Raw genomic sequence first — 57,671 nt, 5'->3', positions numbered from 1 at the left:
CGGAGTCGCGGCCGCAGCCGCAGGCGCCGTTTCGCCCGGCGCCCCACCCACGCTGTCGGCGGCGATCAGTTGCCGTCCGCTTGCACGCCACTGCTCGCGCAGACCGTCAGCAAGCGCACCGCTCTCCGCCGGGGCCAGGGAACGGCTGACCAACGCACTGGCCGCTTGCAGCGCAGCGGGCGCCTCGACGGCATTCGCCGCGAGCCGGATGGTCTCGTGTTCGCGTCCGCCCGCGAGCCAGACGACGACGCCGATGGCGAAAACCATCATCGCCAGCACCGGAACCAGGCGCGGAAACCGCGCGAGCAGGCCGGTACTCGCGATACGGTCCAACAGTTCCTCACGTTCGGGAATTCGCGCACGCGGCTCCGGCCGCACACGTTGCATCTCGGGCCGGCCGGGTCGCACACCAGCGGTAGGTGATGTGCGCGAATGAATCCGCCCGCTGTCATAGGCACGACGCTGCTGGGCGTTGCGCAGTACGCTGTAGGCCTCGTTCAGCCGCGCGGCGTACACGGCGTCCCAGTCTGCACCGTCGACATCGCGATCCGGATGAAAGAGCCGGATCAATTGCCGATAACGTGCCTGGATCTCCTCATGGCTGGCGGAGTCCGCGAGCCCCAGCGTGCGATAGTGATCGGTCGCGGCGGCGAAGAACACCTGTTTGACAAAAAAACGCGCAGCCTCGGTCAGTTCTTCAACGCTGACGCCAAGTCGCACGGCCTCACCGCGCACGAAATCGACATCCCGCACCCGTTCGTTGGCCACCCGAACGATGGCATCCAGATCGTCCGGCAGAGGCGAGGTGGGATCGGACAACCCCGGAAAGCGCAGCGGCGCCCGGTAGAAGTCCAGCGCAAGGCGCAGACTGTCCGCCATCTGCGGCGGCTCAGCCCCGGGCCGAACCCGGCTGGCGTGTCAGACGCCTGGTGTCCCCGTACTGGTAGTGGTAATCGTATTCATACCCGTAACCATACGAAGAACTCTGTTGGGTCACCTTGGTCAACACCGCACCCAGTATGGTGCCGTGCTGCACTGCGCGCAGGCGTCGCAGCATCGCGCGCACCTGGACCTCGCGCGTTGAACCCGACTCTATGACCAGTGCCGTCGCATCCGCCATTCCAGAAAGCACCAGCGCGTCGGCCAGCCCCAGCACCGGCGGTCCATCGACGATCACGTAATCAACCTTCTCGCGCGCAAGCGTCAGCAAATCAAGCATGCGTCCGCCCGAAAGCAGTTCGACGGGGTTGGGAGGAATCGGGCCGGACGGGATCACGAACAGTCCCGGCACCGAGGTCGCACGCGAAATCTCAGCCGGCTTGGCATCACCGGTCAGATAGTTCGTGAGGCCGGAGTGGTTCTCCACCGACAGCTCGCGATGAACCGAAGGATTGCGCAGATCCGCATCAATCAGCAGCACCTTGCTGCCCGATTGCGTGAACGTGATCGCACAGCTGATCGCGGAAACGGATTTGCCCTCACCCGGACGCGCACTGGTAAACACCAGCGTCTTGGGCGCTCCGGAGCTGGTCGAGAACAGCAGCGCCGTGCGCAGCGAGCGATACGCCTCCGCAAAGCCCGAAGTGGGGTCCACATGCGTCGTCAGCGACAGCCGTGCCTGCGGCGCATCGCGGCCGGGCCGGTACTGCGGAATCACGCCAAGCACCGCCAGCCCGAACCGGCGTTCGACATCCTCAACGGAGGTGACGCTGTCGTCGAGTCGTTCCAGCAGCAGCGCAAGTGCAATGCCCAGCACCAACCCGACGAATACGGCCAGCAGGGCATTGCGCATGATGTTCGGCTCGTGCGGAAACCGTGGCAACTGCGCTTTGTCGACGATCGACACATTGTTGGTGTCGGAACCGGCAATGACACCGAGTTCCTTGACGCGCTGCAGGATGCCGTCATAGAGCTGACGGTTCGTATCGACGGCACGCTTGAGCGTGTTGTATTCGACGCTTCGATCCTGCAATTCGAGCATGTCCTTCTTGAGCGTGCCCAGCTTCGCACGCAATGCATTCTCCTTCTGCTGCGCGGCCTGATAGCGGCGATAGACCGCGGCGCGAACATTGGCGATTTCCGCCTGGATCTGCTCGTCCGTCTCCTTGATCTGGCCCTCGATCTGCTGCATGCGCGGATAGCTTGGCTTGTAGATCTTGGACTTGTCCTGATAGTCGGCCATGAGCTTGGCCTTGGCCTCCTTGAGCTGCTGGATGACCGGATTGTCGATGAACGCTGCGGCACCGGCATTGGTTCCGGCCAGGGAGTCATATTCGCTCTGCGCCTCGATGCGAGCGTTCTCGGCCTGCACCAGCGCGGCATTGACGTCCTTCAGACTCAGCGCGTTGATGGACTGCTTGTCATCCACGTTGACGATCTCGCGCACCCGCGCGAAGTCCACCAGTTCGCGTTCCGAGTCCTCCAGCTTTGCGCGAATCGTCTGCAGTTGCCCCTCGAGGAAGGTCTTTGCGCGCGCCGACGCATCGAAGCGGCGTTCGAGATTCATGTCGATGAAAGTCTGCGCCAGCGAATTTGCAACCGCCTGCGCGATCTGCGGATTGGGGCTGTCGTAGTGCATCGAAACCAGCCGCGAGTCGCGTTTCGGCGCCACGGTGAGGGAACGCTGAACGGTGGCGACTGCGCGCTCGCGCGCGGAGCGTTCGGCGCTGGTTTCCGGATCAGGCTCTGCGCTGGAAAACCCTCCGAACAGCTTTGCCAGCCAGGCGCTGAGGCCGGCGGACTTCGCGTTGGAGTTCGAATCGGAACTCAAGCCCATCTGGTCCACAACGCGCTCGGCCAGCGAACGGCTGGCCATCAGGTCGTATTGGGTCTGGTAGAAGTCCCGCGACCACCAGTCCATATCGGTCGGCGTCACATCCTGATAGTTCATCACACGGGCGGCCTGACGGTCGATCTGCAGAGTGGTGGTTGCGCGAAAGATCGGCGTCGCCAGGAACGAACCGACCAGGGTCGACACGACGACGAGCAGCAGCACCAAAACGATGGACCATTTGCGTCGCCGCAGGATCGCAAACAGTTGCCCGATGCTCAGCGCCGCCTCGCCTTCGTCGGCCGGCGCCGGCGCCGCATAGCCGCCATAGGGCGCCAGCGCCCGCGCGGGATCGGCGGCGATCAGCGCCTGCCCGACGCGTGGCGGCTGGGGTGGAACTTCCGGAAATTCGCGTGCGGATTCAGCCATGCTTGAGGATTCCGTGATCGCCTGATGCCAAACGCGTTCAGAACGGGCGGATAAACCCGCGCAGTGCGTCGGTAATGCCCTTGAAGAACGCCCGTCCGCTCGCCTTACCCACGAACACCCGGTCATCGCCGACCACGACCGGATCGCGCACCCTGCCGTCGCGAATCTCGTCGAGGCTCAGTCGATAGGCGACGGTTTGTCCGGCCTGGTCGCGAAACAGCACAACGTCGTCGGTATCGGCAAGTTCGTCGATGCCCTCACCGAGCGCTATCGCCTGCATCAGGGTCGTGCGCCCCTTGATTGGATAGATGCCGGGCTTTTTGACCCAGCCTTCCAGCGTGACACGCTGACTGGTGAATTCCTCGATGAATACGCTGACGTGCGGATCCTGCAGGAAGTCCTTCCCGTACAGCGCCTGCAGCTGCTCTTCAAGTTCCCGCGCGGTGAGCCCGGCGGCCTGAACGGCACCGATCAGCGGCATCGAAAGCTGTCCGCGGGTGTTCACCCGCACCTTGCGCGAGAGTTCCTCGGCCTGAAACACCGTGATCTCAAGGAGGTCATGCACTCCGATCCGGTAATCATCGGCCTTGGCGACCGGATCGGGTGGCGGTCCGTCGATGATGACCGGCTCAGCTCCGGCGGGGGATGGCGCCGGCGCACCGTCGGCGGCGGGTGCAGGGGCGGCTTGTGACGACGAAGTCCGGAAGGCCGGATCGTCCCAAGGATTGTCGAACGCCCCGGCGCCGGGAATCATCCAGACGGCCAGCGCGATACTGCACGTGGCTAAAACCGCTTTCCTGAATCGAGGCACGATGCGTTAGGAGCGCGTCAGCGCCCGGGCTGCGCGGCTGGACCGCAACATAGCCGTCAGAGTATGCACGATGCGCCGAATCCGGGGCAATCTGGTGCGCTGTGACTCGGTTGTGTTGGAAGCACCCGTGAGCGGCCGCTACACTGCCGCACTCCAGCCCCAATTCGATCACCGCCCGCGCTACGTCTGTGGCTGCCAGCCCGCCAAGCCCACCCGAACTCGCCCCGGCCGAGACGCACACGCCGATGATGCACAGGTGTCATAGCATTGTTTAATAAGGATACATACAAGAAAACGATCTACAAGTTACACTATGGGTTACAGTTTTTCGAAGGTTACCTGCTTCGCAATTATTTGTTATAAATTACTGTTTTATATAGTTTAAATATGAGTACCTGTTGCCCATTATCCCTTGTCATATCTGTACTTGACTTATATTGCCGACATCCCCTAGTTTACCCAGGGTAACGCAGTTCATTGTCAAGCGAGTCGCTATCTCGATAAAGATTTTTGACCTCCCTGTCAAAAATCGACTCGCCAACGCGACGATTAATTCTTTTTGCCCCGACCGGCCTGCGTCCGCCACGACTACGTATGACATTGCTCATAAATTCGCTCGTCACACTCCGTCATGGCTACCACAATGCCTCTACGGCAACTACAGCCGCTGCTGCATCTTCTCCGTAACTCGCTCTCGCTCATAACTGCGAATATGCAGACGGCGTTGCCTATTGGGGACTAATCGCCCTCGCTTCCGCTCTCCATGGCGATCAGCGGGAGCTGCTGCGCGGCGGCAGCTGTGTTTCCCTGTACGGCCTTGAGACCGTGATCCGCCGCCAGAGCGGCCTTCCAGGCGTGCTGCAGGGTTTCCGCGAAAGCATTCGTCATCGGCGCAAACAGGAAACATGCCAACAAATAACAGTAACCGCTATTCTTCATCAACCCTGTTACTCTACTCAGAAGGTGTCGCTGAAACAGCCCGTCGGTGCAACCAGCCATGCAGGTGTTTTAAACCATTCTCAACCAGCGAATAGACAGCGGGCACTACGACCAAAGTCAACAGCGTGGAACTGACCATGCCGCCGATCACCGCCACTGCCAATGGACCATTGGTGTCGGCGCCGGCCCCGAAACCCAGTGCTGCCGGTAGCATAACGATGATAACCGTCAGCGAGGTCATGAGGACCGGGCGAAGACGTAGCGGACACGCCTCCAGTAGCGCCTCCCTGATTTCTTTGCCCTCTGCACGCAGCTGGTTGGTCAGGTCGATCAACAGGATGGAATTTTTTGCGACCAGCCCCATCAGCAACACCAGCCCCATCATCGAGAATATATTGAGACTCATGTCCGCCAGCCACAGCCCGGCTACACCACCGACGATGGCCAGCGGCTGGGCCACCATAATGACGAAGGGCTGGATGAATGAGTCGAACTGGCTGGCCAACACCATATAGACCAGTACGATGGCGGAGACGAAGGCAAACAGCATGTACTTGGCGGTCTTCTCGAATTCCTCCGCGCGGCCGATCATCTTGATCTCGTATCCGGATGGCAGCAGCTCCATAGCAACCTGTTTGACCAGTTCGGCTGCTTCGCCCTCGGAGATGGTGGGCGTGGCAAAGAAATTGCCCGAATACCTCAGGTCGAAGCGGGTCACCACGGCCGGGCCGATGTCCTCCTTGAGACTTGCCACCGTGTCCAGACGTACTAACTTGCCGTCGCGCCCGCGCAGGTAGATGCGATGCAGCTCATCCGGTGTCTTGAAGCTGCCCTCGATGGCTTTCAGACGCACGTCGTAACGTTCGCCATCGCCGGGCAAATCGTTGTACTTGGCCACATCCAGACCACCAGCCAACACGTTCACCGCCAGCGCGATTTCCTGCGCGGACAAACCGATGTCCTGGGCGCGGGTGCGATCAATCTGCAGGGTCAGTTGCGGCAGTTCCAGTTGCAGATCGAGATCCACGCTCCCCAATTCCGGCATGCTGTTGAGCCGTTGCTGCAGCTTGTGGCTCCATCCAGCGACGCTGGCGACATCGGGTCCCAGCAGTACGAACTGCAGGGGTTCGCCACGCTGCCCGCCCAAAGGTGGGATCGGGGAAGGAAAGGCCTTGATGCCGGGAATTTCCGCCAGGTCATCGCGCAACTGGTCGATAATCCGGTACATGTGCAGATTGCGTTGTTCGCGCGGTTGCAGACGGATGAAGATCTCACCGCGGCTGGATTGTCCGGTTTCACCGGTGCCGATGGTCGAGAACCAGCTGGCAATCCCTTCATGCTGGCGCAGTCGTTTTTCAACTTCAGCCAGACGGCCGTCGGTATACGCCAACGTGGAACCCAGGGGTGTCTTGAAGCTGATCAGAAAACGTCCTTCGTCTTCCTCCGGCAGAAAACCCTTGCCGAGTTCGCCCATAAAAAAACCGCTGGGATAGACTGCCACGATGGTTAACAGCACCACCAGCCAGCGAAAACGCAAGGCGCCGTGCAGCATCCGGCGGTAGGCCCGTTCCAGGGCACGAAAACCTTCTTCGAGGAATCGATAGAGCTGGCCATGCTTCTTCGCTACGTTGAGGTAACGGGAACAGAGCATCGGCGTCAGCGTAACTGAAACAAACAGGGAGACCAGCACCCCGAACGTTACCACCACCGCGAAGGAACGGAAGAAACTGCCGATGACGCCCTGCATGAAAATAACCGGCGCGAAGATGGATACCAGGGTCAAGCTGGCCGCTATGACCGCAAAAACCACCTGATTGGTGCCGTGCAGGGCGGCGGTTTTTGCATCGAGGCCACCTTCTTCGCGATGCCGGTAGATGTTCTCCAACACCACGATGGCATCGTCCACCACGATACCAATCAGCAGCAGCAAACCCAGCAGCGTCATGGTATCGAAGGTGTAACCAAAGAAGTACATCACCGCCACCGCGCCCAGCAATGACACCGGTATGGCCAGGGCGATGATGGCGGTGGCGCGCAAACTCTTGAGGAACAGCCAGACGACCAGGGCAGTCAGCAATGTGCCCAGTACCAGGTGCTCCTCCAATGCAAAAACCAATTCATTGATCAGATCGGCATCGTTGGAGGCAATAGCGATTTTCATACCTGGCGGCAACTGCGGAATGATCTCTTCATTCAGGCGCTGCTCTACCGCCTCGATAATAGCTACCGCGTTGGCGCCGGTCACCTTGACAATACCCAGACCCACGGCGGTCTCGTCATTGAAACGGGCCAGCCGCCGGTTGTCCTCCAGACCGTCTACCACCTGCGCAATATCGCTGATGCGAATCGGCGCACCCTCACGATAAGCGACGATCAAGTGTTCCAGATCCGCAGGCTGATGGAACTCCAGATCGAGCTTGATCAGGTATTCACTGGTATCACCCACCAGGAATCCACCCGGCATCTGGAAGTGCTCGCCCTGGAAGGCACGAATCAGATCCTGGGTAGTGACGCCAAAGGCGTTCATCCGATCCACATCGAGATTGACACGAATGGTGCGCTCGCGCTTGCCACCGAGACGTACCTCGCCTACACCGTCGATATTCTCCAGCCGTTTCTTGATCACCGTACGCGTGTATTGATTGAGCTGCTGAAGCGTGCGGTCGCCTTGCAGCGTGATCCACATGATAGGAATGGCGCCGAATTCGACCTTGGCTACCACTGGCGGATCGGCATCGTCGGGCAGATCCCGCAACGCCTGGTTGACCTTGGCCTGCACCTCGTTGAAAGCCACGTCGACGTCCTTGGTCAGATTGAAGGTAATACGCACTACCGAGGCGCCAGGCGATGAGTCGGACTGCACGTGCTCGATCCCCGGAACACTGTTGACCGCTGTCTCGATCAGGTTGGTGATACTGGCATCGATGATCTCAGGATTGGCACCGGGCAAGGTCGTGGTCACCGAGATCATCGGGAAATCGATATAGGGGTAACGGTCAACGCCGATACGATCGAAGCTGACCAGTCCGAACAGAACCAGCACGGCACTGAGCATCCACGCCAGCACATGTCGGTTGATGGAAATCTCTGGCAGTGTCATTCGTCTTTGACCTCAATCAGCGCGCCATCGGTCAGAAAACCCGCACCATCCGCGACGACTCGCTCACCAGCGGCAAGACCCTCAAGAATCTCAACCTGCCCGGCCTGCCGCAAGCCGGTGCTCACTACCCGCTGCACCGCCCTGCCGTCCTTGATAACGTAAACCACGGTGCCTGCGGGCCGACGCACGACGCTGACCTCGGATACCATGACCGCGTTCTCGTGCCGCGCTACCCTCACCGCACCAGTCACACTCGCACCGGGTTCCCAGGGCCCCGGATTCTCGACATTCACAATAATCTGGGCCGAACGGCTGCCAACGGTGATAGAGGGGCGTACCTCACTGATTGTGGTTTCGACGCTGACATCCGGGGCCGATGGACTGCTCAACCTGACTGGCAAGCCGGCGTGTAATTGTGACAACAGGGTTTCGGGATAGGGTAAGCGCGCCTTGAGCCAGTCAAGGTTGCCGATACGCATCAACGGCGAAGCAACTTTTACATAGTCTCCTACAGAAACCTGAGTATCATCGACACGCCCTTTAATCGGACTCAGGACCCTGGTTTTCCTGATGTCGCGCTCAGCCTGTTGCAGACGCACCCTGGCCCCGGTAAGTTCGGCCTGCAAGGCACCGAACTGTGCTTCCGCATCATCCAGCGCGGACTGATTTGCCGACTTTTTCTGAACCAGTGCACGATAGCGCTGCACACCCAGACGTTGTGCACGGATCAGGGCCTGCAGACGCTCGATGTCAGCCTCGGCCATGTCCTTCGCGAGTTGAAAAGCTTCCGGGTCGATCTCGGCCAGCACCTGCCCTTGCACAATCCGATCTCCCACATCGACATTGACCGCCGTCAGTCGACCGGCCACCTCAGCGGCAATGAGTGGCGCAACCTTGGCTTCCAACTGGCCGACGGAGGGTTCCCATACCTCAACATCGCGAGACTCGGCTACCGTCACAGTGACCGGCACCATGCGGACAATCGGTTCCTGTTTGTCCTCTGGCTGTTCCGTTTTTCCTGACGTTGAAGTCATCAACAGGGTGCAGAGTAACAGTCCGGTGAGTGTTGCTTTATTCATTGCGAATCCTCGGCGGTTCAATCTCATTATTGGTTTTTCTGTCCCTTCACATCGGATAACGCACCCCGCAACAGAAGGTCAAACACAGCGCTGCTGTAACGGGCCGGCGTTCTGGCAAAGCCACCCTCGGCCAGGTGCGCTGTTACTGATCGGTTTTCAAAGAAAAACACGTTCGCGCCCAACATTAAAAACGCCAGCAATGCCGGATCGAAATCCGCGCGCAAGAGTCCCTGTGCCTGCCCGTCAGTCACCATGCTCACTAGGCGGGTGAAGTAATCGGCGAATACCTGACTTGCCAGCGCCTGTTCCCGGCTTTCCTCACTTTCCGCTATTTCGCGCAGAATGAGCCGCACAGAATCCGGGTTCTTCAACATTGCCGCCAGATGTGAAGCAAAAAAATTCCAGAGATTATCGACCGCAGCGGATGGGCCGCCGGCCTGTGTATCGGCCAGACTGCCAACCGTCTCTTCGCAAGCTGCTTTCAACACCGCAAGGTAAAGCGCTTCCTTGGATCCGAAGTGATGAAACACATTGGCCTTGCTCACCCGCGCCTGGCGGGCGATTTCATTCATGGAAACCGCATCAAACCCCTTATCCGCAAACAGCTGTTTGGCCACACCAAGAATGGCGAGTGCGCCCTCACTCAGGGTGTGAACAGGCGTCGATTTCTGACTGGCTTGTGCCATTCGTTTTCCCCCTGCCCGCGCGATTTAGGCTAATCAGACTGACCGACCGGACGGTCAGTGAATTGATGCTAGCAACCGCTTCAACGACATGCAAGGTCAAAATCAACACTGGGATATGCTCGAAGAAACGGCTGCGGAATACCCTTCCGAGGGAAAACCAGCCCCCATGGAGTATGAAGTCGGTCGGAATAGCTTGGCGCTGAAAAGTGCTGCACTCGCAGCCCCAGCCATATCTCCAACGGCGCGGTTGGTGGCGACCCCCTGCCGCATGGCTAATCCGGGTAATTCTGGAAATACGCCTCCCTGGGCAATCCAACATGCGCTGAACCAGATTGGCAAACACCCGCATGTAGATGCCATCGGGCCTGTCAAAATTAGCCCCGATGGCATCTGCTTGGCTTCTGCATCTATCAGGACGAACCTGCCCATCGTATGGCGAGCTGCCGGCAAGAGCCCGACCGGGGTCCGGCTTGTTGAGCCTGTCTTCTTCCAGTTCCCGGCAGACTATCCGGCCAACCCGCCACGGATATATCTCCGTACCGATTTCAACCGCTCCCTCCCCCATATCCAGCCGGGCAACCCAGAGGACCCAGTTGAACCATGTTACTTTGAAGGTGACCCGCGTGAGTTGCTTCACAGACAGGATATTGGCGCCATCGTCAATCAACTGGTCTACTGGCTGGAACGAGCGGCAAAAGACGAACTGATCGATCAGGAGCAGGGCTGGGAACCTGTCCGCCGTGACAGCATTGATGACTATGCTGTTGTGGAACACAGCTCATTGCGACAACTTGTTGGGAAACGCCCCGCGTTCAGATTCCTCCCTGTCGAGTACGTCAAGTACATTCCGACTGTTGAGTCACAAAGGTCCGAGAAAGGGTATTCCTTCTATGGTTCAGTGCAATCAGATCCTGTGCCGGTTAACTGGGATTACCTCGGAGCATTACGTGTTCCATCAACGTCCTCGAAGGTCTTCCAATACGGAGATTCCATCGCCATATTTGCAACGCCAGGCAGATTGCCGTCAGGCACGCCGTTTATATACGACCATTATGTGCCAGAAACGGTTACCAACGTATCAACACTGATACAACAGGCCTATGAATATGGATGCGGGAAAGAACTTGAAGATACCCTCTCCCACTTGCATCAGATAACTGAAAACGTTCAGGGTGTTACTCAACGCATTCCCATTCTTATCATCCTCTGCGCGAGACGGCCGACACATTTAATCGGTTCCAGCAGCGATCTGGAACTCATCCCCTACCTGCTCGAGACGCTGGCGCCGATGTTTACTGACGACTATGCTACTTTTCCTGTTCATCCTGTTGCATTGCGACATGCAATCTCGCCACAGCTCCTGCGGGATGTGTCGGGCATTAACATACCTGATGACCGTATGCTCGTGCACCTTGGTTGCGGCAGCCTGGGGTTGAAGATAGCCCTTCATATGGCTCGCGCCGGCCTGGCTCCCTCGATAGTTGCAGATAACCGAACCTTGTCGCCGCATAATACCGCCCGTCATGCACTTATACCCGTCAAAGAACGTTTCGATATCTCGTGGATGAACCGGAAAGCTGGTGCATTATCTGGCGCTATCAGTGGTCTGGGACAATCCGCCGATGCCGTAAATATCGATGCAGTTTCACTCGGTGCTGACAAGAAGCGGTTGTGGAAAGTCATACCCAAAAAGACGTGGGCCGTGGTTAATTCCACCGCATCTCTCGCGGTGCGTGACACACTGGCCGTACTCCCCACGGAAACCATGCCCGCACGCGTACTCGAAACGTCATTATTCGCCGAGGGCTCAGTGGGCCTGATGACGATCGAAGGGCCCGACAGGAATCCGAACACGTCGGATCTAATCCTTGAGGCCTACGAGATAATTCGGTCAGATGAAACACTCCGCGAACGTTTTTTCGGTAACAATGGGGATCTGGAGCGCCAGGAAATTGGGCAGGGTTGTTCATCCACAACAATGATAATGCCCGATGCCGATATTTCTCTGTTCTCCGCATCCATGGCTCGCAAGCTATTGGAAATGCGGAAGCGGCAATTACCCGAATCCGGCCAAGTGCTTATCGGCAAGCTGGATGATGATGGGCTCGGGCTGACCTGGACAACCGATGATATAGCCCCGTATCACAGCGTACAGGCGGAAAACGATTCGACCGGGCAGATCCGGATTTCACCACGCGCTCACCAGCTGATTATTGAGGAATGCGGGGAATATCAGGCAGTTGAAACGGGTGGCATCATACTGGGATCTGCCTCAGAAATCAGAAAGACGATAGTCATCACCAATGTCCTGCCCGCTCCTGCTGATTCACAACGCTCTGCAGCAACGTTCGTACTCGGTACGCAGGGTGTTAAGCAGATGGTGGAAGATTACGCCAAACCGACCGGCTACGTCTTACACTGTGTTGGGACATGGCACAGCCACCTTCAGGACACAGGAGGATCACCCCGCGATTATCAGACGGCTGAGATGATTGCTGCGAAGATTGCGATACCGTCAGTTTTGCTGATAAAGACACCTTCTGGTTATCGAGCAATCCTTGCGAGAGGTGATTGACGCAAATTGGTTTCCATAATATGACCCTGCTCCAGGCCGTATCCAATCAGTAGTACTGTCGGATGTACCCAAATGCCTTGTCGAACAAGTCCTGATCCATGATCTTGTACTTTACATAAATCGCCTTGCGCAGTGCTTTCTGGACTTCGCGCTCGCCGGCCTTGGTGTCCTTATATCCCGTAGAGCGAATTACTATGGCGCCGCGCTGCTGCGATAAAAGCCGGTGATCACTTGTTTGACAAAGAGTCAGATTGCTTTTCACGCATTGTCTAGAATCACCGGCTCGATACATTTGGATTCATCGTCTTTCGGGCTGTTCACCCGCTTACTGACTGGGTACAAGGTCATCTGCTTGGCCGGATAGGGACGCAGCAAACTGAGCAGATGTTCAGTGTCCGCGGTCTCGTGACCCAACCAGGCGTCATAATTGTCTTGATCCAGAATCACCGGCATCCGGTCATGGATGGGCCGCAGCAGTTCGTTGGCGTCGGTTACGACGATGGTACAGGATTCGATGGTCTTGCCGTGCTCGCCTTCCCAGTACTCCCACAGGCCGGCAAAGGCGAAGAGATCCGTATCCTTCAACCGCACCGCATAGGGCTGGCGACCGCGGGCTGTCCGTTCCCACTCGAAAAAAGCCGCTGGCGGGCACCAGGCACCGCCGCTGCCGGAAAGCCGCGCGGTAGGCTAGCTTGGTAGACACGGTTTCGGCACGCGCGTTGATCATGCTGAACTTCGTCTTCTCCTCCTTGGCCCAGTGGGGGATCAGGCCCCAGTGCAGCATGACCAGTTGCTTACCCACCTCGCCTTCGCGTATCGCCGCTATGTCCTGCGAGGGGGCGATATTGAAACGCGCAGTCAGGAGCGGCATCTGCTTCAGAGCGAATTGCTCACGCAGGCGTTCGCGGGGTGTATCGAGGTAGAAGCGGCCACACATAATCAGACGCTAGCCCAGCGGACCTAGGGATGCCAGCAACGACAAATCGAGCTTGAAGAGCAGCTTGCCTGCGCTATGTAAGTCATTGTTTTGTCGTATTCCTCCGCGCCACCGATTCAGCACGGTGCCTCAATTCCGTCTAGGCCCTATCACAATACGCCAGCCAATAAAGCCCCGAAAGCGGCGCCTCTGCCGCCGCCTTTCCTTCTTTTTCTTTTACAACAGCAACTTAACATAGCGCCACAAATCAGCACTTGGGAGCACAGGCGGTGACCGAACCCCTCTCAGCGACACATCAATACCTGCTCGCGCACTACGGGCCGTTGTTGACATTCAAGCACTTAGCAGAGGTGTTGCATCTTAGCCCTAACGGGGTGCGTATGGCCATTGCGCGTAGACGCCAGCCGCTCGCGGTGGCGCTGGGCGAGGCGCGGCGGCAGCTGGGTCGGCGGGTCTATTTCGAGGCGCGCGTGGTAGCCGAGGCCATCGATCGGCGCAGCACGATCCCTGCCAATGTTACAGCGAGATTACAACAGGGTGGCAGATCGTCCGATAAAGACTTGAGCACGCTTGAAAAATGCCATGGGGGGATACAAAGATGACATACGATTTCTCACAGATAAACCTGCAGTACCTGATTCACGCCCGCGACCTCACCCGGCGGGATCCGCAGCTGGCCGCGACGCTGACGGGTCTCGCCGATGACCTGGCACACATGCTGGCGGAGCTGACGCCATACCAGTTGTCGCAGATCACCCAGATCAAACTCCCGCTATTGATTCCGCGCCAGGAGACCTGGTGGTGGTCGCGGCTGTTCGCCGCCGTGCGCGAGGGGCGCGCGGAAGAGATCGCGACCATCATGGAACACGCCACGCTGTTCACGGTACGGTGAGAGGGAGGGCGAGCACATGAAGCCTGAAACCGATTCAGCGTTGTTTCTGTCCAGCCTCTGTCCTTTTGCCAAGGCCGATCGCGCGGTTTGCACCGCGGAGCTGTGTGGCTATGCCACGCGGATCCAGGAATCCGCGCGCCTCATCCAGCTCGGCGCCCGGGCGGGACTGGTCGCGCAATTGACCGGCCTGGAAAAGACCACGGTCAACCGCTTGTATCGGCAGTTGCACGGTGAACCTTCGCCGCCGGGACAGATGCCGTTCACCGATACCTGGTACCGAGCGCATGATCGCCGCATGTTGCAGGCGACCCTAGTCTGGCGACTGCAGGATCGTCTGCTACAGACCGGACGCAGCGCGGCACGCGCCCTGATCGATGCCTATGAAGCCTATGAGCGACTGATCGGCAAACCGCTCTTCGATCTGACTCGCGTCGTGCATGTGCCGCGCCTGGTCAATATGGAGACCTGGCGTGAGCGACCCTGTCAGGACTGCGGAACGTCCTTTCTCTCGCCCGTGGACTGTACAAAACTTATTTGTCACGGCTGTCGGCTTTACCACCGACATCGCTGCCGTGATTGTGGCGTCCAGTTGCCGCTCCAATCCCGAGGCCGCCGGCGCGAGACCTGCCCCCAGTGTGGCTTCAATAAACATCGGGGGAGGCAGCGCTGAGCATGCCAGGACCACCTTGACTTCCAATCTGGGACCTGCTGACGGATTTGAGTCAGCGCGTATTGCTCCTGGATGGGGATATGCAACCGACCTTGTTCAGACAGACCTGCATACACTGTTATGCTGTACTCTCACGATACGAGATTCCACGCTTGGTGAACTTATCCAATAGCAGATCAAATGGCTTCAGCGGTGCGTGTTCCCCACATCTTGATCGCAGTATAAGTCTTTCCATTCGAGTGAATCAGTTCGTCGTCTCTGATAGGCAAAAGGTCTGACGAAACGCATTAGACGTAAAACTTGAGCGGTTGCCTCTCGGAATCCTTTGCAGAGCCCATTGTCAGGACATCTCCAACTTTATTGGCAAACCGGATAGTGACAGGAAGGCCATCGCTGTAATTACACGCGTTGTAGTTAATCTTCGTCAGCCCCATGATGTCCTGAAGCACAGTCTTGATACTTGGGAATTCTCTGGTACTGCGCAGGATCGTAATCAACAAAGGATTTGGCGTTTCCGGTCCGATATAAGTATCAAGACGAGGGACGAAGCCGTTCGTCCAGAGGTAAGCGTTCCTCTCATCAAGGATAAGGGCCGTTCCGCGCAGTACCGGATAGTCCCCGTTCCGAAAAAGCTTCGTGTCCCCGGCCGTCGTCTTGATCCGTACACCAATGACATTGGTGCCTTGGGGGGCCGCCTCCGTAAATGCCTGCCATTCCCCGTCCTCAAAGGTCGTTCGCCCGTGAATGAAAAGCTCTTTTGGCAGCGTCCCGTGCTTGTCCTTGAACGTGTCGAGTACTTTGGAGATCAGCCTCTTGGCTTCTGGCTTTTTGAGATGGAACTCATAGTCTCCGGTTTTCCAAGGACCATTGGCGCCGCGAAAGACGACCGCATCACCTTCATTCAAGAACATCTGGGCTGCGCAACAGGCATGCTCCTTCGGATCGTTTGGAATCAGTTTGAACACGAGCCCGATATAACAAACACCCGGCCTCACATTCGCCAATTTCCAAGGCGGCTCCGGCTGCGTTTTGTAATAGAGGCCGGTAGCAATGTTCCATGCAACGCTTGCGGCATCCTGGAGGGGCCGAAGCGGATAACCAGCCCTATTCACGAATTGGTCAGGCGCGAGTGTTGTCTCCCGGATGAGCTGTGACGTGTGACCCAGCTTGAGCAGGCGTGCTTTGACCTGCCTATGAAAATCGGGAACATCGTCAAAAATGTCTTCATCGCTCTGATCAACCACTCCTTCGAACAACGGCATATCTGTTCGGGTCTTTTGCTTCTTTGCAAACTCGCCCTGTAACAACTAGAGTGTCTTCGTCGCTCGTGAATGATTTTGGGACGTCCCAGTCAACCAAAATCGACTCGCTCCTTGACAACTTGTCAGGCCCCGATTCGCCCTGCGTGCGTTGCGACTGCGGACTTCCTCGTTGGGAAGCCCTCCGTCTCAACTCCCGCAAATGGCTTGACGGCGTTTCGCGATGCGCTTTGCATATGGCCTTCGCCGGCTTCGGGAATTACATCCCCTGCGCCACTACGGCCATACGCCCGCGCGCTACGCCTATCGGGGACTATCCGCCTCGTGCTTCGCACTTCCTTGGCGGACAGCGGTCGAGACCCGAGCGTCGCGAGAGCGGCTTGCAACGTTCGAAGACGAGTTCTGGCAACACAAAGACCCAGACATCGACGGTCCGTTCCTCGTTCTGGTCCTGGTACTCGATTTCCCGGATATAAAGATCAACCGCTTTTCGAACCGCTTCATGCCGGTTGACTGTCTTCGTCGCGTCATCCAGCTCCTTGAGGTCCACTCTCCGCTCGACGAAGTCTCCGGGACTGATCAAGAGGCCGTAGGCTTCCTCCAGGCCCGGAAAGTTCGACAAATGAAGACGGTGCTCTTTGTCCCTCTTGCCGGGTTTCGGGATCGAGATGAAACCACCCAAGTTTATCGCCCAGTTCCTGAAGTAGTTCAGCCCCTCTCTGGTTCCGATGACGCCGACCGAAATCTCTTTTGAGCGGCTAGGTCCCGAATGGGGACCGTAAAGCAAGAGCCCGTCCTTGGGATGATCGGACACCTGCCCGTAACCGAAGACCAAGTCCGGTTCCTCGACGTAGGCGACTTCGAGCGCTTGCTCCTGCAGCTCCGTCATACATCCTCCTCGTCCGTATAGTTTCCAAGCGTCGAGCTGTCCTGCTCCTCGGCGTCATCGTCCATCGCATCGGGCAACGCGGTGGTTACAGGCGCCGTCACCGTCACCGGATACGCGTCGATCATCAGGGCTGCCGTCCCCGAAAGTGGCAGTTGTATGAAGGCCTCGTCACCAGACATCAATTCGAGGAATGCCATCATGCGCCCGTGCCACGCCTTGTTTCGCCAGCCTTTGCAGATGCTGCGTCTGAGGCGATGCTGCTGATCCGTCTCAGAGAAGACGGCACCGGCTTCCTTGCCGGTCAATTCGGAGAACAACACGCGCGATTTAAGCTTGAAATGAGGATAGGGCCATAGAGCTGGCACAGCGGAAACGCCGTACTGCCAGACTTTGCCGCGCGAGATGTTGCGAAGCATCGAAGAACGGCGCCGCCCTTGCCGCCCCCAGGACAATTTCTTGCCCAGCGGAATCTGGTCCTTGGTCACGTGAAAGGCGAGCTGGTTGGAGAAAGCATATTCATAAAGCCCCTTCTCCCTGCATAAACGTTCCCAAGCCTTGCGGAACATGGATGACATAAGATTTTTGGCCTCGCGAGGCCGTATGTCAGGAGCGGCACTACCCTTCTCCAGGAACTTAGAGAGATTGTGGGTTGAGTGAACAGCAAACTTTCCAATATGAGCAAAATCCTGGTCGATCTCCTCAGGCACCGCGAAAGAAAAGAACCCTCGATGGTATACCTCCGCAGGATATTGACCGTCTTTGCAGGCACCAGCCATCAGCGTGTGATCAATAGCTCCAGTAGGTTGGTAGTAACGAATGGCGTCCGGAAGACTCGCAATACGGATCCAATTCAGTGTGAGAACTTCCGGCAACGGTTCGACCCGTATTGCCAAACGCTTCTTGTAGTGCTCCCAATTGGGATTTATATGGATCGTGTCTGTAGAGCGAGAGACGGACTGATTTTCCAGCGTATCTAGAAGATCGCGGAGACCCTTCGCCCAGCTCCCGACAAAATCGACGTACTGGAGCTCGCCGATTCCAAAGACTCTTTTGTATGGCTCTAGACGAAGGGGGATAATGAACCGGTTGTCGTCGAGCAACTTGACGAGGTCAGAGGCAATACCGATCTCCTCCTGTACGCCATCTTTTGCCAAGGTCGAATCCCGGCAACACAAGAGCATCTTGATTGCCTTGTTCTGGAGCGTATTTGTGATCTCTTTGCGCCAGCGGTCGCCTGCCTCCAAAGTCACGATATCTGCGAAAACCTTGTATCCAGCCGCCTCTAGGCGAGGAGCTAACCAAAGCACAAACTCATCATCACCCGGCGTAGCCTTACTAATGAAAAGAGTCTTTCGTTCTGAATTCGCGGTTTCATTATCCATGCGTTACTGGTTTACTGTTCACTTTGTCCTTATCATGCGGCTTTTGCTCTTATTGCGGCGTCTGCGAATCGTGGCCACCCAGTTCTCAAGCGCTTCAATGTCGGCCTTGAAGGTCACTCTAGCAACGCTTTAAGCAGAGCATCTGGCGTATCCGAGTAAAACTGGATATTGATCCGCGTTGCCATATCGTCTGACAACTCGAATAGCTGCTTCCGTGCCGACACGGGCATCAGCACAGTATCAGCGCCTTTCTCAACGGCGACCTCGATAATACCGACAGCATTCGCCAGCGGTTCTATTGAGCCGCCGAGGTTGAGCGCTCCGACAACAATCAGTCCCCCCTTGGTACTTTTCTCAAGCAGGCCGCTGCAAAGGGCCATCAGAGCCGGTAGGCCGAGGGCGGTTCCGCTGCGGTCGTTGTCCATAGCACGCAGCTGTAAGGAAAACTCGTGAGAGCGCGGGTCTCGATCGCCGACCAGTTGCTTTGCCCTGGTATAAAGATTCTGCTCGGCGTACCTGACGCTTTCCCGGAACGCGGGCGGTACTGGTGCGTTCAGGATCTTGACGCCACTTCCCTTGCCAACCGTCACTTCGAGGCGGTACAGACTGGCACCCGTCTCGGGTCCGCCCGGGCTGATGCCCCACACCTGGCCCGGAGGTAATGGGTCGAGTTCGATCGCTTCGTCGCTATGCAGCTCCGGCGTCGATACGAACTTCTCGACACCGTCTTCGCCCATCGCGTAGCTGAAGTGTGTATTGCGGAATTCACTCTTGAATACTCGCTTCTGTTGCTCCTTCACCCGTCGGCGGACTTCGAGGGCGACGCGAACCATTTCCTCCAGTTCCTCGTCTGGAACCGTCATCTCGGGGTCCGGGTAAATCAGCTTGAGCAGGCCGCTCACTGTCTTGTTGACGGCCGTGATGTCTCGTCCACTTAGCGCCCCACCGTAATTCACTCGCCCCTGAAGCACCGGGATTCGACTTCCGGTGCGTAACCGGCTCCAGCACTCGGACAGGAAGTCACTGACCAAGCCGAAGTGATCTGTAAAGTGTTCGTTCGGGTTTAGCTTCGGAAAATCCCACCCGGGCGCGTACGCGTGGATGCGATCCATAAAAGCGGTATCGTCTCGCATCTCTGGAGGCAATGGGCTCAGCAGGTGACCGACCCGTTGCTGATGCTCGACTTCGACATCAAGGTTTCCAACCATCACGATGCCGCCCTCGGCACGGATGCTTTCCTTACCACGTGAAAACTCGCCGGACTCCATGTAACCCTTGAGGATGTTTACGCCGTCTTTCTGATCAAACGACACACCGGAGATTTCGTCGAAGCATACGACGTCGTATTGGCACACCAAGCCACGCTGCCCGTTGGCATTGTTGACGAACATCTTCGCCACTGTAGCCTTACCACCGGAGATCAGATGTGCGTATGGGGATATCTGCTGGTAAAGGTGGCTCTTGCCCGTCCCGCGTGGGCCCAGCTCGACCATGTTGTAGTTGCGTTCCACGAACGGCACCATCCTGACAAGCGCGACCAATCGTGCACGCTCCGACAGTGCGGACGGCTCCAGGCCCACGCTACGCAGCAGAACGCGTTTCCATTCCTCAGTCGTGAAATCGTGGCGGCCGCGTTTGAGCGTATCCAGCACATCTGCCTTGGAAAGCTGGATAGCACGCAGACTGTCGATCGCGAAAGGACGGCCACCCTTCTCCTGAGCGATTGCAGCGTCGTAGCTCAACGTGACTTCCGCATAGAAGCCATCGGTGAGCATGCGCTCATGCTGTTTGACGAGGCTGTCTTCGATACGGACATCCTTGATCGCGAGACTCGGCAGTTCCGCTACGAACGAGTCCGTCTTTGCATCAAGCTTTGCTCTGACGATATCGATCAGCTTGATTGAACCTTGGTCGCGAGCCCGCGCCTTGAACAGCTCCTCTTCACCCGTCCTGACCGTGCGGTCCGACAGCTGGCGCTCGACGATCGTAAGCCCTTCCTCAATTTCCTGTTCGTCCGTGCTAGCGCAGTAGCGACCGAGGAGAAACTCGACCACGTACGTCGGGACCGGATACTGACGGCTGTACTTGCGTACCAGGTCCTTGCGAACCAGGTAGCCTTCAAACGCCGTCGCTGCCAGACGGTCGAGTTGGTCGAGTTCTACTTTCAATCGTCACCCCCGATGATGGTGGGTTGTTTCGTTATCACGTGGCCGCTGACATCCAGCACCACTACCACTGCCGGCGTGCCCTCAAGCTCGTCGTCAGCAACCAAAAGGCTGGCCGCTCCTTTGGCGTCCACCGGTCGCACCTTGCTAACACTCGAACTCGGATCATTGACCTTCGACCGCAAGTCCACGGACAAGCCAGCCTGAGCGGCCTCGACCTGAACGCGGCAACGCAATCCGACCCAGGAGACCTCTTCAATCTTCGCGGCTGCCTTAGCAGCGGCTTCGCCGGCCGTCACCCGAATCACCGGAACCAGACTCTCCTGCAGGCTCATCCCGCCGTGTGCGTATTCATTGCCTGCGCCAAAGCAGGCAATCCCCGGTGCCACTGCAACCCGCTCGTGGGCATTCCAATGCCACCGGACGGTCGGAACCTCAACCGTCGATCCACCCTTGATCGCAGCGCATCGAGCCCAGCGGCTTGCAGTCAGGTACTTCGGCAAATCGACCTTTGGTAACCCACCGGGGAGCCAGAGCCAACCGTGGTCCGTTACCACTCGGATCTCGCGCCAACCGGCGTCGAGCAGAAACTCGATACGCTCAAGCAGCAAATCGACCTGTTCTTCGATTCGGCCGGCGAGCTTGCCCTGTAGGGAGTGGCCCAACTTGTCGAGCTCGCCATTCTCGGTCCAGCCGCGGCCAGAGGAATCGCCCGATTCGTCGGCGCCTATGTACTGGTAGCCGGCAGTGGTCAGAAGTTTTCGGAACCGGTCCGTGGTCAGCGGCTGCTCGGCATCTGCCGTCGCAGGAAGAAAATCCTCCCCGATTGACATACCCTTGATGCCCTTTGTGACCGGTGAGACTGCTGGCTTGGCGGTCGCGGTCACCGTCGGCAGGCCCGCCCACCGGGTCGACAGCGTCACGGACCAACCCTTCGTGCGCATGCGTTCGACCAGGCGTTGTGAGACGTCGAAACGGAGGCCATCGGCGAAGAGTACCAGGCCGCCGGATTCAACCAGAAGATCTTCCAGCCCTTGCCCATCGTGCCCCGGAAGGGGCTCTTTCTCGGCCAGAGCCTGCAGATGCTCAGCCGCCGACTCCAGCCAGGGCCGGTAGACAGCGTTCAACGCCTTGCCCACGGCCTGGGCATCGCCGGATGACTTCACCGCGGCCATTGCAGACAGCGCGGCGGTGTCAACCTCCCAGGCCGTGTCGACATACAGCTTCGCCATCTCGCCAGTCGATGCGCCGCCAAGTTTGGTCGCCGCACGTTCCGCAAGCTCGGCCAAGTGGCCGAGCGCATTGGCGAGCGGCGCCTGGCCCAGCTTCGCCCAGACCCACCCCCGTCTCGGTCCGTGCGACTTTTCGAGTTCGAGGACCTGTTCACGCGCTTTGGTGGGCGTGGATTTCTCCAACGCAAGCAGCGCTTGCCGCAGTGCCGCCTCTTCCTTCTCGTTGTTTTGGGGCCAGGAGGAAGGCTCCACGAACAACTCGCTTGGCATCGCTTTACTGAGTAGCTCCGGAACGCCTGGATAGAGCACCGGCGACTCGGTGAATCGCTCCCACACCGCAGCCCACGGGCCTTCCCGCCTGCCGAGCAGATCTGCGCCGACCAGCTCACCGTCTTTGTCCGGATCGAACGAGAAATCCGCCTTGCACCGGGACTTAAACGCGCTCCACCGACCGCTGTTCCAACCCGACTTCACCGCCTCGGGCTCACTCAGCCATAGCAACAGATCCTTGGCCGGATCGTCCGAAAAGAGCTTGTCGAAATCCTCCGCCTCGAGATGCTTACCCTTCAACCGATCGACCGAGGTCGTGGCCAATTCCGCCAGGGCACCGAGAATGGCCCGTCGGGTGGTCGCATCGCGCGCGACGTCTAGACCAAGCCCACCTTCTTCGGAAACCAGAAAGGCCTCGACCGTCCAGTCCTTGCCGTTCTTCTGGGTCCAGCAGACTCCGCGGTACTGCAGCTCCACCAGCGGCTTAAGACTGTCCGGGCATTCCTGGACCGCCCGGAGCTCCTGCCGGCTCACCCCGGGGAGGTAGACGATCGGTGTTACCCCGTCCGGCAGTTCAATCTCAGGCAGTCCCCGGTCTACGACACTTCGAAGCCAAATCGCCGGCCCTATTCGCTGGTCAGGTTGGTATTCCCCGAGCGTGAGGAGCTGCGGCAGCAGCCGGCGGAGCTGCGGAATGATCGGTTTCCACTGTGCGTCGTGGTCCGTCCACAAAACGGCGTACGGATGCACGACATCGTTCGGGTTGTACTTCGCCGCCGCCGCCAGGGAGCCAACGAGCGCCTCTATGACTGCGTTGCCGGAAATATCCATGGCCGTCATTTGGCGGAGCCGTACTTGTTGCCGCCGGCGCGCGCCGCCTCTCTAGCCGCGCGCTTTTCGGCAAGAGTGAGGTGAACGTCGTTGACCCGCTCCCCGGTGAACTTGCCGTTTTGCCAAAACCAGGGGTGTTGGGACTGCTCGCGAACAGGCTCTTTGCCGCGGTCTTTCTTCCAATGGATATTCGGCTTGGCGCGCAAGATGCCGGCGCCTTTCTTGCCACCGACGATGTCCTGGGCCATGAAGGGGCGGATATTGAGCCGGACACCGTCGTTGATATCAGGCTCCCAGCCGATAGCCTGATCTTCAATCGGTTTCCAGCGGACGAAGAGGTCGAAGGGCGGTTCGCCTTCGAGGATGGCGACGAGGCGCTTTTGCAGTTCCAGCGCGGCGGCCAGCCGGTCTTCGGCGCCGCCTTCGCCGCGCTTCACACCATCCTGCTGGCGACCGATCCAGTCGCCGAGATAACTGTAGGTGAGGGATTCCAGCAGGCGCCGGCCCTTTCCGTTACCTTCGGCCAGCTTATGGTAGTTGACTAGGGCATGGAATCCATCGCCCTTGCGGCTGTCCCAGATGTGCCAGATGAAGGGGCGGTGGTGGAACAGCTTGCAGTGCTGTTCGAAGAATCCGTTACGCAGCCAGTCATCGAGATTTGAACTGCCTGATTCGGCGAGCAGCCTGGTCAGGATGCCGTCGTTCCAATCCCCGTAGGCGGTGTGCAGCAGTTGTAGCAGTCGTTCGTGCGCCGGCCGCTCGCCGCGAACGGCGGGAATACAAACGATACCGTCGTCATCCGCTAGCTTTTCCAGACCATCCGGGCCGAGCGTCGGGCAATCGGGAAAACTCGAACCGGTCTGGCGCGGCCACCGGTAGCCAAGCAACCGCGCCACGGAGACTTGCAACGGCTGGTCTGCACCAGCAGGATTACCGTTGAACAGCCATTGCGTCGGGTCGCTGGAAAACGGCTTCGGCAATCCGTGCGGATATTTCTCCGCCGCCACCTTGTGCCAGTGCGCCAGGTCGAGGGGGACTCCAAGAAAGTAACCCACTCGGACTTGAAGACTTTGTGTCTGTGTCCGAACGCTTTCGTTGAATTCGGGGTCCATGCACAATGCAAATAATGCCGGAAGATCTTCAGGCTTTTTTGGGATCAGGGGAACGCTGAGGTCGTTGAAAATCTCCCCAAGGAACTGAGTGGCGCGGACAGTTCCAAACTGCGACAGAAGTACACCGGCTTTACCTAGTGCCGTCGGTGGAGGAAAGTTGTGAGCGGTGCTCTGCATGTGCAACGCTCCTTTGCCGTGTTCCCAGCGTAAGATCAGTGAGCGTCCCACAAAATCTCCGGTTATCTCCGGCGTGGAAACAAACCATTCCCATGAAACACCGCGATCAGCTACTTCCCAGAAGCAAAGGGTGAACCGTTTGGTGTCACCAGTCACAAACCCCTGCCAAGTGGTTGCGTAATCTCCAAGTCGGGAACGATGCGAGGAATTTAAAAACGTAATTCTTGCATCTGGGTTACTCAACTGCGCGTCCTGATCGCCTCGCCACAGTTTGCCACTGCACAGTTGATCGGCCTTAACTGTAGGCTGTTTTGCAGGTGACACATCGACTCCGGCTAGCAAATGCGTTTTGCTTGGAATCGTTCGAGAGATTATGCCGAGTTGAACATTGAAATCCCACATTGGCGTCTGAAACCCCTTTGCTCCCAATCGTGCCACGATATTCCACTGAGATTGTTCCAGCATCCCAATCCGAAGCTCGCTGTAGGTCTTGAGCGAGAGCCAGTTTTGCGGGGTGACGAGCGAAATGGTTGCACCGTAAGCGCAGAAGGCCAAACAACGCTCAACAAAACACGTTGCAAGGTCAGCCTTGGCTACAGGGTGGAAACGTTCGCAATAATCTTGAAGTACTTCATTCTGCTTTCCACGTCCAAGGTAAGGCACGTTCGTCGCGACAAGCGTAAACTGGCTGGCGAGAATTTCCGCCGCCTTGGCCAGACCGCGCGCCGTCACGGCCATTTCATACGCGCTGTCGCCCTTGATCTCCTGCGCCAGCGCCTTTTCCAGCAGCGGCTGGAGTTCATGGAACGCGGCCTCCAGCAAGTCACCCTCGCCGGCGCGCGGGTTGATGAGGCTGCCCAGCACCGACGCCTTTTGGAACAGCCGGTAAAGCCGCTCCATGCCGCGTTGGAGTTTCTCATCATCGCCGGCAATCGCCAGCCAGTCGGCTTCGCGGGTGTTCGGCGCGAGGCCGGAGCAGGCCAGGTTCATCGCAGGCAGCGGGCGATGGCCCACGCGCCGCCACGCGGCCAGCGCCAGGTTGAACGCGCCAATCTGCGTGCACCGCGGGTCGATCTCCAAGCCGAACAGGTTGTCGCGAATGACCGCCGCCACCGCCGCTGCTTCGTCCAGCTTTTCCTCGGCCAGGCGCAAGGCCACCAGCCGCTCGAACATCGCCACTACAAAATGACCGCTGCCCATGCACGGGTCGAGGCATTTGAGTTCCTTAGCAGAGTTCGGCCATCCGCCGAACGTGCCGGCGGCGGGTGTCCACTGGCCGTCCGTGCGCTGGATGAAGCGGAGGTAGTTCCATGGACAGTCCGGCAGCGCGACGGCCTGACGGAGCTCGTCTTCCCTCTTAGCGTTTTGGGCCAGCTTGGGATCTGCGGCGAGGACTTTGCCGGCGTGCCACGCGCCCAGCGTATTGTCCAGGAGGAAGTCCACCATGTAATCTTCGGTGAAGAGTTGGGTGACGGACGGCAGTTCATCCGCGCCGATCTTGTTGCCAGCGGCATTGACTTCGCCCTTCTTCTTCGTCTGCCAGAACTGGTAAACCCAGCCGAGCGCATCGGTAGCCGCGAACACATCTGCCGGCAGCCCCTCGACCAAGCCTTCGAGCTTCAGGCGGTGTTCTCGCGCTAACTGCACCTCGAAGACCGGATGATCTGGCCTAAATACCTGCGGTAACATCCGGTGCGCGAAGCGTGCCGCCAGCACCCACTTGTCGATACCCCCCTCCTTAGCCAACTCCTCACATTCATTCAGGGTTATGGCGACGCCCATCTCGGGCTCGATCAGCAGGTGATTCTCAGCAAGGAAGCGGGCAAACAACATGCCGTGCCAGTGCTCGTAAGCGCACTCATGCACCAGATGATCGATTCCGTGTCCGCCCGAGCGCGCATCGGGGCGATCACCAAGCTGGCGGGCATGCGCTCGCAAGCGCCGGCGCAGAGTGCGTTGCTCCGAGCCCATATGGCCGTACGGCTCGTGGTGCTGTACTGCAAGCGCCTCGAGCGCAACGCGCGCACCGGCCTCGGCGACATCACGGGCTTCAACTACCGTTCGCTCGAGCTGCCTGCGGAATTCTGTCGAGAGTGTCTTCATGTCAGCCCCTACGACACCACGATAGGGCCTTGTTTGAGCTGCTCGAGCAGCTCCTGTTCGGTCTTCGCAGCCCAGGCCTTGACCTCTTCTGGCGTCCGCAGCGTCGCACTTCCCAGCTTGACGTGGTGGGTCTTCGGCTCGATCAGTTTGTCGGCCTGGATGCGTGCGTCCGCGAAGAGCTGTGGCAATGCCGCTGTACGGGTCCTCCAGGCGTCGGGGGAGATACGTTCGACGGATTCGAGCACCTCCTGCTCGGTGCCGGTAGCACCTTTTGTGACCTTGGCGATATGTAATCCGTTAAGAATTCGGTCGCGATCAGATTGATCGATCTTCTGCCAGCTCTCGGCGGCCTCCAGGCGCACCAATTCCGAGTCGTAGGTTTCGGAGTAAAGCTTCTCCGCCGACGCCAGTGCGGCGCGCAGCGCATCCGCCAGTGCCTTCGCGAGGTCGGGCACCGGATCTGCCGCATCAAGCAGGCTGCGGTTGGCGGCGATCGCCTCGATCTGCGGCTGCGCTTCTGTCGCCGCGTCCAGCCCCTCAGCATGGCGGGCCAGAGACTGCAGTCGCTTGTACGCGGGCAGGCGCTTCTCGGCCAGGTCGCGCGCCTTGGTCCAGTCTTCGATGTTCTTCAGGAGCTCATCGTGTCGGTTCAGAATGCCGACCAGCTGTTCGTTGCCGGCAAGTGACTGGAGGTCCAACAGGTGGCTGGTTTCGGGGCGCTCGGGGAGCGGCGCTTCTCCGCCGGCGCCACGCGCAAGCTCGCTCAGCTTGTTCAGGAAATCTCCAGCGGCGACGGCTTCTTCGTTTGGTTTGCAGGCGACTGCGGCCGTCTGCAACAGCTTGCGCACCTTGAGACGCTGGCGGGTGTCGATGGTTGCACTCTCCACCCGGAAGTCGGTGCTCGAGACCTTCGCCTGATCGAGCTGCCCGGGCTTGAGTGGCGTTCCATTGGTGGTCGCCCGCAAATGCCCGGTGCCAAACAAGCTAATGAGCGCGGCATCGACGGCATCGCGTGACCAACCGTAGGGCGGATCGGAAAAGTGCGTGCGCACGTCCTTACCCTTCTTCCCGGAACCGACGAAAGACAGCACCGCGGAGCAGACCGGATGATCTTCGGTCTTGCCGCTGTAATCCAACGCTTCCAGTGGGTGTTCAGTACCTTTTCGGGCGCGCTCGATCACCTTGGGCCAGCGGTGATCATCGGCATCCTTGAAGTCGTAAAAGAGGCGATCCAAAGAAGCATTTGCGGCTTCCTTGACCTTGTCCAGCAAGGAGGCCTCGAGCCTCTCGCTGCCGCCGCCCTGGTAGACTTTCGCGCCATCGATGACTTCAGCGACCAAGCTCCGCAGGTTGTTACCCGCCTCGGTCAATCGGGTCTCCATACCTTGCCGGGCCTCGATCCCCTCGGGGCTCGACGGCACACCTTTGTATTCCAACGTATCCTTTGCCGCGCTCTGGGCGGCGATCACCCTGGCCAGTGCGTCGGCACGCGATTTCGGTACGAATACGTGGATGATCGGGCTATCGGGACCTGCAGCACGCGCATCTGCAATGACGCTTTTCTCATCCGCACCCCAGCCATCGCGAATCCAGACGGGTATCTCGTGGGTGGTGCCCTGCGGTGGTTCCGCGCCGAAGTGCAACGCCAGCTTTCTCGGTTCCTTGCACTTGCCATGCAGCAATTTCACTGAGCCGATGGCATTCTGAACCGCAGCACCCAGGAGCTGAGCACGCTTGCTGCTCATCCGCGCGGGATCGTTGACGAGCTTGGTCTGCCGGTTGCGGAATTCCGCTTCCCATTCGCTGCTCTCCCGCGTCTGCAGGCTGTACTCGTCGTCGAGCTTCATCAACGTGCCGGCGGCGACGAGCTCGTCCAGCAATTTCGGTAGCTGACTGCGCAGGGCAGCGCCGTCCTTTGCCAGATCCTTGACCAGCAAATCCGCCAAGGTGTCCGTTGTGCCCCGAACTCCGATGTCGACACCCGCCTCGCGGGGCAGCTTGCGGATGAGGAAGACCAAGGCACATAGCCGCGACTTCAGGCTTCCATCCGGGGTGCCATCGTCCTGCTCGGCGATCGTCTCGTTGACCTCGCGTAACAACACGCCGGACTGGAGCAGGTTGGCGGAAATTTCCTCGAACAGGAAGTCGGCAGGCACAACCGTACCGACAGGGTCGTCGGCCGTGCGTCGGATCGCGTCGTAGACGATGCGCAGCTGCGTACGAAGCTGCCCCGCAGTACCCGCGCGATCGACCGCGCGCAAGGCGTGCTCCCAGAAGCGGCGTCGTACGGGGAGTAGCGGATAGTCCTCGACAAGGACCGACTTGTCCTCGCTGCGAGGACCGATCTTGGTACCAACCAGGTGCCGATCGAGTTCGCCGGCGTTACCATCCAGAGTCGCTTTGACATCGTTGACGCGATCCGGGCGTTTCGCCAATACGACTCGACGTGTGACCGTTTCGACATCGGTGTCGGAGAGTTCAACGTTGACTGTGAACCGGCCCTGCAGTCGTTGCAGTGCTGGCGTACCCGAGAGCGCCGTCTGCCCGGTGCCCAGGAACAGCAAGCGGTCACCGAACCGTTTGCTGCAGGCCTCCACGACTTCCTGCACTACGTAAGATCGGCTTGTGTCATCACCGATGTACTGCTGCACCTCGTCGAGGATGATGACCGTGCACGGCATTTCGCCTTCGGGGGCGAGGGCGTCCTGTAGCGCGGTAGTGAATTCGTCGGTGGTAATGTCCTTCGGCTTCGGAAACTGTGCGCGGAGCGCAGCCCTGGCATCCTTCTCGCTGCCAGCGAAATTGGGGTCAGCGGCGAGCAGTGCTTTGGCGATGAGCGGGCTGACATACATGTCGTTCAGCTCGCGGCGAAAGTCGCGCCCTTGCGCCTCCACGGCGGCGCAAACCTGATCGTAGATATCGTTCTTCCTGAGCCACAGGCTGAAGCGCGCCTGAGGGTAACTCTCGGGCAACTCCGCGGATTTGAAAACGATGCCGAGCAACGCGAGTCGAACGCTGTCGCCGGCCCCGGCGCCGAGCGTCCCCGCCGCCGCATGAAGCCCATGAGCACGCTTGCCGAGGGTCGTGATCTCCTTCAGCAGGTCCTGCACATCGTTGGGCAGCCGCGCAAGACCGCGAGCGCTCGCGCCATCATCCGGGAAGGTGTAGTCCGTCCACAGAAAGCGGAGCATCTTCGCCAAATGCGATTTACCGCTACCGAAAAACCCGCTCACCCAGGCCGCCGGTTGCTCGGGCTGGCCCTGGTTGCTGACGTAGGAGTCGAGAATGCGTACGAGACCGCGCTGATATTCCCCTTCGCAGACGAAATGCTCGAGCTCGAAGCGCAACGTACGACGCTCGTCGTCGGTCAGGGCGTCGGTCATAGTTGCGACGCCATTATTCAGCAAGGTGATCTTGCCGGGGTCCCTTTGGTAGATATCGCGGTTTTTCATACCTCGTACACTCCTCGATCTTCGTGCAAGGTGATCGGGACTGCGAGGTAGTTCCACCCATCCCGTGCATCCAACAACCGGTAGTTGCTGTTCTCGTATTCGCCGGGGAAAAACACCACCACGCGACCTCTGATATCCCGCTCGATCTCCTTCATGAGTTCTGACACGCGGACGAAACCGAACAACGAAGCAATGCCGTACACGCCGACGACCGAATTCTCATCGGCTTCAGGGGCCGTGAGCGCTTCTCTGACACGCCCCGCCACGTGCCCGAGAAAATCGTCCTCCAACTTCAGTTCCAGATCCTCGGGTGACTCGAAATAGCTGTCTCGGTACTCGGTATCGGCCATCCACTGTGCGAAAACCCTGGTTAAATCACACTCGTGCCAGGTGTGCCCTGCTTCCGCTGTTGCAAGCGCGAATAGATCTTTTCGCGCCCGCAGGCGGCGTTCGTCCGCTTTGTCGTAAACGATGAAGATCGCACGCTGGGCACCGGCCAGATCCTTCTGCCACGGCAAAGCGATATAGCTCTTGTAGCGCTCAGCCAGCCTGTCGATGCGACCCATGAATCAACTCCCGTTCCTTTTCAGTGAACAGCGCCGGAAACGACACATCGATCATCGATCCGGATTGTTTGAGATCGAGCAGGCCCAGCCGCTTGGCGTCGACGGCCACATCAATAAGGTCATCGGGGCCGGCATCCAGTATCGCGGCCCAAGGCGTTTCGAACAGCAGTCGGCCGCGACGGCCCACGGCGAACCCGAGTAGCAATGCGTAGGTGGTTGCAGCCGGTGTCGCATCCACTTTCTGCCTGGTCTTTCGCCCTCTGCCACGAAAGTGGCCGGATTGAGTCCACGAGGACGACGCGTTGCGCACAACTTTGTCGAGAGTCGCGTCGTTCAGGCGCTCGCCGACCGCTTCGGAGAGGGCGTCCTTCATGGACTGCCGAGCGAATTCATGGCCGTAGGGCGTGCGAATAACAGCTGTCGCGGTTGCCCGCAGGAGCGGGTCTCTAGCCAGAGCCAGCAACATTGCCAGAAGCGGGCGACTGCCTTCGTGTCGACCCCATAGGTCTCGCAGCACCCGATACAAGATCAGCTGATTGTCGAGGCCGTAGAGCTCGGTTAAGCGTTGCAGCGAAAGCTTGCGAGTCGCCGCTGTCCGCTTGCCCAGGCAGTTGTGCTCCATGACGGCATCCGCGTAGTCCTCGCGGCTTACTTCGCCGGGGGCCGCATCCAGGAGATGCGACAGCTCGTCGATCATGATCGTGCGACTGGTATGGGTGCCCCGATCACCCGAACGGAACCCCCAGACCATGGCCTGGCTGCCGGTTAATCCAGCAATACCTGCTTCGAAATTCAGATCGGATATCGCGCCCATGGTGAGGCACTATAGCGGGTCTGGAAAATATGTCAATGTTCGCCGGCAAACTAGCCGGCGAACATAAACGGTCACAGGCGATACACTACGAGGACAGTAAAACAATAGGTTACGATGTTTTTGTTGAAATACGCCATCCAATCCGGAATGGTGGTCTCCGCGGGAGCAGGATTGGCAGGTGGCCACCGAACGACGATAAGAGTTGCCGATGTGGCCCTTTATACCTATTCTGAAGAGATCAAGACTGTAACTAACGAGAAGACGCAATTGGGCAGGCAAGTGAACAGAATGCTTCAGAGGGTGGGCCGAGCAGCATGGGCTGCAGGGGCAGCGATGCTGGGTCTCTTACGAGAACTACTGGCTGCTATGCCTGACAACGACCATGACGACCGTCAACTCCAGGATACCGATCTAATTGGCGAGTACAACCACCGTACCGGCCGTCTGGACGCCGGTAACGATCCTTACGGCTGGTACGACGAGGATTAGCCGAGCTGCTGCTAGCGGCGAAGGCCTCGGTTCGCGGCAGCCTTCCCAATCGCCCCGCCCTGGCGACCCGCGTCGTCCGCAGGCCGAGCCAGCGGCGCGGCAGCATTGTTGATGCTGCGTCCAACATTTACTCCCGCCCACGCCATCATCCCGCTCCACAGCAACGGCAGCCCCAAGTAGAGGCTGGTTGTAATCATGTTGAGCAGCATGCGCTTGATGTCATGCTCGCCGGGGTTCGCAAAGATCTGCAGGAAAACGTTCACGTCGGGATACATCGACTGGATAAGGTTTTGGTCCACCCACATGGCGAGGTACCAAAGTACGCTCCAGAACTTGACAGTTAAGATGGCCATGGCGCCTATGACCATCATGGAGATGGAATAGCGCGACAACACCACAACCATAGGCAACAAGGCATACATGCCGAGCAGAAGGACTGCCTGCACCATGGGGAGCGCCTGAAGGACGGCGGTCATAGTGACGGAAAACAGTGCGGATGCAGTGAGCACGCCTCCCGCTGCAAGGCCGCCCTTGACCCAGTTTTCCGCAGTACTGATCCAGCCGGTGGTGCCGGCGTTGTTCGCCACCAGGTCGTTGTTCGACCAGCCGGGTGGAGCGTTGGTGAGTACAGTGCGGGCGACGGCATCGTTCTGCTTCTCGGTTGCCAGCGCCGGTGCCACGGAGACGACGAGGCCCGAGAATCCGGCGGAGGTCGCGTCCGCCTCGTTGATCAGCTTCTCCCTCAAGCCGATCGTGCCGTCCTCCCACCACTCCTTGCAGTAGGGCTTGCCCCATACGGGCGGTGCGGTCGGGTCGTATTCGGTATCGCGCGCCCCGATGTAGGCCCAGCCCGCGATCTGCATGGACGGGCGAAGCGTGTCGTAATAGCCGGGTGTGTCGCGGTAGACGTGCGAGCCCATCCAGTCGGGATCGTCCGGTCCGTAGGTGCTCAACAAGGCGTTGACCGCCGCCGTTGCCGGCCGCTCGGCCTGGTATTTCGAGCGCGCCGGGATGTAGCACTGACTGAAGAAGTCGCTGGCTTCCTGTCTTAAGCGCGGGTCCGCGATGGTGGCCAGTCGGGCCTGCTGCTCGTAGGTGCGCATGTCGGCAGCCGAGGGCAGACCTTCGATCACGGCATGGTTCAACCCCGACGTCATGGCCAACACCGCGTACCACCATACCGGGATATTCACGGTCGCGGGTGAACCGGCGAATCCGGTCGTACCATAGGTGCTCTGGGGTGCGCCAACCGTCGCGGTGGCGGGCGTGGGATCGATCAGGGTCGGCGGCGGGGTGTAGCTGAGCGTCCCGGCGTTCAACGGTGTCAGCGCGGCGGGCTGTCCAGCCAGGACCACGACCAGCAACGCGATGAATAGCTCGATTTCCATGCGGCGCAGTGATAGTCCTGTGACCGTGCCGAACTCGCCGCCTTCGGCGGGCTCCCGCCAGTTGTCGATCAGAATACCGAGAAACGGCAGGAACACGATGCCCGTTCCCACCAGCACGTCCCACAGGATGCCGTAGAAGGCCCAGCCGAACAGGGTGGTGAACAGTTCGAGATAGCTGTCGACGGTCATGTAGCGGGTCCCTGCAGAGAGGTCAGGAATCGGCCCAGGAGGTTCTGCCCGAGCATCAGTTCGATCACGACGAGCCAGGTGACGATGCGCCAGCGCTGTGATAGCAGGCGCCCTACCCCGGCCTCATCGATGCACCCCCACCGATGAAGCGCTCGAGTCATCGCCGGCCATGCCAGCGCGACGAGACCGATCAGCAGCAACCGGATCGCGGTGGCGACCGGCTTCATCACATCGATCCGGGTCTGGATCGCGACGACAGACGAGGTCTGCACCGAGTACCACAGGAAGACGCCGATGCCCAACGCCAGCCCGAACGCCAACAGGGTCAGCAGCACGAACCAGCGGCGGCGCATGGAAAAGCCGTTACGGAACGCGGCCATTGCTCAAGGGCCGTGGATCGATTGTGGGCACCGACGGTGTATTCAGAGATGACTGGCGTCGCGCCGCCGCGCGCTGGAGCAACATGCTCACAGTGTCGGAGACGACCTCCTTGCGCACCCGGGTCTCGAACAGCAGGTTCTCGATCTCCTTGTCCAGCTCGGCGATGGAGGTGTCGGCATGCTCACGGGCCACTTCCGTGGCGTAAACCTCCGGTACCTGACGGCCGGTGAGCAGCAATCGCCGGGCGAACAGGGCCTTCTCCACCGTGCGCGCGGTGCTGATCTCCGAAACCAGTCGGCCCATGATCAGGCCCTGCTCGGAGGCCGGCATTTCCCGGATGGCTTCGATGACCTGGCGCGTGATGGCCACACCGGGGGCGGTAATGTTTTCCAGGTTCGCTAGGGTCGGCGGCGTCGCGCCGCTGACCAGATTCTGGATCTCCACCGTCACCGCACTCGCCTCCTGATAGAGCTTCGGCAACAGACCGGTGCCGGGAATGCTGTCCTTGCGACAGGTATCACACGTGGTGACGATATTTTCGCCCACCACGTCCACCACCCAATCTCTGGCCTCCGCGGGTGTGGCCCAGACCTCGGACAGCCGGGTTGCCGACGCCGGCGGCACGGGTCCCACCGCGGTGACGGGCCGGTTCATATTGATGTTGTAACCGGCCTTGACGATGTCGCCGGTGAACTCCAGGAGCGGCTGCCCCGAACCGCCGGCCTGGCCACCGATCCACGGCACACCGTTGTCGCCGTTGGATGTCTCGACCGCGGTCTTCGCGGTCACGGCGTCGTTGCCGCCGACACCCATCTGGAGTTTCCAGTCGTTGCCCTTTGACAAGGTGATGAGATCGGCATAGGGATTCTTGCCCTTGGCGATCTCGGCTTCCATCTGCTCGCAAGACTTGGTGGCGAGTTGCATGGTCTCCTCGGCCTGCAACAATGCGTTCTGGAACATGTCGTAGAGTCCGGGGTTGGCTCGTTGCAAAATGAGCGCCGGCAGGGCCGCAATGGCGGCGCTCGCCGCCGCGGTCATGGCGTTCATCATGTTGTCGACACCGGCACCGATGTCGTTCAACGTGTTGGTGACCGCCGCGACGGGATCGAACTTGCCACAACTGTATCCAAGACCCAGCTGCGCAGAGCCGCCCAGGGTGACCGAAACCACGGAGGGATTGGCCGGCGCCGACACCGGTTCCGCGCCACCGATCTCGTAGTACCACAGGCTGTCTTCCGTCGGCGCCTTGGCGGCGTAGGCGTTATTCCATAGCGACAGCGCGATCAGTATCGACGCGCATGTGTTCCGTGCAATGATCCGAGAAGATCGGTGTTTCGTAGCCATTCGGTATCCTTGCTTGTTCCTCATGGTGGATAGGAAATCCAGTCGATGTCGAATAGGAACCACTGGCCGCGCCGCTGACAACATTTGTAAGGACGCCAGAGGTTCCAGACATAGTCGCCCTCGCTATCGACCCGACCGCCGCCCCAGCCGGTCAGGGTCCCCAGATCATTGGTACCGAACACATCACAGCTCGTCTCGGTACGCGGGACCATCATTTGCCAGGTGCCGGTGCGGTGGTCTTTCTCCATCAGCGGACCGGGAGACCATACCCTCTGACTCGAAGACGACGATGCGGTAACCGGAACGTACACATGCGGCTGCGCCGTACGGGTCACGATGTCACCTGCGCGCTGCGCGTTGATGGCCGCAGCCTTGGGTTCCTCCGCTTGTGTGGTCCAGCCGGTACGTGGATACACGCCACCCCAGGTCTGCAACGGCCAGGTGCCGATCTCACGCAGCCCCGGGATGAAACTCGCAGGGTAGAAGATCTCCGGCACCTCCTGACGCCAGGACAACGCATCGAGCCCGGACTGGAAATACGGAACGAAGGACGTTGTCTCCGTCTGGCATAACATCCCCACGCCGGCGACGATTCCGTAGAGCGAACTGAGCGGATGACCGATGGCATCCGTCTCACGGAAGATCATGTTCTTGTGATCGCGGTTGTCCGATGTCCCTTCGGTACGGTTGCCGGCGCTGTCGATGGGGACAGGCAGCAGTGACCCGAGCAACCCGGTGGCCGCCGCCTTCTGGGCAAGGCCCAAGGTTGCCCGGATCTCCACCCAGGGGTTGCCACCCAGCTCGTTGTAGCTGCTGACCACCAGATCCGGGTTGTAATGCCCGACTTTGAGCGAGGTTCTGACACTGCAGCCGGTCCAGGAACAGCGTAACCAGAAACAGGTACCGATGGGCATCCACTGCATACACGACAATGCCGCGGCCGTGGTCTTGGCCACGATCTCCGGTGTCGTGATGGAACCCGCCCTGCCGGCGACAGGCATCAACAGCAACGCGGCCAGGCCAAGCGACAGGAACCGCTGCCCTCTCATTGCTTCCGGCCTGCCTGCCACTGCTGATACCGATGCAATGCTTCGCCGATGTCGGTCACGCCATAGATCGCGACCTCACCATTGAATACGATCGCTGGATAGCGATCGACGCCGTATTGAAGCGCTTTCGCCAAGCCCATCGCAGCACGTTGCATCTGTGCACGATCTTCCTCATGCAGTTGCTGGAATCGTTGCAGCACGACTCGTTTGGATTGCTCGGGATCGGCCGTAAGGCCTTGGGACAGCTTCGCCTCGACACGCTGGATGCCATCCAGTTCGTAGATCTGGAGTTCGATGACGCCGGAACCAGGCCGGGGTAGGTCGGCATCGCGGGTGATCGCGGAGCCGGACGTGGCGAACACCTCGACGAGATGGGGATTCTCTGCCTCGTTCTGAACTGCTTGTGCGATGCCGGGGGGAAACCCGTAAACAACCAGAATCAGCACCACAGGGCTAATTGAATGTGTGTTCCCGATCATTTTCACGATTAGTCCAGTGACAGTACGATGGGCTATCGTGGCTTACACGGCGTAATGGAAGGAACCGAAAATCTATTCAAAGTCCGTCGTTATTTCCGGTGTCCATCCTAAAAGAACCTAGTAACCTCCAATCAATCAACTCTCAATGTAGGTCTCCTATTTAGCACCAAATATCTTCTTGACATCATCGTCGATTCTGACGATGATACGTGTATGCATTATCCCGGTGGAAAAGCGAAGACCTTTCATCATGTGATTAATCTCATCCCTCCGCACAGGGTTTATATAGAACCCTTCCTAGGGTTAGGTTCAGTGATGAAGGCAAAGAAGCGTGCCGAAACTGAATTCGGTATCGATTTGGATAAGCGTGCTCACGAAATGTCGAATCTAAAGGACATAGGTGTACAGCTTATCCATGACGACGGCATCGGCTTTCTGGAAAATTATCCATTCGAGGGCCATGAGGTTGTTTATTGCGACCCGCCCTACCATCCAGAGACACGAAAAAGAGATCGCGTCTACAAATTTGACCTCGGGCATTACGATCATATCCGCTTTCTTAACTTGGTCATCCATCTGAATGCTCGGATAATCATTTCTGGATACGATAACGATATCTATCGTCAGTACCTTAATGACTGGCACGTATATACCTATTCATCAAAAGCCCACGATGGATTGAGAGAGGAGTACCTTTGGTACAACTTTCCGAGACCATCTGAGCTTCATGATTACCGCTATCTCGGATCCAACTTCCGAGAGCGTCAGACTATTCAACGCCGCCTTAAACGGATGAAACGTCGCTTGGAGGAATTGACCGCCCAAGAACGTTCGTTGCTACTGGATTGGCTTACTATCAGGGAGAATCCTGGTGCAGATTAGGACTCACTTTGAGAACGGGAAATATTTCGAATGTAATATCCCTAACGCGGACGTAGAGGTTCTGCCCGGTGTGCCATGGGGGTGTGCCAGCACACCGTATACACCTGCTTTTTGGCGCCTCGCATGTGTCGCGAATGGTGCGATTCATGATCAGAGTCGCTATCATTTGGGCTCCTCCCTAAAAGAAGAAATCATCGCGTGCCTTCTTGGGGGCCATGGCGTAACAGGGGAATTGGGGCTAGCTGCATACAATCACTTGCGGGTAAACCACGTAGTGGATCACCCACACTCTGCTGAACAGATCGAAAGACTGCTGAGTGAACCCCTCGTTGTTGGTGGAAGATCGATTAGATACCGCTATCCTCGCCAAAAGGCAAAGTATATCTCAGCTGCTCTTGAGTATTTGAACACCAACACCCCCCCCGAGAATTGCGGAAAGGCTCTTAGAGATTGGCTCACCGCTGTTCCGGGAATTGGCTACAAAACTGCCTCTTGGATTGCACGTAACTGGCTCGACGCGCGCGACGTAGCAATTCTTGATATCCACATCCATCGGGCAGGCGTTCTCGCTGGTATCTTTAAACCTAACGATGACGTCAATAAAGACTATCTTCGAATGGAAGATATCTTCGTAAAACTAGCCGATGGAATCGGCATTCCTGCAAACATACTTGACAACCAGATCTGGAACGAGCTGCGGCTTACACCAAGCCTCGTTAGACATATGCTCACGGATTGTGGAGTCACATCTATCGACCGTTGCGGGTTACCTCCGCCCAACAACCGCAGCACCGGCAGGAATTATGACCTTTTCGCTCCCACCTAGTAAGTTAACCAACCAATTTTCAGCTGTGGCGCCTAGGGGGCAAAACGAAAATTCTAGCGCCTCCGCAATCAAGGCAAGAGTGCCGAGCAATACGCCAGCTTCGCGCAGAACCAAAGAGTCTGGTGATTCGTAGTACTTCGTGACAAACGGGCGATATGCGAAAAACAATAACAACAAACCCTCACCCACGTTGAAGAATTCGCTAGCTGATGTGCGTATCTGGTCACACATGTCCACAGGTGCAGACAACACTTCAGATCGATGCTCCGCCGCGTCGTAGATCCACGCCTCTTCGTGGGCCCCCAGGACAACTGTCCTCACACAAGCGAGAGCACCTGCAGTCGGAATCGGAGATTTGACGCGATCAATTGTCCCAGGGATAGTAGCCGTATGACGCTGCGTAAACCAAAGCAGAGTTGAAATGTCCTGGATGCTCATTGCCTTAAATTCGCGGCGAGATCTGCGCACCTCGAGCAGGTCAAATATATCCGCCGTTGGACAATAGAATTCCCGCGGCAATTGAACACTTCTAACCGCCGTCCAGACTTTTTCCAAAGACTTTCTCGGAAGATGGGGTGTATTTATTTCACTAGGCTTCGGCATAACCAAGTTCTGCGACAACCTCCCGATGCTTGACACAACCGCGGCACTGTCCGCAAGCAATGTTACTGGTGTGACATGAATGCGCCCAGGCAAGCAGTGAATATGGAATACCAGATTGATTTACGAGATCTGCTGTTGACATGTCAATTGCTGGCGCGCCCACCAACATCGCCCCTTCTTGCATAGACAAGAGATCACTAATCGTTCGTATGAATTCTTTTGTCCCGTCACGATGGACTGAATCAGTCCCGACAGTGGCGATTAACAAGCGTTTGACTCCATTTGGAATCAAACGCATGGCTGCAAGCGTAATCAATGCTTGATTTCGGTATGGCCACCAATCGCTTGCAGGCGCGTCCTCAATAGCTGGAGTACCAGCAAGGTCTCCCGAGCCGAGGGCACTCAGATCTACTGAAATGGTTACGTGCTGAATACCTAAACGATCAGTGAGAATTCTAGCGGCACGAATCTCGGCTGCAGCAGGCCTCTGACCGTAGTCAATAGTCACTGCAATATCGGGTCTCTCCTGATAGGTCAAGGCGAATGAGTCCATTCCTCCAGAAAGCAGCAAACCGACCTTACTCACGCGAGCGCCTCCCACTGCGCATGGTAGATGGCGCTGGTAAAATCACGAAACACCTTACACTTTGTTCCGTATAGCATCTTCATCGCTTCATCCGTTGTCTGTTCACCAAAAGCAACGACTGGGAGCCCCTTCTTTACAGCGTAACCAATCTCAAATAATGTTCCGGCGTCAAGTCCGTCGCATAAAGCAAGCATCACATCCGCGTCTTCTATGCCTTGTATATCAGCAGGAACTACCTTGTCAGCATTACCGATACCTACATCATGATATGGAGAGAACACCTTGAAACCAGCGCTCAGAAGAGCTGTCCTCGCCTCCTCGACAAGCCAGAGCTGGCTCATTGTGAAAAAAGGTCCCGCGAGATAGATCATTGCATCCGAAGGTTTTCGAGAGGGCTCGAGGAGTGGAAATATGAAATCCGCGCCCGTAAGGACCTCACGACGAAGTGGGATCTGCTTCCGACCACAATACAACGCCGCAGCCCTGGATGCATATCGAGCGGCTTCCGCTGGTGAGCTATTCTCAGTTCCCCAGAAATGCGCGAATACTGCCGCGAACACATCACCTGAGCCAATCGGCCAAACATTATTTGTAGCATAAGCCGCTACGTGATCAGTCGTTGTTGCCGTATAGACTTTGGCACCATTCGCCCCGGATTTGACCACTACGACTACTACACAAGGCTGATCCAGTAGTATTTTGGCTGCTCGGGCGATATCGTCCTGACCTGTTAGCTTGTATGCTTCTCCCCGATTCAATACATAGGCTAATTCCTGCGCTGCTGAACCATTAGCATCGAAACGTTCGGGTCTCTCGGGATTCTGAGGATCGTATATAACCCTTCTTCCATTTACGACCGCCTTTCCCTCCAGCATACCGAATTGAAGGATAATGTCGTCTGAGACTCTTATCTCTGGCGCATCGTCTACAGGTAATCGTGTAGGCCTGATTATCGGGGAAGAGAGCCCGTGGTAGTAAGTGAAGGACACAATTTCGGGCACAGCAAAAGCATCCAAATTGAGATTCCAAATTTCCTTTACATGGTATTCGATATCGTGCCGCCTATTCTCCCCTACAAAGCTCGTCAGAGTGATGTCGGGGTTCATAAGACTCAGGGCCGCCGCTGCACGTCCGCCACTGCCGTATATAACATCATCTTCAGGAAAGATGGACCGCTCATTGTAGATGCCGCCAACGATTCTCATGACGATAGGCCCCCTTTACTTGGCTGATATGTGTACCTTTATCAGTCCATCCTGAATAGCTCTGACCACGGCCACATATTCGAAACCGTCACGTAAACACTCGATCAGCCTTGCAATCGATGACCAATTGACCGAGCCTAACGTATCCCCCGTATCCTGCCGCACGACGGCAACTGTATTGTTGCTCAATACGACATCCAATCTGTCCTGGGTTTCGAGTCCTTCCATTGCATGCTCTTGGGGTGAATTGATATCAGTGTTGAAGCTGATGCTCCCACAATCCTTCACCGGCTCGAAACTACCCCCTCCACTTCCACCGCCACTTCCTGACATGCGTATCCCCTTGATATATCTAAGAACAAATCGAAAATGCACTGCCAAGTATAACCCGTTATGCTGCTTACACGATACATAACGAGTATGGCAATTGCCTCCCCCCTCTTGGGTCTACATGACAGGGATATAATGAAATTGCGATTTTGTTTTCTCGCAAGTGGCCATGCCGAGCATCCTAAATGGCAGCTATGGCTCGGCGCAGCTCATTTGGGATATGGGGGGGTGAAGCGGGCGCAATGTCTTCCTATCCGCGGCGACTCTCAGCAATCTGCTCCGCAATAGCATAAACCGCCTCGAGCTCGCTGCAGTTGCGTTCGCGCATGATTGCCGCGCGCTCCGCCTTCTCGTGTTTCTCGGTCATGGCGAGTGCCAGGGATAGTGGCGGCGGTACGTTGCGGAACAGAGCTTCCAGGTTATCGGAGAGCACCACGCCTTCGACGTACTTGCCGGGTTCCTTGCGGGCCGATTGCAGCAGACTGCGTTGCACGTCGGTCAGGTCCTTGAAGCGTGCGATCTGCTCGACTTCCTCTTTGGGCATGACCAAGCACATCCACCACTCCATCATGTTGAGCATCTTGCGGCTGGCGTCGGGGAAGTCCTCAAGGTTCTGGGTGGCGATCCAGAACCAGGCGCCGAGCTTGCGCCACATCTTGGTGATCTTGACCACGTAGCGAGCCAACAGCGGATTGGTGGTGATGATGTGACCTTCGTCGGTTACCACCAGTGTGGGTCGGGCGTCGTGCTGGTGGCGCTCCACCAGGTCGTTGATGTGGCTCATCATGGAGATGTAGGCCACGGTGAGCTGATCCTCGTAGCCTTCGCGCGCCAGCATGCCCATTTCCAAGACGGTGACGTCGGCCTCCGGCCAGCGGGTGCCGGGCCGGTTGAAAAAGTGGCCGGCGAGACCGGAGCAGAACAGCGCCATGCCGTCGCCCATCTCGATCGCCCGGTTGCGCCGGTGCTCGGGCAGGCTTTGATCCCGTCCGATGGCGTGCAAGGCACTGACCACGTCCTCGGTGATTACCTGGTCTCGCCCACTCTCCTTCACGGTCTTGGCGGCCAAGAAGATGGCGTTGCGGATGAGCAGTCGATCGGCCCGGCTCACGCGGGCGTCTTCGCGCTCGTCCCCGCCGGTGATCATGATCCGGGCGGCGATTTCCATCTCGCCAAGAATATCTCGACCGCCGCCCTCGTCTTCGACCTCGTCATCGTCGTCGACCAAGTCATCCGGTTCTTTGCCGAGACGCACACGGTGTTCCTTGTCCAGCACGCGTATGGCATCCGCGAACGGCGGCAGACTCACGTCCACGTTCGGGTTCAAGGTGACCTGGTTGACGGAGACGTCGTGAGCCTGGAAGTGCTGACCCAGCAGCGAGAACGACCCGCCGGCCTCGATGATGAAGATGCGCGGGCGGTACACCGCGGCCATCTGTTGCAGCAGGTAGACCAGCAGCGCCGACTTGCCCGCCCCGGTAGGCCCGAGGATCAGCATGTGGGCGTTCTTCTTGCGGTCGGCCCGGTGCAGCGGATCGAAGGCCAGCGGCTCGGCGCCGCGGTTGAAGAACACCAGCCCCGGGTGACCGGTTCCCTTCGAGCGGCCGTACAGGGGCAGCAGATTCGCGGTGTGACTGGAGAAGACCAGGCGTGAGCGGCGGCTGGACTTGTCCAGCGACACGTCATAGGCCATGGGCAGATTGCGAATGTAGCTGTCCAGCGCGAGGAGATCCGCTTCCTGCAGGATCGGCTGCAGGCCGTTGGGCAGCAGTATTGCATTCAGTTGATTGACGTTGGCGCGCAGGGCCTTGGGATTATCGCCGCGCACGTAGAAGGCGATGCTCACCGGGTAGAGCTTATTGCCCTGCGCCATCTCCCGCTCCACGAGCTCTGCATCCTCGCGTGTCAACGCCGCTTCGGCGGAGTCGCCCACCGCGGCCCGCTTGACCTGGGCGATGTGGTTACGGGTGAAATCCTGCGGCTTGAGCGTCAGGGTGAGCACCATCACGGTGTGTTCCGGTAGACGATCGAACAGCGAGAAGACATGGTCGCCTGCCTGGCGCTCGGCGGTCATGTGCCCGACCTCTGGCGCCCGCCGTAATCCCTGGATCGTGACTACGGTATGCGGCAGACCATCGAACCACCAGGTGGCGGTTTCATTGTCCGAGCGCGGCATGGTGAGTGTGAGCCGTTCGGCCAGGTCGTAGCCGAACGGGAGGTCCGCGTCGCCCGGATACGGGGCGATCTCCAACAGCTTGTCGGGATCGCCATCGGCGATCGCCGGTTTCGGATTGAACCACTTCAACAACCACTCGTAGAGATCCTTGCCGGTGCCACGCCGCGCGTGAATGCCGGCCGAGGCCAGTGAGGCGACCCACTTGGTCGCCACGTCGTTCATCGCTTCTTCCACTTCGACCGCCGTCGGCATCTTGCCTTTGACCTTCATACGCCGATAGAGCGTCGCGCGCACACGGCGCACCTGTCCCCGCCAATGGGTTCCGGTTACGGCGGTGTCCTCGAACAGCCCCCCGGGACGGGTGATCCGCGCCAGGTGCTGCGCAAACGTGTCCTGGTAGTGCCGGGTGAACGTGCTGTCCCTGGCGCTCGGCTGCGCATAGGCTGCGACTTCCTTCTGGAATTCTTTCAGGCTCGGCTCGTCCTGCACGTAGACCTGCAAGATCCACGGCGCGTCATCTTCTTCGGGAATGGCATCGGTGAGTGCAGTCTGGATGGCATCACGCAGTTGCCGCATGAACTCCGGGGTGCGGGCCTCGGTGCCCGCCGGGATGATCTCGAACAAGACGCCCACACTGACTCCGTCTTCCAACAAGAAGGTGCGGCTGTCCGGATCGTACTCGACCCAGGGCAGCAGATCAGTGAAAGACGGCGGGCGATCGTACAAGCGCTTGACTTCCGCCGTGGTCAACGGCGCTTGCGCCGGATCGTGTGCCTTCTTGGCTGAATCGCTAGCGAGAGACTTCGCCATGTTCATTTCCGCTGCAGGTTGGCCGGCACTTCGCCGGGCAGCGCGTACTCGACCCGCTCATACATCGGAAAGGTCGTCACGTAACCTGGCACCGGCACCTGCTCGTCACCGGCCAGGTGCGGAAACACGTACATCACCAGACTCGGATTCGGCAGCCGGGCAAAGGTGGTGTCGATCTCATTGTGGGCCTCGCGGGTGTAGCCATGGAGCGAGCCGTCACCGTCGACGAGGGGACGATCGCCCAGCGCCTGGCGCACCGCCATGGGATCGTTCGCACCCGACTCGCGCATGTGCTGCTCGTAGATCGTCTTCATGGGCGGGCCGTCCTGTGGCAACACGGCGTCCTTGGTACTGGCACAGCCGCCCAGCACGAGACTAATCAAGCCGAGTGCGCTGATAAGGGTTAATGGCTTTCGCATGATCGAGTTTCCTGCCTTTTAGATCGAGATCGATGGGGAGCTCCACGTCGACGTGGATGGCGAGGCTAGCACCTGCCGGCACGAACACCGCGTCGAAGCTCTGCGACTGACGTTCCAGGAGCCACTTGGCAACCTCGTCGCTACCGCCGGCGATGGTCTTGCCGAGCACGTAGGTGCCGGCATCGCCGGTGACATTGTTGCTCGCCGCGCCGCTGTCACTGACGACCGTTGTGGTCTCGGCCGCGGCCGCTGCATCGGCGGCTGCCTGAATGGCCATCACGCCGATACGCTGGGTGAGAAACGCCGGGGCGTTGGTCTTGCGTTCCCCACTGATGCAGGGGATACCCTGCTGATCCGAGATCCAGCCCAGGGGCCGCTTGTTGCCGCCGGACTGACCGCCGCGGTCATCGCTGGAGATCGTGCGGATGGTGCCGTCGTCGAACACGAAGGTCACCGAGTCGAGCCTGCCGGTGACGCAGGACAGCGTCCAGTCGCCGATGGCCGTACCGCTCCATACCATCCCCTGCACGCCGGGCACGGTGAGACCGTTGGCGGCGAGATTGTCGGCCCCGGTGATCACCTTGAACGGCATGGGGTCGCGCACTTGTCCTTGTATCGGAACCCGTCCGACCAGGGCCGTCATGGCCGTCGAGCCGATAAGCGTGGCGTTGCGCGGGACCGTGTAGACCGGATGCACCATCTCCAACTCACGGGCGATATTGCCTGTCTGCTCGCGGGCGGTACTCAGCGCACCACCGGTGGACTGGCGCACCTGGTGCAACAGCCCGGTTCCTTTCGCGCCGCTTGTATCTTCATCCATGGCATCCAGCGGATCGATCCAGACCAGGCCGCTGGCGGTCGGCACCCCTGCCCCGCCACCGTCGAAACCCAGTCCGACCGGGATGTCGCTGGCGCCCTTTGTCGACTTCCCCGGCGATAGCGATTGCGACAAGGCATCCACCCGTGCCGTCAGCGACGACAGCACACTGGAATCCAGGCGATCCTGCGCGGTTTTGTCTTTCTCGCGCGACAACAGTTCGCGCTTGACCCGCGTGGCCACGTTCTCCTCGATCTGCGCGCGACTGCTCAGCAGACGTTGGTTCTCATTGCGCAGTGTCGCGTTGTCCTGCCGCAAGGCTTTGACCTCGGCGGTCATCGCCGCGACGTTCGCGGTCAGGGTCTTGATGGTGTCGGCGGGCGTGTCGGCGTCCGGCACCGGCGCCTGCGGCACGGCCTCCATCACGATCTGGTCATCCACGCCGTTCGAGCATGACTTGAGGGTGACGAACACCAGCATGAGCACCACGACGCCGGCGATGATCGGTAACAGTCGATTGCTGGTTGCGATGGCCATGGGCTTACCTTGCGGCCTCGAACGGTCGCGCCGAGATCAGATACACCGCCGTGGTGTCCGCCTCACTGCCGGCGGCCAACAGGCGGTTGTGCTGAAAGGTTGCGGTCAGCCAGGTACCACGCAGGTTGCGCGGATCCAGTGTCTGCGGCTGATCGGTGCGGTTGGTCAATTTGACGGCCGTGACATACAGCGCCCCGGCCCGCCAGGCCATCAACGGTGTTGCATCGATCGCGCCCCCGTACAGCAAGCTGACTGGCCCGTGCATTACCGGCACACGGACGATGCCCGGCCAATCCTGGACGAGGCGCGCGGGTGCATAGAGCTGCTGAGCCGCGAACCGGGTCAGGGCAACGTAGCTGTATTGCGCCGTTGCGTCATGACTCGCCAGGGATGAATCCGTCGTCTCGGCGTGACCCTCACCGTTCGTCTTCACGTACACCTGCACGGGATGGGTCTGGCCGCCCTCTTGAGTCGCGGACACATCGAAGAGAAACATCTGGCCACCGTCGATGCTGCGTACCATGACACGGGTGGCATCGAACGGTGCGCTAGCGAGGAAGTAAACGGTTCCGTTGACGCTTTGAGTACGCAGCAACGGCTGCAGGGATGCCGGCACAGCTACTTTGATCGCACCCGGAAAATGCACCAAACGTTCGTGGCCGACCTTGAGATCGAGCTGGATGGGCGTCCTGTTCCACTCGATGCGCTCGGTGACTTCCGACTCGGCATGGACCATCGACTGCACCAACAGCAGCCCGACTCCCAACCAGAAAATGACGCCACGTTTGAGATTGTTGATTGAATACATGCGTTGATCCCCCTCAGCCGCCCTGCCCGGCCTCGTTGTTGAGTTCGGATTCCGCCAGACGCCGCGGGCCGTCCGCCGCGAAACCGTCCAGTGCCAGCCCCCAAGGATTCGACTCCGGATCGACGGCGAGTCGCACGACGCGCAGCGGATAACGGATGGTCGTCTTCTTCACCGTCATGCCTTTCACCGACTCGTAGAGATCGAGATCCAGCCACACCACCCAGACACCCGGGGCCAGCACATCGACTCGGCGTTCTTCATAGCCATGGCCCGGCACCTCTTGCACGCCGCGTACGCGGTAGGCCAACTCGCCCTGTTTACCCTTCAACTCCATGTCCGCGATGAGATCGGCCCGATACCGTGGGGTCACATAGGACGAGATGCGGAAGATCGCTTTGCCATAATCCCGCGCCCCGTCCTCGGGCCAGCGATTGAGTTGCTGAAAGATGTAGTAGGCGAAGGAGTACACGTTGGCCGGCGGTACTTCATCGACGGCCAGTGTCGCGCCGGAGCGCAGGTCTGGCGGGACGTGGACGGTCAGGCGTTGTGGTGCCTGGCTCCAACCGAACCATAGCGCCAGGATGACGACGATCTGTACGGCGATGATCACCCACAGCGAACGCAAATGGGCGCGCACGTTATCGATCTCGTAGCGGTAGCGTCGCACTCCGACTCCTCCCGATATCCCAGGCGCCGCTACGCCGAATGAACGGCGACCGGCGCAAGCCGCGATCATCCAATTGAATGGCGATCTGTTGCTGGTAATAACCGTCCGGCCGCCCGCGCTTGAGCCGCTGGAACAAGGTGGCCATCATGATCACGGTGGCGACCACGCCCACCCCGGCGATGCCGAAGCCCATGGTGACCGCGCCCATCAGCCCTGCCAGGAGAAGAGAGACAGGCAACCAGATGAGCGCGGCCACACCCACGATGACGCCCAACTCGGACGACGAGCAGCCCTTGAAGATCGCGGGCTCCGCGTTGAGCCGATTGGCCAGAATGTCGTCGCGATTGGACATAGGCTTGTTAGATAACGCCGGCGGCTTCGGTCAGCAGGTAGCTGGCGAAAATCAGCACCACGGCACCGACTATCCCCAGCACGCCGACTTCGGCCCACTCGGCTTTGCCCTGGCGCGCCTCGTTGAACTTCGCGAAACCGAGATAGGCGATCCACAGGAACCCGAGTACCGCGATGGCCAGGCCGAGCACCAGACCGCCGTCTTTGATGTAGCCCTGGATGAGGCCGACCCAGTCACCCGCCGCCGGCGCTGTACTGGGCGGTACCGGTGTCGGTAAGGCCGCCCACACCGACTGATACGCAGACATCGCCAGCAGCCCGATTGCGGCTGCACCTTTTTTGATAGTCTTCAGCATGATTGCTTTTCTCCGAGGTAACGGGGTTTCCCCCTTTGATGAACACCGGGGCATTCCCCGAACTTTTGCTGCAATGGCGTGAATCATCGCCATCACCGCAGATAAAAACCCAACACCATGAGTACGATGCTCGCGCGAAGCGCGCTCCACATCACGTCGAAGATGCCGACCTGGCCGTCCTGCCAGGCACGGAAGGTGCCCAGCGTCACCCAGATCACCCACACGAAAGCGAGCACGATCACTACAGAGGCGATGGCCGTGAGTAGCGTCGCGGAGGTGACTCCTGAGCCTGCCTGAAATGCCGTGTCTTGAGCGGGTGTCATGGCTTTGCATCACCGCCGATAGTCACCGCGCAAAGACGGAAAGGTCCGCGGCTCCGAGCGCGGGGCGTCGATGTGGTCCTGGATGCCTTGCTGTACCCTCGCCAGATCCTGGCGCAGCCAGTCGTAGCGGAAGCGAATGCGCGCATCCGGCTCGGCCTGCGACTCCGCCTTGCGAATCAGCACTTCGAGCGCGTCGAGTTCATGGGCGATCCGCGCCAGCGCTTCGCGTTCTGCGTCGGCGTCAGCAATCGCGGACTGCATCGGCACGGCCGTGCTGAGCAGTCCGACGACTAACAGGTGGGCGATGCGCATCGATGTCTTCCTCATGGTGTTCATGAGGCGCCATGGTGCGGTATCGGGTTAGGACGGGATACGGGAAATCAATTCCGTAAGGTGCGGGGTTTTGTACCGACGACAATCGTAATGAGATTGCCGACTTTCAAGTAATGTGATCGTCCGCCCGGCCAAGCAGGCGAGAACTTAACCACTAGCATGCCGTGACTGGCCACAGTTACTGAAAGCAGTCAAACAGATTTAAAATGCGACCGGCTGCCCACGACCCTTTTGGAGACGGTCAGCGCGATTGCTACGATCGGCTGCTCTTCGGCCGAAGCAGCCGGTCCCCACTTTCCACACCCGGTCATTCAGGAACGTCTGCTTCTGAAGATGCCGAATCGTCATTTTCGACTCATTGCAGACGGGTTGATGGAGAACGCCAGTCTTAAACGAACAATCACCGATTGCAGCATCGCATGTGCCCACACAAAATCGAAGGGCTGCGCGTCGTTATCTGGGCACAGCCTTTATCATTGCCAACCACCGCCGAGCACCTTGTACAACGCCACCCGATTAGTGGCGTCGGCCAGCCGCACGAAGATCAGCTCCTGTTCGGCAAGGTAAAGCGAACGCTGGGCATCGAGCAGGCCGAGGAAGCTGTCCACCCCGCCCTTGTAGCGCGCTTCCGCGAGGCGGAAAGCTGCCTGCGTGGCCTCGACCTGCTGGCGCCGGGCGTCGAGCCGCTCGGCGAGCGTGGCGCGGTCGGCGAGCGCATCGGCCACCTCGCGGAACGCGGTCTGGATAGTCTTCTCATAAAAGGCCACGTTGATGTCGCGCTGCACTTCTGCCACATCGAGACTCGCCTGCAGGCGGCCGGCCTCGAAGATCGGGATGCGGATCAGCGGAATGAAGTTCCAGGTGCCGGAGCCGCCTCCGAAAAGTCCGTCCAGCGTGCTGCTGGCAGTGCCGGCGGCGGCGGTCAGGCTGATGCTCGGAAAGAAGGCCGCGCGCGCGGCGCCGATGCTCGCATTGGCCGCGCGCAGGCTGCGCTCCGCCTGCAGGACATCGGGGCGGCGGGTGAGCACCTCGGAAGGCACGCCCGCAGGCAATTCGGCGACCGCGCTGACCGTGTCGGTGAGTGTGGCGGGCAGCAGATCGGCGGGCACCGGTGCGCCAACGACGAGCGCCAGCGCATTCTCGTCCTGCGCGACGAAGCTGCTGAAACGCGCAACGTCGGCACGCGCGCTTTGCAGCAGTTGCTGCGATTGGTGCACGTCGAGTGCCGAGACCGCACCGGCTTCGGAACTGCGGCGTATCAGATCGTGGGACTTCAGCCGCGATTCGTAGGTGTTGCGCGCCAGCGCCAGGCGTTCCCTGTCGTACGCGAGTGTCATCCAGATGCTGGCGACTTCGGCCACCAGGCTGATCTGGGCGCTGCGGCGCGCTTCTTCGGTGCCAAAGTAGAGTTCGAGCGCCTGCGCATTGAGGCTGCGGATCCGGCCGAAGAAATCCAGTTCATAGGCAGAAAAGCCCACGGTGGCGCTGTACTGGCGGAATACGTCGGCGTCGCCGCTGCCGCTGAGATCGCCCGGCAGGCGCTGCGCGGTCTGCCCGCCGGTGGCGCCGATCGTGGGGAACAGGTCAGCGCGCTGGATGCGGTACTGCGCGCGCGCCTGCTCGATGTTGAGTGCAGCTACACGCAGGTCGCGGTTGTTGGCGAGCGCCAGCGCAATCACGTCGCGCAGTTGTGCATTGGCGAAATAGTCGCGCCAGATGATGGCGTCGGCCGGCGTTGCCTCAGCTGCCTGGGGCGCATTCGGAAAATTCGCCGGTATTGGCGCCACGGGCCGCTGGTATTCCGGGATCATCGTGCATGCGCTCGCGAGGCTGGCGGCAATTGCGACGGTCAGGGTGCGTAACGGGCTCATCACTTGACCTCCAGTTGGGCTGCTGCAGAGGCTGCGTCAGCCGCCTGTGACTTGCGCTTGAACAGGCGCATGATCACCACGTAGAACAGAGGGATGAAGAAAAGGCCAAGCAATGTGCCAACGAGGGTGCCGCCTAGTACGCCGGTGCCGATCGCGTTCTGGCTGCCCGATCCGGCGCCGGTGGCGATCGCCAGCGGCAGCACACCAAGGCCGAAGGCAAGCGAGGTCATCAGGATCGGACGCAGCCGCATACGCACAGCATTGAGCGTGGCAGTAATCAGGTCCTTACCCTCCTGCTCCATCTGCGCCTTGGCGAACTCCACGATCAGGATCGCGTTCTTCGACGACAGGCCGATGGTTGCCAGCAGGGCGACCTGGAAATAGATGTCGTTCGACAGGCCGCGGCCGGTCGCGGCCAGGATCGCGCCGAGCACGCCGAGCGGCACCACCAGCATGACCGCGAACGGCACCGACCAGCTTTCGTACAGCGCGGCGAGACACAGGAACACCACCAGCAGCGACAGCGCATACAGTCCCGGCGCCTGCGTGCCCGAGCGGCGCTCCTCGAACGAGGTGCCGGTCCATTCATAGCCGATACCCGGCGGCAGTTGCGTCATGATCTCCTCGACGGCCGCCATCGCATCGCCGGATGAAAGACCAGGCGCGGCCTGACCGAGCAATTCGATGGAGGGCTGGCCGTTGAAGCGTTCCAGACGCGGCGAACCGTAAGTCCAGCGCGCGGTGGTGAACGCTGACAGCGGTACCATCTCATCGCGGTCGTTGCGCACGTACCATTTCGAAAGATCCTCCGGCGTCATGCGCGCAGCGGCCTCGGCCTGCAGGTAGACCTTCTTGATGCGGCCGCGGTCGATGAAGTCATTGACGTAGGTTCCGCCCCAGGCGATCGCGAGCGTGTCGTTGATGTCGGCGACCGAGACGCCGAGCGCGCCAGCCTTGGCGTAGTCGATCTGCAGCTGGTATTCGGCGACATCGTCCTGGCCGTTGGGACGCACGCCGACCAGGCGTTTGTCCTGGGCGGCCATACCGAGGAACTGGTTGCGCGCGGCGGTCAGCTCCTCGTGGCCGACGCCGCCGCGGTCCTGCAGCTGCACGTTGAAGCCGCTGGAGGTGCCCAGTTCGATCACCGCTGGCGGCACGAACGCGAAGGCCATCGCCTCGCGGATTTGCTGGAAGGCGCCCATCGCGCGCGTGGCTACCGCATGGATCTCCTGCTCGGGTTCGGGGCGCTCGCTCCAGTCTTTCATGCTGATGAAGCCCAGGCCCATGTTCTGCCCCTGGCCGCCGAAACTGAAGCCGGCGATGGTGAAGATCGAGCGCACATTGTCCTTTTCGTTTTCCAGGAACTGATGCTCGACCTTCTTCAGCACCTCGACGGTGCGCTCCTGGGTGGCACCGGCCGGCAGCACGACCTGAGTGAACATCAGGCCCTGGTCCTCCTCCGGCAGAAAGGCGGTGGGCATGCGCATGAACAGGAGCGCGAGCACGCCGACGATGGCGACGTAGATCGCCAGGAATCGCAGGCTGCGGTTCAGGATCCTGCCGACGGCGGATTCATAGCGCTGCCGGCTGCGCTCGAACATGGCGTTGAACCAGTGGAAGAAACCGCTGAACCAGCTGCCTTCGCCGTGCTCGTGACCTTTCTCGATAGGCTTGAGCATGGTCGCGCACAGCGCCGGCGTGAAGATGATCGCCACCACCACGGACAACGCCATCGCCGAGACGATGGTGATGGAGAACTGCCGGTAGATGACGCCGGTGGAACCGCCGAAGAAAGCCATCGGCACGAACACCGCCGACAGCACCAGGCCGATGCCGATCAGTGCGCCGGTGATCTGGCGCATCGATTTCTTGGTCGCTTCCTTCGGCGACAGCCCTTCCTCACTCATCACACGTTCAACGTTTTCGACCACCACGATGGCGTCGTCGACCAGCAGACCGATGGCGAGCACCAGGCCGAACATGGTGAGCGTGTTGATGGAGAAACCGGCCGCCGCCATCACGCCGAAGGTGCCGAGCAGCACCACCGGCACGGCGATGGTGGGAATGATGGTGGCGCGGATGTTCTGCAGGAACAGGTACATCACCAGGAAAACCAGGATCACCGCCTCGATCAGCGTCTGCACCACACCCATGATGGAGAGCCGCACGAAGGGCGTGGTGTCGTAGGGAATCACCGCTTCGACGCCGAAGGGGAAATACGCTTTCATGCCGTCGAGCTTGGCGCGCACCGCATCCACAGTGTCTAATGCGTTGGCGCCGGCGGCGAGCTTGATGCCGACGCCCGCCGCCGGTTGCCCGTTGTAGCGGCCGACGTTACCGTAGGTCTCGGAGCCGATCTCGATGCGCGCGACGTCTTTCAGACGCACTTCGCCACCCTGCGTGGAACTGCGCAGCAGGATTTGCTCGAACTGCTCGACGGTCTCAAGGCGGTTCTGCACGGTGATGGACGCGGTGAATCCCTGTCCCGGCACGGCGGGCGTGCCGCCGAGCTGTCCGGCGGACACCTGGGCGTTCTGGTCGCGCAGCGCGGTCTGCACGTCGATGGGCGTGAGCCGGTAGTTGTCCAGCTTGGCCGGATCGACCCAGATTCGCATGGCGTACTGCGAACCGAACACCTGGATCTCGCCGACGCCGGTGACGCGTGACAGCGGTTCCTGCACCGAGGACACGAGGAAGTCGGCGAGATCGGTGCGGCTGTGCGTGCCGTCCCTGGACACGAAACCGACCACCAGCAGGAAGTTGCGCGCCGACTTCGCCACCTGCACGCCCTGTTGCTGCACGGCGATGGGCAGCAAGGGGAGGGCAAGCTGGAGCTTGTTCTGCGTCTGCACCTGGGCGATGTCGGGATCGGTGCCGGCGTCGAAGGTCAGCGTCACGGTGGCGCGGCCGAAGGAATCGGACGACGAGCTCATGTAGAGCAGGTTGTCGAGGCCGGTCATCTTCTGCTCGATGATCTGGGTGACGGAGTCCTGCACGGTTTTCGCCGAGGCGCCGGGATAAGTGGCGTTGATGGCGATGGTGGGCGGCGCGATGGCCGGATACTGCGACACCGGCAGCGTCAGGATGGACAGTCCTCCGGCGAGCATGATGACGATGGCTATGACCCACGCAAATATTGGACGGTCGATGAAGAAGCTGGCCATGGCTCGTTACCTCACTTCGCCACAGCAGTTGCAGGAGGTGCGGGGTTTGGCACTGTACCGGCCTCCTGTGCCTGCACTGGCGCACCCGGTTTCACCTTTTGCAGACCTTCAACAATGACGCGATCGCCGACGGCGAGGCCTTCGGTCACGACCCATTTGTCGCCGATTGATTGCTCTACCTTAACGGTGCGCGGCTCGACCTTGCTCTCGCTGTTCACCACCATCACCTGCGCTTCCCCGCGCGGCGTGCGGCTGACGGCCGCGTGCGGCACCAGCATGGCAGCGCGATTCACGCCCTGCGTCAGGCGTGCGCGAACATACATGCCGGGCAACAAATCACCCTTCGGATTGGGAAACACCGCGCGCAGGGTCACGCTGCCGGTGCCTTCGTCGACAGATACTTCCGAGAACGCCAGCCGGCCTTCGGCACCGTAGACGCTACCGTCTTCCAGCACCAGTTGCACTGGCACCGTATTGCCTGCAGCGCGCTGCAGCTTACCGGATTCGAGATCGCGTTTCAGGCCCAGCAGCTTCGCACTGGACTGCGTCACGTCGACATAGATAGGGTCGAGTTGCTGCACCGTGGCGAGCGCTGCTTCCTGGTTGGCGGTGACCAGCGCACCCGCCGTCACAGTCGAACGACCAATGCGTCCGGCAATCGGCGAGCTAACACGGGTGAAGTCGAGATCGACGCGCGCCTTGTCGAGTGCCGCCTTCGCCGTGCCGACATCAGCCTGTGCCTGCTTCTGTGCGGCCTGTGCTTCTTCGTTGGCCTGCGCGCTCACTGCCTCGATCTTAACCAGATCGGCGTAGCGAACGGCCTTCTGCCGCGCGACTTCCAGGTTGGCATCCGCCCGTGCCAGACTCGCGCGTGCACTGTCATAGGCCGCTTGATAGGTCGCCGGATCGATCCGGTAAAGCACCTGACCAGCCCTAACATCGCTGCCTTCCTTGAACATTCGCTCCTTGACGATGCCGTTCACCTGCGGCCGCAATTCAGCCACCAGGTAAGGTGTGGTACGGCCTGGCAATTCAGCTGTTATCGGCACAGATTCGGGCTGCACCGTCATCACGGTAACTGCAGGCGCCCCTTGCATGCCGCCGGCAGGCGCGTTCTGTTGCTCACCGCTGCAAGCGTTGAGTAGCAGGGTGCTTGCCAGTGCCAAACCTACGGGTAGTAATCGCAGGATGCGTGGGGTCTGCATGGATAGCCTTTCGTGAATGTGTGCCGTCTGCATTGGTAGGCATCCTGATGAAGGGTTAATACATTATAGATTGAACGTTCTATCTAGTATGAATGTTCAATCTATACTAGTATTAAAACAAATGCAAGATTCGAATTGCCTTCTCGCACTTCTGCGCCTCCCACTTTGGAGATCAAACATGACCGCCACTCACGACCAAGCATCCAACACTTCGCGAGCTGATGCGCGACGCACACAGATCCGCACAGCTGCAGCTGACTGCTTCCGCCAACACGGCTTTCACGGCACCAGCATTGCGCAGATATCAAAAACAGCCGGCATGAGCACCGGCCACATCTATCATTACTTCGAGAATAAGGAGGCGATCATTGCCGACATCGTCGCCCAGGACCTGGAGCGGCTACTGACGCTCACCGCTGAACTGCGTGCAGCAAGCGACGTCAAAGCGGCCATGATCGAGCGCGCTGTCGAGGGGGTACGGGACAATCTCGACCCGAGCACGGCTGGACTACAACTGGAAATCGTCGCCGAAGCCGCACGCAATCCGCATATCGCCGGGATCGTGCGCGCGGCCGACAAACAGTGCCGGGACAGCCTCGCCGAAACCATCCGTGCTACACGGCAAGCCGCCGGCCATGAGGACAATGCGGCCACGCTAGCAGGTATGGTGGAAGCCATTTCGGCCATGTTCGAAGGATTGCGTATTCGAGCAATCCGCAATCCTGACATTGATCGGGATGGCGTGGTGAGGGTGTTCCGGCGCATGGTCAGCGACCTCCTCACGCAAACGTGAGCGCGGACGAGCGAAGGCAACGACCACTCGCCACGGTGGCTATACGCAATTAACCGGCCCAGAATTTATCGAACAACACCACGCAAGGTAAAAACAACGATGACCCCACAGCAAAAGACATGGTTAATCCGAACGGTGGCCGTGCTGGTCGCCGGTGTGGTGGCATTTTTCGCCTGGCAGCACTATGGACTCAAGGAAACCGAAACCGGACTGGTCAGCGGCAATGGCCGTATCGAGGCCGTCGAGATCGATATCGCGGCCAGGACCGCGGGCCGGGTCAAGGAGATCCGGGTCGACGAAGGCGACTTCGTCCGGGCCGGGCAGGAACTGGGGCGAATGGACACGGCCGTCCTGGAGGCGCAGCTCCGGGAAGCCGAGGCGCAGCTGCAACGGGCGCGCATCGGCATCGAGACCGCGCAAAGCCAGGTGACCCAGCGCGAGGCCGAGAAGCAGGCCGCCGAGGCGCTCATCGCCCAGAGAAAGGCCGGGTTCGACGCGGCACAAAAACGGCTCGCCCGCACCCGGGAGCTCGTCACGAAAAACGCCGTCTCCGAGGCGCAGCTCGACGACGACCGTGCCGCGGCCGAGGCGGCGAGGGCCGCGGTCGCCTCCGCGCAGGCGCAGGCCGCGGCCGCGCAGGCCGCCATCGGCCAAGCCAAATCGAACGTCGTCGCTGCGAAATCGGCGGTCGAAGCCGCCCAGGCCACCCTCCAGCGCATCCAGGCCGATATCGACGACAGCGTGCTGACCTCGCCGCGCGACGGCCGCGTCCAGTACCGCGTCGCCCAGCCCGGCGAGGTGCTCTCCCCGGGCGGCGTGGTGCTGAACATGGTCGATCTCACCGATGTCTACATGACCTTCTTCCTCCCGACCGAACAGGCGGGACGGGTCGCACTGGGTGCCGAGGCGCACCTGGTGCTGGACGCCGCCCCGCAGTACGTGATCCCCGCCGAGGTCTCCTTCGTCGCCGACGTCGCCCAGTTCACGCCCAAGACGGTCGAGACGGCCGAGGAGCGGCTGAAGCTGATGTTCCGCATCAAGGCGCGGATCGACCCGGGCCTGCTCAGGAAGCACCTCCACCAGGTCAAGACCGGTCTGCCGGGCATGGCCTATGTACGGCTCGACCCTCGGGTGGAGTGGCCGCCTGAACTGCAGACCCGGCTGCCGCAATGAGCCGTGATCTGGATGCTCAGATCAAGGATGGCGGCGGCGCGGCGGCGGTTGCGCGCCTGCGCGATGTGTCCCTGCGCTACGGCAAGGTGCACGCGCTCGACGCCGTCGATCTCGACATCCCGGCCGGATGCCTTGCGGGGCTGATCGGCCCGGATGGCGTCGGCAAATCGAGCCTGCTGGCGCTCGTCGCCGGCGCCCGCGCGGTCCAGACGGGACAGGTCGCGGTGCTCGGCGGCGACATGGCTGATGCCCACCATCGCCGCGGAGTCGGCCCGCGCATCGCCTACATGCCGCAGGGCCTGGGGCGCAACCTCTATCCGACGCTCTCGGTGTTCGAGAACCTCGACTTCTTCGGGAGGCTTTTTGGGCATGACGGCAGCGAACGGGCGCGCCGCATTGAGGCGCTGACATGGGCCACCGGGCTCAAGCCGTTTCTCGATCGGGCGGCGGGCAAGCTATCCGGGGGGATGAAGCAGAAGCTCGGCCTCTGTTGCGCGCTGATCCACGACCCGGACCTGCTGATCCTGGACGAGCCGACCACCGGCGTCGATCCCCTGTCGCGGCGGCAGTTCTGGGAGTTGATCGCCGGCATCCGCCGCACCCGGCCCGGCATGAGCGTGCTGGTGGCCACGGCCTATATGGATGAGGCGGCGCGCTTCGACTGGCTGGCGGCGATGGACGGCGGGCGGGTGCTGGCCAGCGACACGCCCCAAGGCCTGCTGCAGAGCACGGGGGCGGAGTCGCTTGAGGCAGCCTTCATCCGGCTGCTGCCGGAAGACAAGCGCCGGGATTATCGGGCGGTCGAGATTCCGCCGCGGCCGGAAGACGATGGCGACCCGGCGATCGAGGTCCGGGATCTGACCATGCGCTTCGGCGAGTTCACCGCGGTCGATCATGTGAACCTGCGTGTCCCACGGGGTGAGATCTTCGGTTTTCTCGGCTCCAACGGCTGCGGCAAGACCACGACGATGAAGATG

General features: G+C 59.7%; 46 protein-coding genes and 2 pseudogenes (1 of these 48 running past the window's edge). 10 read left to right on the top strand and 38 right to left on the bottom strand.

Going from position 1 to position 57,671, the window contains the following annotated elements:
* The 7 genes from KDG50_02975 to KDG50_02945 form a co-directional block, all read right to left on the bottom strand.
* Positions 1–879, bottom strand: partial view of a DnaJ domain-containing protein gene (locus KDG50_02975; protein ID MCB1864364.1) — the 5' portion only. Its footprint begins 906 nt before the window's first position; only the first 879 of its 1,785 coding nucleotides appear in the window; it begins with the start codon at positions 877–879; its stop codon lies beyond the left edge, outside the window.
* Positions 880–889: 10 nt separating this feature from the next.
* Positions 890–3,199: a polysaccharide biosynthesis tyrosine autokinase gene (locus KDG50_02970; protein ID MCB1864363.1), complete on the bottom strand. Its 2,310-nt coding sequence runs from the start codon at positions 3,197–3,199 to the stop codon at positions 890–892.
* Positions 3,200–3,236: 37 nt separating this feature from the next.
* A complete protein-coding gene (locus KDG50_02965) occupies positions 3,237–3,953 on the bottom strand; it encodes a polysaccharide export protein (GenBank protein ID MCB1864362.1) in 717 nt (238 codons plus the stop codon).
* Positions 3,954–4,748: 795 nt separating this feature from the next.
* Entirely contained in the window at positions 4,749–4,949 is a 201-nt protein-coding gene (locus tag KDG50_02960; GenBank protein MCB1864361.1) for a hypothetical protein, read from the bottom strand.
* Between the two features lie 13 nt (positions 4,950–4,962).
* Positions 4,963–8,049 carry an efflux RND transporter permease subunit gene (locus KDG50_02955; protein ID MCB1864360.1) on the bottom strand — a complete coding sequence of 1,029 codons (3,087 nt, stop codon included), beginning with the start codon at positions 8,047–8,049 and terminating at the stop codon, positions 4,963–4,965.
* Positions 8,046–9,128 (bottom strand): efflux RND transporter periplasmic adaptor subunit, encoded by a 1,083-nt coding sequence (locus KDG50_02950; protein ID MCB1864359.1) that lies wholly within the window; start codon positions 9,126–9,128, stop codon positions 8,046–8,048. The genes KDG50_02955 and KDG50_02950 overlap by 4 nt, the downstream gene beginning before the upstream one ends.
* A gap of 26 nt (positions 9,129–9,154) precedes the next feature.
* On the bottom strand, positions 9,155–9,814 hold the full coding sequence (locus KDG50_02945) for a TetR/AcrR family transcriptional regulator (protein MCB1864358.1): 660 nt from the start codon (positions 9,812–9,814) through the stop codon (positions 9,155–9,157).
* Positions 9,815–9,902: 88 nt separating this feature from the next.
* On the opposite strand from KDG50_02945, the gene KDG50_02940 reads away from it, so the two are divergent.
* Complete coding sequence (locus KDG50_02940; GenBank protein ID MCB1864357.1) at positions 9,903–12,389, top strand: hypothetical protein; 2,487 nt, start codon at positions 9,903–9,905, stop codon at positions 12,387–12,389.
* 46 nt (positions 12,390–12,435) lie between these two features.
* Here KDG50_02940 and KDG50_02935 read toward each other — a convergent pair whose 3' ends face one another.
* Both KDG50_02935 and KDG50_02930 read right to left on the bottom strand, forming a co-directional pair.
* Positions 12,436–12,651, bottom strand: a complete 216-nt coding sequence (locus tag KDG50_02935) for a hypothetical protein (GenBank protein ID MCB1864356.1) — start codon at positions 12,649–12,651, stop codon at positions 12,436–12,438.
* Positions 12,648–13,326 (bottom strand): annotated as a pseudogene (locus KDG50_02930) (SOS response-associated peptidase). Before KDG50_02930 ends, KDG50_02935 begins: the two are co-directional and overlap by 4 nt.
* 269 nt (positions 13,327–13,595) lie before the next feature.
* On the opposite strand from KDG50_02930, the gene KDG50_02925 reads away from it, so the two are divergent.
* From KDG50_02925 to KDG50_02915, 3 genes are read left to right on the top strand one after another with little or no spacing between them, the layout of a single operon-like run.
* Entirely contained in the window at positions 13,596–13,928 is a 333-nt protein-coding gene (locus KDG50_02925; protein MCB1864355.1) for a hypothetical protein, read from the top strand.
* A complete protein-coding gene (locus KDG50_02920) occupies positions 13,925–14,218 on the top strand; it encodes a flagellar transcriptional regulator FlhD (protein MCB1864354.1) in 294 nt (97 codons plus the stop codon). Before KDG50_02925 ends, KDG50_02920 begins: the two co-directional genes overlap by 4 nt.
* A 16-nt stretch (positions 14,219–14,234) precedes the next feature.
* Positions 14,235–14,888, top strand: coding sequence for a hypothetical protein (locus KDG50_02915; GenBank protein MCB1864353.1), 654 nt, complete (start codon positions 14,235–14,237; stop codon positions 14,886–14,888).
* 287 nt (positions 14,889–15,175) lie between these two features.
* On the opposite strand, the gene KDG50_02910 is transcribed toward KDG50_02915, so the two are convergent.
* From KDG50_02910 to KDG50_02870, 9 genes are all read right to left on the bottom strand, one after another.
* Complete coding sequence (locus KDG50_02910; GenBank protein MCB1864352.1) at positions 15,176–16,195, bottom strand: hypothetical protein; 1,020 nt, start codon at positions 16,193–16,195, stop codon at positions 15,176–15,178.
* Between the two features lie 265 nt (positions 16,196–16,460).
* Positions 16,461–17,036 carry a hypothetical protein gene (locus KDG50_02905; protein ID MCB1864351.1) on the bottom strand — a complete coding sequence of 192 codons (576 nt, stop codon included), beginning with the start codon at positions 17,034–17,036 and terminating at the stop codon, positions 16,461–16,463.
* The gene (locus KDG50_02900; GenBank protein ID MCB1864350.1) at positions 17,033–18,418 is read right to left on the bottom strand and encodes a toll/interleukin-1 receptor domain-containing protein; all 1,386 of its coding nucleotides are present in this window, start codon (positions 18,416–18,418) and stop codon (positions 17,033–17,035) included. The genes KDG50_02905 and KDG50_02900 overlap by 4 nt, the downstream gene beginning before the upstream one ends.
* 113 nt (positions 18,419–18,531) lie before the next feature.
* A complete protein-coding gene (gene brxL, locus KDG50_02895) occupies positions 18,532–20,586 on the bottom strand; it encodes a protease Lon-related BREX system protein BrxL (GenBank protein ID MCB1864349.1) in 2,055 nt (684 codons plus the stop codon).
* Positions 20,583–22,925: a BREX-1 system phosphatase PglZ type B gene (pglZ, locus tag KDG50_02890; GenBank protein ID MCB1864348.1), complete on the bottom strand. Its 2,343-nt coding sequence runs from the start codon at positions 22,923–22,925 to the stop codon at positions 20,583–20,585. The genes brxL and pglZ overlap by 4 nt, the downstream gene beginning before the upstream one ends.
* Positions 22,922–26,308 carry an SAM-dependent DNA methyltransferase gene (locus KDG50_02885; protein ID MCB1864347.1) on the bottom strand — a complete coding sequence of 1,129 codons (3,387 nt, stop codon included), beginning with the start codon at positions 26,306–26,308 and terminating at the stop codon, positions 22,922–22,924. Before KDG50_02885 ends, pglZ begins: the two co-directional genes overlap by 4 nt.
* Before the next feature lie 8 nt (positions 26,309–26,316).
* Entirely contained in the window at positions 26,317–29,760 is a 3,444-nt protein-coding gene (gene brxC, locus KDG50_02880) for a BREX system P-loop protein BrxC (GenBank protein MCB1864346.1), read from the bottom strand.
* A complete protein-coding gene (locus KDG50_02875) occupies positions 29,757–30,326 on the bottom strand; it encodes a DUF1788 domain-containing protein (GenBank protein ID MCB1864345.1) in 570 nt (189 codons plus the stop codon). The genes brxC and KDG50_02875 overlap by 4 nt, the downstream gene beginning before the upstream one ends.
* Entirely contained in the window at positions 30,301–31,140 is an 840-nt protein-coding gene (locus KDG50_02870) for a hypothetical protein (GenBank protein MCB1864344.1), read from the bottom strand. Before KDG50_02870 ends, KDG50_02875 begins: the two co-directional genes overlap by 26 nt.
* A 123-nt stretch (positions 31,141–31,263) precedes the next feature.
* On the opposite strand from KDG50_02870, the gene KDG50_02865 reads away from it, so the two are divergent.
* Positions 31,264–31,629, top strand: coding sequence for a hypothetical protein (locus KDG50_02865; GenBank protein ID MCB1864343.1), 366 nt, complete (start codon positions 31,264–31,266; stop codon positions 31,627–31,629).
* A gap of 11 nt (positions 31,630–31,640) precedes the next feature.
* On the opposite strand, the gene KDG50_02860 is transcribed toward KDG50_02865, so the two are convergent.
* From KDG50_02860 to KDG50_02840, 5 genes are read right to left on the bottom strand one after another with little or no spacing between them, the layout of a single operon-like run.
* Positions 31,641–33,206, bottom strand: coding sequence for a conjugal transfer protein TraG N-terminal domain-containing protein (locus KDG50_02860; protein ID MCB1864342.1), 1,566 nt, complete (start codon positions 33,204–33,206; stop codon positions 31,641–31,643).
* Entirely contained in the window at positions 33,203–33,586 is a 384-nt protein-coding gene (locus KDG50_02855; protein ID MCB1864341.1) for a hypothetical protein, read from the bottom strand. The genes KDG50_02860 and KDG50_02855 overlap by 4 nt, the downstream gene beginning before the upstream one ends.
* On the bottom strand, positions 33,570–34,931 hold the full coding sequence (locus KDG50_02850; protein MCB1864340.1) for an integrating conjugative element protein: 1,362 nt from the start codon (positions 34,929–34,931) through the stop codon (positions 33,570–33,572). The genes KDG50_02855 and KDG50_02850 overlap by 17 nt, the downstream gene beginning before the upstream one ends.
* A gap of 20 nt (positions 34,932–34,951) precedes the next feature.
* Positions 34,952–35,980 carry a TIGR03756 family integrating conjugative element protein gene (locus KDG50_02845; GenBank protein MCB1864339.1) on the bottom strand — a complete coding sequence of 343 codons (1,029 nt, stop codon included), beginning with the start codon at positions 35,978–35,980 and terminating at the stop codon, positions 34,952–34,954.
* Complete coding sequence (locus KDG50_02840) at positions 35,977–36,465, bottom strand: TIGR03757 family integrating conjugative element protein (GenBank protein ID MCB1864338.1); 489 nt, start codon at positions 36,463–36,465, stop codon at positions 35,977–35,979. The genes KDG50_02845 and KDG50_02840 overlap by 4 nt, the downstream gene beginning before the upstream one ends.
* A 207-nt stretch (positions 36,466–36,672) precedes the next feature.
* Between KDG50_02840 and KDG50_02835 the strand changes: the two genes are divergently transcribed.
* Both KDG50_02835 and KDG50_02830 read left to right on the top strand, forming a co-directional pair.
* The gene (locus tag KDG50_02835; GenBank protein MCB1864337.1) at positions 36,673–37,341 is read left to right on the top strand and encodes a DNA adenine methylase; all 669 of its coding nucleotides are present in this window, start codon (positions 36,673–36,675) and stop codon (positions 37,339–37,341) included.
* Between the two features lie 274 nt (positions 37,342–37,615).
* Positions 37,616–38,167 carry a hypothetical protein gene (locus KDG50_02830; GenBank protein MCB1864336.1) on the top strand — a complete coding sequence of 184 codons (552 nt, stop codon included), beginning with the start codon at positions 37,616–37,618 and terminating at the stop codon, positions 38,165–38,167.
* Here KDG50_02830 and KDG50_02825 read toward each other — a convergent pair.
* From KDG50_02825 to KDG50_02755, 15 genes and pseudogenes are all read right to left on the bottom strand, one after another.
* Entirely contained in the window at positions 38,108–38,605 is a 498-nt protein-coding gene (locus KDG50_02825; GenBank protein ID MCB1864335.1) for a hypothetical protein, read from the bottom strand. The two genes, KDG50_02830 and KDG50_02825, sit on opposite strands and share 60 nt — an antisense overlap.
* Before the next feature lie 151 nt (positions 38,606–38,756).
* Positions 38,757–39,356: a 7-cyano-7-deazaguanine synthase gene (locus tag KDG50_02820; protein ID MCB1864334.1), complete on the bottom strand. Its 600-nt coding sequence runs from the start codon at positions 39,354–39,356 to the stop codon at positions 38,757–38,759.
* Positions 39,353–40,561, bottom strand: a complete 1,209-nt coding sequence (locus tag KDG50_02815) for a nucleoside 2-deoxyribosyltransferase (protein MCB1864333.1) — start codon at positions 40,559–40,561, stop codon at positions 39,353–39,355. Before KDG50_02815 ends, KDG50_02820 begins: the two co-directional genes overlap by 4 nt.
* Before the next feature lie 580 nt (positions 40,562–41,141).
* Entirely contained in the window at positions 41,142–43,883 is a 2,742-nt protein-coding gene (locus KDG50_02810) for a conjugative transfer ATPase (GenBank protein MCB1864332.1), read from the bottom strand.
* Positions 43,880–44,296 carry a TIGR03751 family conjugal transfer lipoprotein gene (locus KDG50_02805; GenBank protein ID MCB1864331.1) on the bottom strand — a complete coding sequence of 139 codons (417 nt, stop codon included), beginning with the start codon at positions 44,294–44,296 and terminating at the stop codon, positions 43,880–43,882. Before KDG50_02805 ends, KDG50_02810 begins: the two co-directional genes overlap by 4 nt.
* A complete protein-coding gene (locus KDG50_02800; protein ID MCB1864330.1) occupies positions 44,253–45,650 on the bottom strand; it encodes a TIGR03752 family integrating conjugative element protein in 1,398 nt (465 codons plus the stop codon). Before KDG50_02800 ends, KDG50_02805 begins: the two co-directional genes overlap by 44 nt.
* Before the next feature lie 4 nt (positions 45,651–45,654).
* Positions 45,655–46,386, bottom strand: a complete 732-nt coding sequence (locus KDG50_02795) for a TIGR03749 family integrating conjugative element protein (protein ID MCB1864329.1) — start codon at positions 46,384–46,386, stop codon at positions 45,655–45,657.
* A gap of 85 nt (positions 46,387–46,471) precedes the next feature.
* Positions 46,472–47,194, bottom strand: a complete 723-nt coding sequence (locus tag KDG50_02790; protein ID MCB1864328.1) for a TIGR03746 family integrating conjugative element protein — start codon at positions 47,192–47,194, stop codon at positions 46,472–46,474.
* Positions 47,097–47,477, bottom strand: coding sequence for a TIGR03750 family conjugal transfer protein (locus KDG50_02785; GenBank protein MCB1864327.1), 381 nt, complete (start codon positions 47,475–47,477; stop codon positions 47,097–47,099). Before KDG50_02785 ends, KDG50_02790 begins: the two co-directional genes overlap by 98 nt.
* Positions 47,478–47,484: 7 nt before the next feature.
* Positions 47,485–47,766: pseudogene (locus KDG50_02780) on the bottom strand (TIGR03745 family integrating conjugative element membrane protein).
* A gap of 158 nt (positions 47,767–47,924) precedes the next feature.
* Positions 47,925–48,155: a TIGR03758 family integrating conjugative element protein gene (locus tag KDG50_02775; GenBank protein MCB1864326.1), complete on the bottom strand. Its 231-nt coding sequence runs from the start codon at positions 48,153–48,155 to the stop codon at positions 47,925–47,927.
* Positions 48,156–48,164: 9 nt separating this feature from the next.
* Positions 48,165–48,467 (bottom strand): conjugal transfer protein, encoded by a 303-nt coding sequence (locus KDG50_02770; GenBank protein MCB1864325.1) that lies wholly within the window; start codon positions 48,465–48,467, stop codon positions 48,165–48,167.
* A gap of 494 nt (positions 48,468–48,961) precedes the next feature.
* On the bottom strand, positions 48,962–50,359 hold the full coding sequence (gene adeC / locus KDG50_02765; protein MCB1864324.1) for an AdeC/AdeK/OprM family multidrug efflux complex outer membrane factor: 1,398 nt from the start codon (positions 50,357–50,359) through the stop codon (positions 48,962–48,964).
* Positions 50,359–53,523, bottom strand: coding sequence for an efflux RND transporter permease subunit (locus tag KDG50_02760; GenBank protein ID MCB1864323.1), 3,165 nt, complete (start codon positions 53,521–53,523; stop codon positions 50,359–50,361). The genes adeC and KDG50_02760 overlap by 1 nt, the downstream gene beginning before the upstream one ends.
* Before the next feature lie 11 nt (positions 53,524–53,534).
* The gene (locus KDG50_02755) at positions 53,535–54,728 is read right to left on the bottom strand and encodes an efflux RND transporter periplasmic adaptor subunit (protein ID MCB1864322.1); all 1,194 of its coding nucleotides are present in this window, start codon (positions 54,726–54,728) and stop codon (positions 53,535–53,537) included.
* A 178-nt stretch (positions 54,729–54,906) separates the two neighbouring features.
* On the opposite strand from KDG50_02755, the gene KDG50_02750 reads away from it, so the two are divergent.
* The 3 genes from KDG50_02750 to KDG50_02740 form a co-directional block, all read left to right on the top strand.
* Positions 54,907–55,521: a TetR family transcriptional regulator gene (locus KDG50_02750; protein ID MCB1864321.1), complete on the top strand. Its 615-nt coding sequence runs from the start codon at positions 54,907–54,909 to the stop codon at positions 55,519–55,521.
* 99 nt (positions 55,522–55,620) lie between these two features.
* Complete coding sequence (locus KDG50_02745; protein ID MCB1864320.1) at positions 55,621–56,694, top strand: HlyD family efflux transporter periplasmic adaptor subunit; 1,074 nt, start codon at positions 55,621–55,623, stop codon at positions 56,692–56,694.
* A partial coding sequence (locus tag KDG50_02740) for an ATP-binding cassette domain-containing protein (protein MCB1864319.1) occupies positions 56,691–57,671 on the top strand: 981 nt, incomplete at its 3' end. The genes KDG50_02745 and KDG50_02740, both read left to right, overlap by 4 nt.

The sequence above is a fragment of the Chromatiales bacterium genome, from assembly GCA_020445605.1.
Taxonomy (GTDB): domain Bacteria; phylum Pseudomonadota; class Gammaproteobacteria; order JAGRGH01; family JAGRGH01; genus JAGRGH01.
Note: the sequence above shows the minus strand (reverse complement) of the source record. Positions and strands in the feature narration are given on the sequence as shown.

Bases quoted from the DNA above. Each gene is read 5' to 3' on its own strand.
- KDG50_02970 (MCB1864363.1), bottom strand. From the start codon at position 3,199: ATGGCTGAATCCGCACGCGAATTTCCGGAAGTTCCACCCCAGCCGCCA.
- KDG50_02965 (MCB1864362.1), bottom strand. From the start codon at position 3,953: ATGATTCCCGGCGCCGGGGCGTTCGACAATCCTTGGGACGATCCGGCC.
- KDG50_02960 (MCB1864361.1), bottom strand. From the start codon at position 4,949: ATGAAGAATAGCGGTTACTGTTATTTGTTGGCATGTTTCCTGTTTGCG.
- KDG50_02955 (MCB1864360.1), bottom strand. From the start codon at position 8,049: ATGACACTGCCAGAGATTTCCATCAACCGACATGTGCTGGCGTGGATG.
- KDG50_02950 (MCB1864359.1), bottom strand. From the start codon at position 9,128: ATGAATAAAGCAACACTCACCGGACTGTTACTCTGCACCCTGTTGATG.
- KDG50_02945 (MCB1864358.1), bottom strand. From the start codon at position 9,814: ATGGCACAAGCCAGTCAGAAATCGACGCCTGTTCACACCCTGAGTGAG.
- KDG50_02940 (MCB1864357.1), top strand. From the start codon at position 9,903: ATGCAAGGTCAAAATCAACACTGGGATATGCTCGAAGAAACGGCTGCG.
- KDG50_02920 (MCB1864354.1), top strand. From the start codon at position 13,925: ATGACATACGATTTCTCACAGATAAACCTGCAGTACCTGATTCACGCC.
- KDG50_02915 (MCB1864353.1), top strand. From the start codon at position 14,235: ATGAAGCCTGAAACCGATTCAGCGTTGTTTCTGTCCAGCCTCTGTCCT.
- KDG50_02905 (MCB1864351.1), bottom strand. From the start codon at position 17,036: ATGACGGAGCTGCAGGAGCAAGCGCTCGAAGTCGCCTACGTCGAGGAA.
- KDG50_02900 (MCB1864350.1), bottom strand. From the start codon at position 18,418: ATGGATAATGAAACCGCGAATTCAGAACGAAAGACTCTTTTCATTAGT.
- pglZ (MCB1864348.1), bottom strand. From the start codon at position 22,925: ATGACGGCCATGGATATTTCCGGCAACGCAGTCATAGAGGCGCTCGTT.
- KDG50_02885 (MCB1864347.1), bottom strand. From the start codon at position 26,308: ATGAAGACACTCTCGACAGAATTCCGCAGGCAGCTCGAGCGAACGGTA.
- brxC (MCB1864346.1), bottom strand. From the start codon at position 29,760: ATGAAAAACCGCGATATCTACCAAAGGGACCCCGGCAAGATCACCTTG.
- KDG50_02875 (MCB1864345.1), bottom strand. From the start codon at position 30,326: ATGGGTCGCATCGACAGGCTGGCTGAGCGCTACAAGAGCTATATCGCT.
- KDG50_02870 (MCB1864344.1), bottom strand. From the start codon at position 31,140: ATGGGCGCGATATCCGATCTGAATTTCGAAGCAGGTATTGCTGGATTA.
- KDG50_02860 (MCB1864342.1), bottom strand. From the start codon at position 33,206: ATGACCGTCGACAGCTATCTCGAACTGTTCACCACCCTGTTCGGCTGG.
- KDG50_02855 (MCB1864341.1), bottom strand. From the start codon at position 33,586: ATGGCCGCGTTCCGTAACGGCTTTTCCATGCGCCGCCGCTGGTTCGTG.
- KDG50_02850 (MCB1864340.1), bottom strand. From the start codon at position 34,931: ATGGCTACGAAACACCGATCTTCTCGGATCATTGCACGGAACACATGC.
- KDG50_02845 (MCB1864339.1), bottom strand. From the start codon at position 35,980: ATGAGAGGGCAGCGGTTCCTGTCGCTTGGCCTGGCCGCGTTGCTGTTG.
- KDG50_02835 (MCB1864337.1), top strand. From the start codon at position 36,673: ATGCATTATCCCGGTGGAAAAGCGAAGACCTTTCATCATGTGATTAAT.
- KDG50_02825 (MCB1864335.1), bottom strand. From the start codon at position 38,605: ATGAGCATCCAGGACATTTCAACTCTGCTTTGGTTTACGCAGCGTCAT.
- KDG50_02815 (MCB1864333.1), bottom strand. From the start codon at position 40,561: ATGAGAATCGTTGGCGGCATCTACAATGAGCGGTCCATCTTTCCTGAA.
- KDG50_02810 (MCB1864332.1), bottom strand. From the start codon at position 43,883: ATGAACATGGCGAAGTCTCTCGCTAGCGATTCAGCCAAGAAGGCACAC.
- KDG50_02805 (MCB1864331.1), bottom strand. From the start codon at position 44,296: ATGCGAAAGCCATTAACCCTTATCAGCGCACTCGGCTTGATTAGTCTC.
- KDG50_02800 (MCB1864330.1), bottom strand. From the start codon at position 45,650: ATGGCCATCGCAACCAGCAATCGACTGTTACCGATCATCGCCGGCGTC.
- KDG50_02795 (MCB1864329.1), bottom strand. From the start codon at position 46,386: ATGGTCCATGCCGAGTCGGAAGTCACCGAGCGCATCGAGTGGAACAGG.
- KDG50_02790 (MCB1864328.1), bottom strand. From the start codon at position 47,194: ATGATCGCGGCTTGCGCCGGTCGCCGTTCATTCGGCGTAGCGGCGCCT.
- KDG50_02785 (MCB1864327.1), bottom strand. From the start codon at position 47,477: ATGTCCAATCGCGACGACATTCTGGCCAATCGGCTCAACGCGGAGCCC.
- KDG50_02775 (MCB1864326.1), bottom strand. From the start codon at position 48,155: ATGACACCCGCTCAAGACACGGCATTTCAGGCAGGCTCAGGAGTCACC.
- KDG50_02770 (MCB1864325.1), bottom strand. From the start codon at position 48,467: ATGCGCATCGCCCACCTGTTAGTCGTCGGACTGCTCAGCACGGCCGTG.
- adeC (MCB1864324.1), bottom strand. From the start codon at position 50,359: ATGAGCCCGTTACGCACCCTGACCGTCGCAATTGCCGCCAGCCTCGCG.
- KDG50_02760 (MCB1864323.1), bottom strand. From the start codon at position 53,523: ATGGCCAGCTTCTTCATCGACCGTCCAATATTTGCGTGGGTCATAGCC.
- KDG50_02755 (MCB1864322.1), bottom strand. From the start codon at position 54,728: ATGCAGACCCCACGCATCCTGCGATTACTACCCGTAGGTTTGGCACTG.
- KDG50_02750 (MCB1864321.1), top strand. From the start codon at position 54,907: ATGACCGCCACTCACGACCAAGCATCCAACACTTCGCGAGCTGATGCG.
- KDG50_02745 (MCB1864320.1), top strand. From the start codon at position 55,621: ATGACCCCACAGCAAAAGACATGGTTAATCCGAACGGTGGCCGTGCTG.